The 57671-nt window shown below is 44.0% G+C and carries 49 protein-coding genes (2 of these 49 only partly in view); 23 read left to right on the top strand and 26 right to left on the bottom strand.

What is annotated here, in order from left to right; genetic code table 11:
* Together gspD and gspC are read right to left on the bottom strand one after the other, a co-directional pair.
* Window positions 1–1193, bottom strand: partial view of a type II secretion system secretin GspD gene (gspD, locus tag GTQ48_RS07610; protein WP_163106021.1) — the 5' portion only. The gene continues 853 nt to the left of window position 1, outside the view; only the first 1193 of its 2046 coding nucleotides appear in the window; it begins with the start codon at window positions 1191–1193; the stop codon falls past the left edge of the window.
* Window positions 1194–1299: 106 nt separating this feature from the next.
* On the bottom strand, window positions 1300–2223 hold the full coding sequence (gene gspC, locus GTQ48_RS07605) for a type II secretion system protein GspC (protein WP_163106020.1): 924 nt from the start codon (window positions 2221–2223) through the stop codon (window positions 1300–1302).
* 126 nt (window positions 2224–2349) lie between these two features.
* Here gspC and hslR point away from each other — a divergent pair, with 126 nt between their 5' ends.
* The 5 genes from hslR to GTQ48_RS07580 all read left to right on the top strand — a co-directional run bounded on the left by hslR (window position 2350) and on the right by GTQ48_RS07580 (window position 9644).
* On the top strand, window positions 2350–2754 hold the full coding sequence (hslR, locus tag GTQ48_RS07600; RefSeq protein ID WP_163106019.1) for a ribosome-associated heat shock protein Hsp15: 405 nt from the start codon (window positions 2350–2352) through the stop codon (window positions 2752–2754).
* Window positions 2755–2775: 21 nt separating this feature from the next.
* Window positions 2776–3675, top strand: a complete 900-nt coding sequence (gene hslO / locus GTQ48_RS07595) for an Hsp33 family molecular chaperone HslO (protein WP_163106018.1) — start codon at window positions 2776–2778, stop codon at window positions 3673–3675.
* A 426-nt stretch (window positions 3676–4101) separates the two neighbouring features.
* Window positions 4102–5664, top strand: a complete 1563-nt coding sequence (locus GTQ48_RS07590) for a phosphoenolpyruvate carboxykinase (protein WP_163106017.1) — start codon at window positions 4102–4104, stop codon at window positions 5662–5664.
* A gap of 245 nt (window positions 5665–5909) precedes the next feature.
* Window positions 5910–8309, top strand: a complete 2400-nt coding sequence (locus GTQ48_RS07585) for a TIM-barrel domain-containing protein (protein WP_163106016.1) — start codon at window positions 5910–5912, stop codon at window positions 8307–8309.
* A gap of 165 nt (window positions 8310–8474) precedes the next feature.
* A complete protein-coding gene (locus GTQ48_RS07580; protein ID WP_163106015.1) occupies window positions 8475–9644 on the top strand; it encodes an MFS transporter in 1170 nt (389 codons plus the stop codon).
* Between the two features lie 18 nt (window positions 9645–9662).
* Here GTQ48_RS07580 and envZ read toward each other — a convergent pair whose 3' ends face one another.
* The 4 genes from envZ to GTQ48_RS07560 form a co-directional block, all read right to left on the bottom strand.
* A complete protein-coding gene (gene envZ / locus GTQ48_RS07575) occupies window positions 9663–10988 on the bottom strand; it encodes a two-component system sensor histidine kinase EnvZ (RefSeq protein ID WP_163106013.1) in 1326 nt (441 codons plus the stop codon).
* A 41-nt stretch (window positions 10989–11029) separates the two neighbouring features.
* The gene (gene ompR, locus GTQ48_RS07570; protein ID WP_163106011.1) at window positions 11030–11752 is read right to left on the bottom strand and encodes an osmolarity response regulator transcription factor OmpR; all 723 of its coding nucleotides are present in this window, start codon (window positions 11750–11752) and stop codon (window positions 11030–11032) included.
* A gap of 250 nt (window positions 11753–12002) precedes the next feature.
* Complete coding sequence (locus GTQ48_RS07565) at window positions 12003–13148, bottom strand: DUF2855 family protein (protein WP_163106009.1); 1146 nt, start codon at window positions 13146–13148, stop codon at window positions 12003–12005.
* Between the two features lie 110 nt (window positions 13149–13258).
* Window positions 13259–14167: a phosphoribulokinase gene (locus GTQ48_RS07560; RefSeq protein WP_163106007.1), complete on the bottom strand. Its 909-nt coding sequence runs from the start codon at window positions 14165–14167 to the stop codon at window positions 13259–13261.
* Between the two features lie 152 nt (window positions 14168–14319).
* Between GTQ48_RS07560 and GTQ48_RS07555 the strand changes: the two genes are divergently transcribed.
* The 4 genes from GTQ48_RS07555 (at window position 14320) to GTQ48_RS07540 (ending at window position 18476) form a co-directional block, all read left to right on the top strand.
* On the top strand, window positions 14320–17154 hold the full coding sequence (locus GTQ48_RS07555) for a DUF2339 domain-containing protein (RefSeq protein ID WP_163106006.1): 2835 nt from the start codon (window positions 14320–14322) through the stop codon (window positions 17152–17154).
* A 158-nt stretch (window positions 17155–17312) separates the two neighbouring features.
* On the top strand, window positions 17313–17762 hold the full coding sequence (locus GTQ48_RS07550) for a hypothetical protein (RefSeq protein ID WP_163106004.1): 450 nt from the start codon (window positions 17313–17315) through the stop codon (window positions 17760–17762).
* Window positions 17763–17766: 4 nt separating this feature from the next.
* Window positions 17767–18156 (top strand): immunoglobulin domain-containing protein, encoded by a 390-nt coding sequence (locus tag GTQ48_RS07545; RefSeq protein WP_163106002.1) that lies wholly within the window; start codon window positions 17767–17769, stop codon window positions 18154–18156.
* Between the two features lie 8 nt (window positions 18157–18164).
* Window positions 18165–18476 carry a helix-turn-helix transcriptional regulator gene (locus tag GTQ48_RS07540; RefSeq protein WP_163106000.1) on the top strand — a complete coding sequence of 104 codons (312 nt, stop codon included), beginning with the start codon at window positions 18165–18167 and terminating at the stop codon, window positions 18474–18476.
* 413 nt (window positions 18477–18889) lie between these two features.
* Here the strand turns inward: GTQ48_RS07540 and GTQ48_RS07535 are convergent, their stop codons facing one another.
* Window positions 18890–20137, bottom strand: coding sequence for a response regulator (locus GTQ48_RS07535; RefSeq protein ID WP_163105998.1), 1248 nt, complete (start codon window positions 20135–20137; stop codon window positions 18890–18892).
* On the bottom strand, window positions 20121–22802 hold the full coding sequence (locus GTQ48_RS07530; RefSeq protein ID WP_163105996.1) for an ATP-binding protein: 2682 nt from the start codon (window positions 22800–22802) through the stop codon (window positions 20121–20123). Before GTQ48_RS07530 ends, GTQ48_RS07535 begins: the two co-directional genes overlap by 17 nt.
* Window positions 22803–23065: 263 nt before the next feature.
* On the opposite strand from GTQ48_RS07530, the gene GTQ48_RS07525 reads away from it, so the two are divergent.
* Complete coding sequence (locus GTQ48_RS07525; protein ID WP_163105994.1) at window positions 23066–24298, top strand: EAL and HDOD domain-containing protein; 1233 nt, start codon at window positions 23066–23068, stop codon at window positions 24296–24298.
* Between the two features lie 352 nt (window positions 24299–24650).
* Here GTQ48_RS07525 and GTQ48_RS07520 read toward each other — a convergent pair whose 3' ends face one another.
* The 7 genes from GTQ48_RS07520 to prmA all read right to left on the bottom strand — a co-directional run bounded on the left by GTQ48_RS07520 (window position 24651) and on the right by prmA (window position 32906).
* Window positions 24651–25610 carry an ion transporter gene (locus GTQ48_RS07520; RefSeq protein ID WP_163105993.1) on the bottom strand — a complete coding sequence of 320 codons (960 nt, stop codon included), beginning with the start codon at window positions 25608–25610 and terminating at the stop codon, window positions 24651–24653.
* Window positions 25611–25967: 357 nt separating this feature from the next.
* On the bottom strand, window positions 25968–27257 hold the full coding sequence (gene purD / locus GTQ48_RS07515; RefSeq protein ID WP_163105992.1) for a phosphoribosylamine--glycine ligase: 1290 nt from the start codon (window positions 27255–27257) through the stop codon (window positions 25968–25970).
* Window positions 27258–27286: 29 nt separating this feature from the next.
* Window positions 27287–28099 (bottom strand): class I SAM-dependent methyltransferase, encoded by an 813-nt coding sequence (locus GTQ48_RS07510; protein ID WP_163105991.1) that lies wholly within the window; start codon window positions 28097–28099, stop codon window positions 27287–27289.
* 514 nt (window positions 28100–28613) lie between these two features.
* Window positions 28614–30212 (bottom strand): bifunctional phosphoribosylaminoimidazolecarboxamide formyltransferase/IMP cyclohydrolase, encoded by a 1599-nt coding sequence (purH, locus tag GTQ48_RS07505; protein WP_163105990.1) that lies wholly within the window; start codon window positions 30210–30212, stop codon window positions 28614–28616.
* Window positions 30213–30294: 82 nt separating this feature from the next.
* Window positions 30295–30588 (bottom strand): DNA-binding transcriptional regulator Fis, encoded by a 294-nt coding sequence (gene fis, locus GTQ48_RS07500; RefSeq protein WP_012520109.1) that lies wholly within the window; start codon window positions 30586–30588, stop codon window positions 30295–30297.
* Between the two features lie 30 nt (window positions 30589–30618).
* Complete coding sequence (dusB, locus tag GTQ48_RS07495; protein WP_032097760.1) at window positions 30619–31617, bottom strand: tRNA dihydrouridine synthase DusB; 999 nt, start codon at window positions 31615–31617, stop codon at window positions 30619–30621.
* 410 nt (window positions 31618–32027) lie between these two features.
* On the bottom strand, window positions 32028–32906 hold the full coding sequence (gene prmA / locus GTQ48_RS07490) for a 50S ribosomal protein L11 methyltransferase (RefSeq protein ID WP_163105989.1): 879 nt from the start codon (window positions 32904–32906) through the stop codon (window positions 32028–32030).
* A gap of 253 nt (window positions 32907–33159) precedes the next feature.
* Between prmA and GTQ48_RS07485 the strand changes: the two genes are divergently transcribed.
* Window positions 33160–33921 carry a substrate-binding periplasmic protein gene (locus GTQ48_RS07485; protein ID WP_163105988.1) on the top strand — a complete coding sequence of 254 codons (762 nt, stop codon included), beginning with the start codon at window positions 33160–33162 and terminating at the stop codon, window positions 33919–33921.
* Between the two features lie 81 nt (window positions 33922–34002).
* Here the strand turns inward: GTQ48_RS07485 and GTQ48_RS07480 are convergent, their stop codons facing one another.
* A complete protein-coding gene (locus GTQ48_RS07480) occupies window positions 34003–34593 on the bottom strand; it encodes a hypothetical protein (RefSeq protein WP_163105986.1) in 591 nt (196 codons plus the stop codon).
* Between the two features lie 290 nt (window positions 34594–34883).
* Here GTQ48_RS07480 and GTQ48_RS07475 point away from each other — a divergent pair, with 290 nt between their 5' ends.
* On the top strand, window positions 34884–36500 hold the full coding sequence (locus GTQ48_RS07475) for an amidase (protein WP_163105985.1): 1617 nt from the start codon (window positions 34884–34886) through the stop codon (window positions 36498–36500).
* 276 nt (window positions 36501–36776) lie between these two features.
* On the opposite strand, the gene GTQ48_RS07470 is transcribed toward GTQ48_RS07475, so the two are convergent.
* From GTQ48_RS07470 to GTQ48_RS07460, 3 genes are all read right to left on the bottom strand, one after another.
* Window positions 36777–37070 (bottom strand): high-potential iron-sulfur protein, encoded by a 294-nt coding sequence (locus GTQ48_RS07470; protein ID WP_032097606.1) that lies wholly within the window; start codon window positions 37068–37070, stop codon window positions 36777–36779.
* A 222-nt stretch (window positions 37071–37292) separates the two neighbouring features.
* Window positions 37293–37922 (bottom strand): flavin reductase family protein, encoded by a 630-nt coding sequence (locus GTQ48_RS07465; protein WP_163105983.1) that lies wholly within the window; start codon window positions 37920–37922, stop codon window positions 37293–37295.
* On the bottom strand, window positions 37915–38106 hold the full coding sequence (locus tag GTQ48_RS07460; RefSeq protein ID WP_032097608.1) for a zinc ribbon domain-containing protein: 192 nt from the start codon (window positions 38104–38106) through the stop codon (window positions 37915–37917). Before GTQ48_RS07460 ends, GTQ48_RS07465 begins: the two co-directional genes overlap by 8 nt.
* Window positions 38107–38345: 239 nt before the next feature.
* Between GTQ48_RS07460 and GTQ48_RS07455 the strand changes: the two genes are divergently transcribed.
* The 3 genes from GTQ48_RS07455 (at window position 38346) to GTQ48_RS07445 (ending at window position 41450) form a co-directional block, all read left to right on the top strand.
* Window positions 38346–38636: a hypothetical protein gene (locus tag GTQ48_RS07455; protein ID WP_269518192.1), complete on the top strand. Its 291-nt coding sequence runs from the start codon at window positions 38346–38348 to the stop codon at window positions 38634–38636.
* 158 nt (window positions 38637–38794) lie between these two features.
* Window positions 38795–40939, top strand: coding sequence for an exonuclease domain-containing protein (locus tag GTQ48_RS07450; RefSeq protein ID WP_163106171.1), 2145 nt, complete (start codon window positions 38795–38797; stop codon window positions 40937–40939).
* 238 nt (window positions 40940–41177) lie between these two features.
* Window positions 41178–41450, top strand: coding sequence for a TIGR03643 family protein (locus GTQ48_RS07445; RefSeq protein WP_163105979.1), 273 nt, complete (start codon window positions 41178–41180; stop codon window positions 41448–41450).
* A gap of 38 nt (window positions 41451–41488) precedes the next feature.
* Here GTQ48_RS07445 and GTQ48_RS07440 read toward each other — a convergent pair whose 3' ends face one another.
* The 6 genes from GTQ48_RS07440 to GTQ48_RS07415 all read right to left on the bottom strand — a co-directional run bounded on the left by GTQ48_RS07440 (window position 41489) and on the right by GTQ48_RS07415 (window position 47705).
* Window positions 41489–41917 carry a hypothetical protein gene (locus GTQ48_RS07440; RefSeq protein ID WP_163105978.1) on the bottom strand — a complete coding sequence of 143 codons (429 nt, stop codon included), beginning with the start codon at window positions 41915–41917 and terminating at the stop codon, window positions 41489–41491.
* 515 nt (window positions 41918–42432) lie between these two features.
* Window positions 42433–43776 carry an acetyl-CoA carboxylase biotin carboxylase subunit gene (accC, locus tag GTQ48_RS07435; protein WP_163105976.1) on the bottom strand — a complete coding sequence of 448 codons (1344 nt, stop codon included), beginning with the start codon at window positions 43774–43776 and terminating at the stop codon, window positions 42433–42435.
* 14 nt (window positions 43777–43790) lie between these two features.
* Window positions 43791–44246, bottom strand: a complete 456-nt coding sequence (gene accB, locus GTQ48_RS07430; protein ID WP_163105974.1) for an acetyl-CoA carboxylase biotin carboxyl carrier protein — start codon at window positions 44244–44246, stop codon at window positions 43791–43793.
* 14 nt (window positions 44247–44260) lie between these two features.
* On the bottom strand, window positions 44261–44701 hold the full coding sequence (aroQ, locus tag GTQ48_RS07425; RefSeq protein WP_163105972.1) for a type II 3-dehydroquinate dehydratase: 441 nt from the start codon (window positions 44699–44701) through the stop codon (window positions 44261–44263).
* A 294-nt stretch (window positions 44702–44995) separates the two neighbouring features.
* Window positions 44996–45787: a M23 family metallopeptidase gene (locus GTQ48_RS07420; RefSeq protein ID WP_239060038.1), complete on the bottom strand. Its 792-nt coding sequence runs from the start codon at window positions 45785–45787 to the stop codon at window positions 44996–44998.
* Window positions 45788–45899: 112 nt separating this feature from the next.
* Window positions 45900–47705 carry a protein-disulfide reductase DsbD gene (locus GTQ48_RS07415; RefSeq protein WP_163106167.1) on the bottom strand — a complete coding sequence of 602 codons (1806 nt, stop codon included), beginning with the start codon at window positions 47703–47705 and terminating at the stop codon, window positions 45900–45902.
* A 629-nt stretch (window positions 47706–48334) separates the two neighbouring features.
* Here GTQ48_RS07415 and GTQ48_RS07410 point away from each other — a divergent pair.
* The 7 genes from GTQ48_RS07410 (at window position 48335) to GTQ48_RS07380 (ending at window position 54110) form a co-directional block, all read left to right on the top strand.
* The gene (locus GTQ48_RS07410) at window positions 48335–48892 is read left to right on the top strand and encodes an FxsA family protein (RefSeq protein ID WP_163105970.1); all 558 of its coding nucleotides are present in this window, start codon (window positions 48335–48337) and stop codon (window positions 48890–48892) included.
* A gap of 275 nt (window positions 48893–49167) precedes the next feature.
* Window positions 49168–49458 carry a co-chaperone GroES gene (locus tag GTQ48_RS07405; RefSeq protein WP_163105968.1) on the top strand — a complete coding sequence of 97 codons (291 nt, stop codon included), beginning with the start codon at window positions 49168–49170 and terminating at the stop codon, window positions 49456–49458.
* A 40-nt stretch (window positions 49459–49498) separates the two neighbouring features.
* Window positions 49499–51139: a chaperonin GroEL gene (gene groL, locus GTQ48_RS07400; protein WP_163105966.1), complete on the top strand. Its 1641-nt coding sequence runs from the start codon at window positions 49499–49501 to the stop codon at window positions 51137–51139.
* A 203-nt stretch (window positions 51140–51342) separates the two neighbouring features.
* A complete protein-coding gene (locus GTQ48_RS07395; protein ID WP_163105964.1) occupies window positions 51343–52200 on the top strand; it encodes a hypothetical protein in 858 nt (285 codons plus the stop codon).
* The gene (locus tag GTQ48_RS07390; protein WP_163105962.1) at window positions 52181–52603 is read left to right on the top strand and encodes a hypothetical protein; all 423 of its coding nucleotides are present in this window, start codon (window positions 52181–52183) and stop codon (window positions 52601–52603) included. Before GTQ48_RS07395 ends, GTQ48_RS07390 begins: the two co-directional genes overlap by 20 nt.
* 310 nt (window positions 52604–52913) lie before the next feature.
* Complete coding sequence (locus GTQ48_RS07385; RefSeq protein ID WP_163105960.1) at window positions 52914–53132, top strand: hypothetical protein; 219 nt, start codon at window positions 52914–52916, stop codon at window positions 53130–53132.
* 51 nt (window positions 53133–53183) lie between these two features.
* Entirely contained in the window at window positions 53184–54110 is a 927-nt protein-coding gene (locus tag GTQ48_RS07380; protein ID WP_163105958.1) for a hypothetical protein, read from the top strand.
* Between the two features lie 697 nt (window positions 54111–54807).
* Here GTQ48_RS07380 and GTQ48_RS07375 read toward each other — a convergent pair.
* Window positions 54808–56628 (bottom strand): DUF885 domain-containing protein, encoded by a 1821-nt coding sequence (locus GTQ48_RS07375; RefSeq protein WP_163105956.1) that lies wholly within the window; start codon window positions 56626–56628, stop codon window positions 54808–54810.
* A 297-nt stretch (window positions 56629–56925) separates the two neighbouring features.
* On the opposite strand from GTQ48_RS07375, the gene GTQ48_RS07370 reads away from it, so the two are divergent.
* On the top strand, window positions 56926–57671 hold the 5' portion of the coding sequence (locus GTQ48_RS07370) for a 2OG-Fe(II) oxygenase family protein (RefSeq protein WP_163105954.1). The gene runs 196 nt beyond the window's last position; the window shows 746 of its 942 coding nt (coding positions 1–746); its start codon is at window positions 56926–56928; its stop codon lies off the right edge, out of view.

The following is a 57671-nucleotide window of genomic DNA, read 5'->3' as shown; positions in this document are numbered from 1 at the left end:
TGACGTAAAGCCACGCCTAAAGCGCCTACTGGCACAATGCCATTGTTAAATTGTGTACCGCCGCCTTCTTCAGATACCCACTGCACGCCAAGGGTAGTGCCGTCACCTTCAAATACTTCAACAATGATGGCTTCAACCTGTACTTGAGCACGACGAATATCGAGTTGACGAACCACTTCTTCCAGTGAGCGCATCATGTCAGGTTCTGCGGTAATGACAATGGCGTTGGAATCTTCATGGGCGTCAATGCTGATGTCCCGATTCGATGAAGAACGACGGGTAGAGGTGGCAGCGCTGCCTTGTGTTTCTGCCTGTATACTGGCCGACACACCCTGCAATACTTTTACCATGTCTTCTGCTTTTGCGTAGTTTAAAAACAGCACTCGCGTATTGCCGTTAGACTCAAGCTCTTGGTCCATACGTTGGATAAGCGTGATGAGTCGTTGGCGGGCTTTAACGTCGCCGCTGACAATGACAGAGTTAGTTCTATCATCTGCCACAACACGGGGGTCAGACTTGGCGCCCGTATTCGCTTTGCCTTGAGACTTGTTAATGCTTTCAATAATGCGCACCATTTCAGACGCTGAAGCATAGCGTAACTTCACAATTTCTACTTCTTCGTCACCGGCGCGGTCAACACGTTCAATAATTTCGACTAAACGGTTAACCACCGCTGCCCTGCCGGTTAGCATCATCACGTTTGAAGGGTCGTGGCTCACTACATTTCCGCCACCGGCCTGATCGTTTAGCTGGCGAAGAATAGGGGCTAGTTCGCGAACAGGTACGTTGTAAACAGGAACGACGCGGGTAATAAATTCATCACCGTCTTGTTCTGCGCCTTCAACCACCGGAATATTTGAGGTTTTTGCATCTTTAGAGCGCACAACTTTTAAAATGCCGCTTGGCATTTCAACCACAGCAAAGTCGTATACCTGCAGCACGTTTAAGAAAAATTGATAGTACTGCTCTTCGCTAAGCATATCGTAACTGCGCACGCTAATTTTTCCGCGAACATTCGGGTCGACGATAATGGTTCGCTCTAAGTTTTTACCCACAATATTAATGAATTCGTTAATGTCGGTATCTTTAAAATTAGGCATGTACTCGGCAGCGGTCACAGAGAAACACAGCAGCGCTGTACACACAGTGGTGGCTAAGCGAGATAACAATTTGTGGCTTGTGCGCCTTTTCATTCTAACTTCCTTTATTTCTTAATCTGTAAACGGCCGTTTAAGCTGTAATTCTTGCCTAACTGAAACTTTCCCTAGCGGGAAAGAATGCCAGTTTTTTGTTAGCGTTTTATGACTCAGGCAAGTCGAGATACAGCGTGGTGAAACTACCATCACGAATAATTGTTAATTCTATCGATCGCGCAGAACGAAGCTCTGATAATGCCTCTTGCGATTGCTGTAGGTCAGTTAAATCTAACCCGTTAATTTGTGAAATCACATCACCGGCTTTAAGGCCTGCAGAAGCAAACAGAGCAGGTTCACGGCCTGGGCTTACTTGATAGCCAATTAGCTGACCGCCCTCAGTTTTTGGTGATATTGAAATAAAATCAGTAAAGTTTGCAGGTCGCTCACGTAAAGCTGCTGTGGCCTCAAGGGCTTCTTCGCTGAGCTCTTGTGCCTGAGCTTCGTCGTTACGTGTTGGCGACGGACCCATACGTTCCTGCTGCTCACGTCTGCGATTCGCCTCTTCATAATCGATACCATCGAGCATGAGCGTTTCTTTGCGGATCCCATTTTTGATGATTACGCGGTCGTTATACACCGTTTGCAGCGTTGCATTAGTCCCTTCAATTTTTTCACCCAAACCATACACGGCTTGGCTGTTATTATTTTCAATAATGGCAGTACCTGATTCTTGCTCTGAACTTGCTACCACACCGGTGAGCGTTAAGTTTAAACGGGTTTCGGGTGCATCGGTGACTTCTTCAGTTTGCGATGACTGAGGCGCGGCGGCAGCATCTCCGAAAAGATTTAGCTGTTGTATTTTGCCAAGATTGACCCCACTTTTCCCATTAGGCGTACTGATGGGAGTAATAGATGATGCTGTTGGTGTCGCAGACAGCGATGGTTCAGGTATAATCTGCCACACAAGTTTGGCTGTGAATGCAATTAAATACAGACTTAGCAGAACCACTACAAGGGTGTGTAGCTGTTTTTGATTCTGGTTTACAAAAACAACCAGAGATTGTGGATTGGGTTTATTGAATGTCATGCTGCCACTGATGGTACTGCTTTAAAATAAAGTGAATTTTTGGTTAACCGCGCTTTAGCGAATCCATAATAGCCTAGTAAAGGTTAGGGTCACAACACTAAAGCAACACCGTTACGAAATTATTATATGAACCAATCGAATAGCAACAATACAACACAAAATGTCAGGCTGGACAAGTGGCTGTGGGCTGCAAGATTTTTTAAAACCCGCGCAATAGCTCGAGATATGGTTCAGTCGGGCAAAGTTCACTACAACGGTCAACGAGCCAAACCAAGCAGGAACGTAGAGCTTGGCGCTAGGTTAAAAGTTCCCTCAGGCTTCGATTCTCGTGACATTGAGGTGCTCGGGCTTAGTGATAAACGGTTAAGCGCGCCTCTGGCACAGGAGCTTTACGCGGAAACCGCTGAAAGTGTAACAAAACGTGAAGAGAACCAAGCTGCGCGTAAATTAAACGCTTTTCATAGTCCTAAGCCTGATAACAGACCAGACAAAAAGCAGCGACGACAGATTATTAAATTTAAACAGCAATAATTGCTGTAAACAGGATTAGTTATGAGCGACTTCGACAATTTACACCGCTTTTTATTTACCCAAGCCAATGTGCGCGGTGAGCTAGTGCGTTTAAACGACAGCTTAAAAAACATTGTGCATAGCTACGAGTACCCGGTTCAAATTCAGCAATTGCTGTGCGAGATGGCAGCAGCCACGTCGTTACTGACCGCAACGCTTAAGTTTGAAGGCGAAATAGGATTGCAGGTACAAAGCAAAGGGCCGGTAAGTTATGCGGTTGTCAATGCCACGCACAATCAAACCCTTCGAGGTGTTGCCCGTTGGGATGAAAGCCTAACCACGTTACCGGAGAACTTTTCCGAGCTACTCACCGACGCTGTGCTTGTGATTACCATTACCCCTGATGAAGGTGAGCGTTACCAAGGCGTAGTTGCGCTAGATAAGCCTAGCCTTGCCGAATGCATCGAGGGATATTTTCAACAGTCTGAACAGCTGGCCACCAAGGTTCAGTTAATGACTGACTTACAAGATGCAGAAAGTGCTAAGGCCGCTGGTGTACTACTTCAAGTGCTGCCTGCCCAAGCAAGCGCGACGGATGTGTCTTCAGCAAATGATTTTGAACACATTACTAAGCTGACGGAAACATTAAAGCAAGAAGAGATGTTTTCGCTGTCGGTAGAAGAAATACTGTATCGCTTGTATCACCAAGAAGAGGTAGAGATGTTCCCGCCTAAGACAGTATCGTTTGCCTGCACGTGTTCTAAAGAGCGCAGTGCTGAAGCGCTTCGACATGTAGAAAAAGCAGAGCTTAATTCTATTATTGAAGAAGAAGGCGCAGTAAAAATGAATTGCCAGTACTGTCATGTGGAATATCGCTTTGACAGTATCGACGTAGAAGCTATTCATAACGGCAACTATGGCGGATCGGCCACAAACCAGTAGGCAAGGTCCTTACGTAGTCGGCAAGGGCAACACGCTCTAGCCATTTGAACGCTATTCACTACGCCCATCGAGAAATGACCGCAAGTCAGGTGGGCGTAATTTACTGCTGCTTAAAAAAGCAACACTGGTCAATGTGTTAATCTTACCCACTTCTTTCCTTTCGTTGTAAATATCAATTTTTGCATGTTTTTTCAGCATCGTTTATTGGCGAAAATGAATATAAACAACGAATGCACGACGCATATTTACCCTTTTTCAAAAGGGGAAACGCTTTCATGTAATAAAATTACATTATTTTTGAAAGTTGAGCCTGTTTCAGTCTTGTCTTTATTTATAAATGTTCTCTATATACTTGTTTACTTGCCGTTCTTGATGGTGTTACTTTTTTGAAAGGCAATTTGTAATATTACATAAAGGGTAACAACTATGACTGCTGCTGAATCAATTCAGACGGACTTGAAAGTAACACCGCTCACCAACCTCACCTCTGCCGAGCTTATTCAGCGTGCCCTTGAGCGCGGTGAAGGCGTATTAGACAAAAACGGCGCGCTTGTTGTGCAAACAGGTAAAAGAACAGGGCGCTCTCCCAATGATAGATTTATCGTAAAAGAACCATCAAGTGAGAATGACATCGACTGGGGTAAAGTGAATAAACCCTTCGATTCAAAGAAGTTTGATGCATTGTGGGAACGCGTTGATGCGTACTTGTCGACTCAAGAGCACTTCTTATCACACCTTCAAGTGGGTTCAGATCCAGAACACGCACTGCCTTTAGAAGTACGCACTCAAACTGCATGGCAGCATGTGTTTGCGCGTAATCTTTTTATTAGGCCTGAGCAATGGAACACGAAAGATGAGCAGCCTTGGCAGATACTAAATGTACCTGGGTTTGAATGTGTTCCAGAGCGCGACGGTACTAACAGCGACGGCACGGTGATTATTAATTTCGCTAAAAAACGCGTACTTATTGCGGGTATGCGTTATGCCGGCGAAATGAAAAAGGCCATGTTTTCAGTACAAAACTTCCTGTTGCCTGCTAAAGACGTGCTGCCAATGCACTGCTCTGCAAACGTTGGCGAAGAAGGCGATGTTACCCTTTTCTTCGGCCTGTCAGGCACAGGGAAAACGACCTTGTCTGCCGATCCTAAGCGCTTTTTAATTGGCGATGATGAACACGGCTGGGCATCGGGTAGCGTGTTCAATATTGAAGGTGGTTGCTACGCAAAATGTATCGACCTATCTCAAAAGAATGAGCCTGTGATTTGGAACGCGATTAAATTCGGCACCATTTTAGAAAATGTGGTGCTTGATGATACTCGCACACCTGATTACAAAGACACGTCGCTAACTCAAAACTCCCGTGCTGCCTATCCCCTCGAGCATATTGAAAAGCGCGTAGCAGAAAACAGAGGCGGTGAGCCCCGCTCGGTGGTGTTTTTAACCTGTGATGTGAGTGGTGTGTTACCGCCAGTGTCGGTGTTGAGCGAAGAGGCCGCGGCGTATCATTTCTTAAGTGGTTACACTGCAAAAGTGGGCTCTACAGAAATTGGCTCAACCAGCGACATAGAATCAACGTTTTCTACTTGCTTTGGTGCGCCCTTTTTTCCTCGTCCCGCAGGCGTTTACGCAGAGCTTTTGATTAAACGGGTAAAAGCGTTTGGCGCAAAAGTGTATTTAGTGAATACAGGTTGGACAGGTGGACCTTACGGAACTGGCAGTCGCTTTGATATTCCAACGACTCGTGCAGTGATCGACGCCATTGTTTCAGGTGAATTGGCCGACGTTGAAACCCAGCACATTGAGGGGTTAAACCTTGATGTACCTGTGGCGGTTCCAGGCGTAGACAGCAACCTATTAGTGCCTAAAAACACCTGGGCAGATAAGGCTAGCTATGAAGCATTTGCAGCTAATCTTGTTAGCGATTTCCAGCAAAACTTTGAAAAATACGATGTTAACGACGCTATCGTAAAAGCTGGCCCAGGAAACTAAACACGGACTTGTTTTATAAATAGCTTTTGTAAACTATCTTTGAAAGCCCACACTCTGTTGTGGGCTTTTTTTAACATTTTTAACATTATGAATACGTATGTTTATTTTGTTCCCTAACGGGGCTGGGTATTATGAATACTATTAATGTACTGTGACTATAACGCTATCTTTCTAACTCGTCTTGCAATTAAACGAACAGGCGCTGTTGAGAAGCAAGTGAGTGTAGTCTATAAGGAAATGCGCCTATGTTAGCTCGCTTGTCGACCCTATTTGTCCCTGCTTTTGTTACCGTTTCAACCTTCGTTTGCCTGCCTGCTTTTGCTCACGTAGAAAGTGTTACGTTGAAAGACAGCACCTTGATAGTTGATACCAATACCTATGACTTTTCGGTGTCTGCGGTGGCAGATAACAGCTTTGCTATCACTCTACTCACCGATGAGAATGGCGAGGCATACGACAACCTTCCCAGCATGGCCCTTGTCAATCAGGGCGAATTCTCACCTACTCTTGAAGAAACCAGCACCGAGGTGTCGTTAAGCATTGGTAAGAGCTCGGTGGTTATCGACAAAGACAGCCACGCGTTGTCCTATTTCTATGATGGCGAGCTTCGAGTAGCTGAGCGTAATGGCTTAACCGCCAGTGCTGAGAAGGTGTCGCTATCCCTCGCTCTTGATGAAAGCGAAATGCTGTATGGCGGCGGACAGCGTGTGCTAGGCATGGACCGTCGAGGCCATACTATGCCGCTTTATAACAAAGCGCACTACGGGTATACCACGTCATCCAATCAAATGTATTTCGGCCTATCTGCGGTGATGTCATCGAAGCATTACAGTGTGTTGTTTGACAACACAGCGTCGGGCGAGCTTGATATGGGAAATACAAATCCTGATGAACTGCGCTTTTCTGCAGAGGGCGGTCGGGCAAGCTACATTGTGGTGCTCGGTGAAAGTTTAAAAGACACTGCCACCTCAACTGTAGCCGTTACCGGCAAGCAGCCCCTCGTACCGCGCTGGCTGTTTGGTAATTTTGCATCGCGTTTTGGCTACAAATCTCAACAAGAGGTGGCCGACGTTGTATCAGCATTTAACGCCCAAGATATTCCCCTAGACGCAGTGGTGCTAGATCTCTACTGGTTTGGTAAAGACGTTAAAGGTCATATGGGTAATTTGAATTGGGATAAAGAGGCCTTTCCAAACCCTGAAAAGATGATTTCATCCCTAAAGCAGCAAGACATTAAAACGGTTTTGATCACTGAACCTTTTATACTCACCACCTCTTCACAGTGGGAGAGTGCCGTCGCTAACAACGCGCTAGCGCAAAAAGACGATGGCAGCCCTTATACCTTCGACTTTTACTTTGGTAACACCGGGCTTGTTGATGTATTTAGTGATGAGGGACAGCAGTGGTTTTGGCAGTATTATAAAAAATTAGCTGCGCAGGGTGTTGCTGGTTGGTGGGGTGATCTAGGCGAGCCAGAAGTGCATCCCGATGATTCTATTCATTTATGGCATTCTAAAAAGATAAACGGACAGGTACTTCATAACGGTTACGGGCATCAATGGGCTAAAATGGTGTATAGCAACCTGCGTGAATTGCAGCCTGATACTCGCCCTTTTGTACTCATGCGCTCAGGCTTCTTGGGAAGTCAGCGTTTTGGGATGGTGCCCTGGACAGGGGATGTAAGCAGAAGTTGGGGAGGCCTTAAGCCTCAAGTGGAACTCGCCCTTCAAATGAGCGTGTTTGGCCTGGCGTATACTCACTCTGATTTAGGTGGGTTTGCCGGAGGCGAAGCGTTTGACCCTGAACTTTACACCCGCTGGCTGCAGTTTGGCGCGTTTTCACCAGTATTCCGTCCGCATGCCCAAGATGCTATTGCGCCTGAACCCGTCTTTCACGACGACCCGGTTAAATCTATAGCCCGTGAATTTATTAAACTGCGCTACGCCATGCTTCCCTATAACTATTCGTTGGCCTTCGAAAATGCCTTACACGGCACGCCCTTGATGCGCCCACTCGCGTTTGATTACAGCCAGAAAACGTGGTTTGAGAATGCACAAAGTTACATGTGGGGCGATGCGTTGTTAGTGTCTGTTGTTACTGAGCCTAACCAATCAAGCTGGGACGTTAAGCTACCTGAGGGGGTGTGGTTTGACTTCTTTTCTGATACCCGTTTTGAAGGTGGCAACGTTGTGCAATATCCGTTGCAAGACAACACTTTTCCGGTATGGGTGAAGGCGGGTAGTTTTATGCCTATGTCAGAAGAGCTAGCGCGCACCGAAGATTACAACCCTGCTGAGCTTACCGTGCATTACTGGGCCGACAACTCGGTTTCTCACGCTTCCTACACCCTATATGAAGATGACGGAGTAAGCCCAGATTCCGTGAAATACGGTTTGTATACGGCAATGACATTTACTGCCGAGCATGCTGAGCAACTTAGGTTACATATCGATAGTGCGGGAAGCTACATGGGTATGCCTCAGCGACGTAAGCTTACTATGGTGGTACATGGTCAAGATACTCGTCCTACGCAAGTACAGGTAAACGGTGCGTCGAGTGGTTTCACCTGGGATGAAAAAGGGAAAACGCTTTCACTTGCAATTTCGTGCGATTATCAGCAGTCTGTAGAGATTAAAATCATGTAATCTAGCGTGCCGTTTTCACGCTTTTACGCAAGCTCGGCTCAATATTGGTCTTCGTAGATTGGCTTTAATAAGTTGGCTTTCACAAGTCGGCTTTGATGCACTAGCCTCACATTATGAAGGCCAAATAATGCGTTCTTGAGCCGTTCTACATACCTTGGAGCACGAATGAGCCGCGCACCTGCCACCATCGTTATATTCTCTGGCTTCTTTTTAATTGGTAAACTGTTTCTGCTTTGGGGAATTCTGCTTCCCGACATTGCCGAAAACCTTAACATGACTGAATTGGTGAGCGGCGCGTTATTTTCGCTGTTCTCCGTTGGCATGATGCTAGGTGCAATTTTAGGCGGGAAGTACGCCAGTAGATTTGAATACATGCCCTTACTGGCTAGCCTGTTCAGTGTGAATACTCTGCTACTTGTTTTGGTTTCACTGCTATCTTCCTGGCAATGGTTTTTAGTTTTAGCGGTAGCTATTGGTGTGGTGAGTTCCACCATATTTACAATAGGTCATACCCTCATTGCCCGAATGTACGCTGAAAAACGCTTTACCATGATGGGGCTAATGGATTTTATGTTTAGCCTTGGTACGTTCGCCGCGTCCTTTTTTGTTACCCTGTTGTATCTTGTAGAGCACAACTGGCGCTTGCCCATTCAAGTGTTGGCAGGTGTGATGGCTGTCCTTTCTTGTTACACCTATATCGCAGCTCGCTCTCAAGCGAAAATAGTCTCTAACGCGCCAAAGGCCGCGAAGAAAACCCTCACTTTCGGCGTTATTATTAAGCAGCCCGTGTTTATGTTTATGGCCTTGTTAGCCTTTGGGTACGGTGCAGTAGAGTTTGGCAACGCAAATTGGTTTGTCAGTTATGCGCAAAATGGCATTGGTTTTACCGGTGAGCAGTCGCGAAACCTGCTAGCCTGTTTTACCGCTGGAATGGTAATAAGCCGTCTTGTATTTCCTTTCTTATTGCGCTTTCTATCTGTGCACCGCCTTATCATGTTTATGGCAACCACCTCACTGATAGGCGTATTTGTGCTAAAAATTATGCCGTCGTTTTATGGCATAGGCGCAGGTAATTTATTGCTTGGTTTGGGGTTAGGCGGGTTATTTCCGTTAATGCTATCGGCAGCGATGAATATAGATAGCGATAACGGCCCTGTGCTTTCTGGCATTGCTATTATTGGTAACTCTACGGGAGTGCAGGTGGCGTCGTTTTCAACCGGGCTTTGGGCAAATTTTGCGCCACTTACCACCGCGTTTTGGGTAATACCTATTGGAGGCTGCGTGCTGTGGTTTGCATCTTACGGGTACAGCAGAATGTTGAAGCAGCGAAGGTAGCGGCCTTTTGCGATGTGTTTAACTTTTTACTGAAGAATAAGGCATAGAGAACTCAGCCACTAAGCCTTGCTGTGGGTGATTACGCAAACTCACTTCGCCATTATGCGCTTCGACAATACGCCTTATTATGGCAAGTCCTAGGCCTGAACCAGAGGAGTTTCTGGCCTTATCCCCTTGAGCAAACGCCATAAACACACTATCGAGTTCGTTTTGAGGAATGCCCGGGCCAAAGTCACGTACTTTGCAGTACACGCGTTTCTCATGCCGGTTATAAAAGCTGCTAATGGCAATATCATCAGAGCCATATTTAAACGCATTTTCAATGAGGTTATCTATTACTCGCTTCATGGCAATGCGACGAAGGGGAAGCACTGGAATAGGGTTTAGCTTTAACTCTATATGGTGCTTTTCGTCTAAATGCCGAGCCTGAACTAAATCTGCGATAATAGAGTTTAAATCAGTTTCTTGTGTTATTTCTTCGGTGTCGTAGCGGGCGTAGTCGATGAACTGATCGATAATAGCGTTCATATCCTCAATATCATTCACGATGCCGTCTTTTATCCAGTCTTGATCTTCTGGCAGCATTTCTGAGGCCAAGCGAATGCGGGTTAAAGGCGTTCGTAAGTCGTGAGATATGCCGGCTGTCATTACGTTTCGGTCGGTTTCGAGCTGCTTTATACCCTGATTCATGCGGTTAAATGCTCGCGTTACCTGGATCATTTCAGTGCTGCCCTGCTCGCGCAGTGGAACAGGGTGCTCACCTTTGCCTACCGCAATCGCCGCTTTTTGCAGAGCAGATAATGGTCTGGTCATGCGTCTTACAAACAGCCAGCCTCCAGCGACACTGAGAATGCCGATTACCAAAAGATACATAGTGAGGGGCGAGATATTGGCTTCGTTTAGCCCAGATATTGGAATGGAAATCCACGTGTCGGGGTAGCGATTTAGCGAGATCCACACGGTGTACGGGGCATTCTCATCATTCGCTTGAGATTCGGTACTAATGCGAACGTCGGCTAGTTGATTAATATTCTCACTCACTTGAGAAGACATAAAGCCATAATACACTGCCGTTTCTAATCCGTTTTGTCGCGCCACACTTTCATCAAACACCCGAACCTGTGTTTCGTTGAAGTAGGCCGTTCGGCTTTCTTGATTACTGACCAGTAAGTCGTTGGCCAATACTGATTTTACTTGTGTGGCGAGTAAACTATTGATTTGTTGGTAGCTAGGCTGAATAAAATAGTAAGTAACAGAAATGTACGACACAATTTGGTTAATAAGCAGCAATACGCCTATTAGCATAACAGTTTGCCCGAAGGCACTTTTAGGGGTTAGGCGCACGTGGAATTCACCTGCGCGGATTGCTGCTGGGGCGTCATGGCTTATACTTGTTCGCCATCAGGTACAAAGACATAGCCAAGCCCCCACACGGTTTGAATATATCTCGGGTTAGCTGGATCTTCTTCTAACATTCTGCGCAAACGAGATACCTGCACATCAATACTGCGCTCTAAAGCACTGTAATCACGACCGCGGGCTAGGTTCATAAGCTTGTCACGAGACAGCGGCTCTCTTGGGTGAGTCACTAACGATTTTAAAACAGCAAATTCCCCACTGGTAAGGGTTAGCGGCGTATCACCTGCTGTCATTTCTCGTGTGGCTAAATTAAGCGTATAGTTACCAAATTCGATAATTTGAACGTCTTTTGAAGGTGCGCCCGGTGCTTCGCTGCTGCGCCGGCGTAAAACTGCTTTGGCTCGTGCGAGTAATTCTCTGGGGTTAAACGGTTTTGGTAGGTAGTCATCAGCACCCATTTCAAGGCCTATAATGCGGTCTACCTCGTCACCTTTCGCAGTTAACATAATAATGGGCATGTCATTTCCGGTTTGGCGTAAGCGACGACAAATAGAAAGTCCGTCCTCTCCAGGTAACATCAAATCTAGCACCATAAGGTGAAAGTTTTCCCGCTCTAGTAATCTGTCCATCTGCTCAGCATTAGCCGCGCTTCGAACCTGATAGCCTTGCTCTAATAAATAGCGCTCAAGCAGACTGCGAAGGCGCATGTCATCATCGACAACGAGAATTTTTGAGGTTTCCTGACCCATAACCATACCCTTGAAAATACGTATTATTCACTATAACCACATGGCGAGAAATACAAAAGCAAGAAAGTGTAAAATGAGAGGGCGGTTTGTTACAAATAGTGTCTACGAGAGCGTGTTAATCGTTGTTGTGCAAAATTCGCTCGGTATGCCTTAGCAAGTGAGGCTACAAATAAGACGTTAAATAAGATAGTAAAAAGGCAGCAAATGACGGATTGCTGCCAAAAAAAAGAAACTGTTCAAACAGTGAGCGTTATTTAAATGAGACTACATTCAAGGCTTTAGTGTCGGCGTTGCCGCTAAGGGTTTCTTTGTAAAGCGCAACAATGTCTTTCGTTCCTTTATGGCTCTGCTCAAAAAAGGTGTTGTCCACTTTGCTGGCAAAGCCTTGCCATGCTTTAGCATATTTTTTCAAAAAAACGTCGTGTCCCCACTCTTTTTGGCGCAGTTTTACCCGCGAGGGCGCGAAAAATATCTCTGCATCTAGCAGTTTTGGATTTGGCTTTTCTTGGGCTTCCCAGTCGGTGGCGCCAATAAGGGATACCTTACTCAACTTATCGCCAATGGCCTGAGTAATATTGTTGATCAAGGTACCGTTGGCAGCAAAATCGAGTAACCAGAAGGTATCACTTTTATCCAGCTTATCTAGCTCGCTGTAGCTTATAACATCGTCATAACAGCCGGTGGCTTTCACCATGTCTACATTTGCCGGTGAGGTAAGCCCAATCACTTTGTAGCTTGCACCTCTTTGCGCTTTTTGGTCTTTTAAAAGCTGCGCGGTACCCAGTGCTGTTTTACTTGATGCACTTGAAAGTAGTAACGACTCGCCCTTCGAAAGCTCTGCCACGTAATCGTCTAATACAAAAGAGGTCATATAAAGAGGGCGAAAGTTAAGCTGCCACGCTTCACGATTAGCATCGTAACCAGGGTCGGCGCTGCAGCGAAGGTACTGGTCGTAAACCGGGCTAATACTTTTGCGGTTTTCATGAACATCAGAGAAGCCATGAGGTGCTACTTTGCCTGCTTTAATTACCCAGTGACTTGCCATTGGCAAATAGCCAAATACCTTTTCACCCTCTTGAATATCAGGGTGGCGAGACACTTTTACTGTGGCAAAACCCCACACCGGAACGATGCCATAACCTTCTTCAGCGGGAAAAAATCCCCAATAGCCCATTTTAAAACCCAGCGCAGCATAGGTGATGTTATTCGCCGAAAAGCCAAAACTGTCAGTTTCTAGAATGAGTTCGCCCTCGCTGAGGTGCTCGCTATCAAGCTGAACATCCACCACTTTTGTCTCGTTGAGGTTGTTTTGGTTTAACCATATTTGGGTTGAAGTAACGGGTGAATTTGCTTCTGGTGCAGATGACTGTGCAGATGAAGGTGTAGACGAGGTCATGGTGATATCCTTAATAGATTCTTATAGCATCACCATGGCGCAAATGAGCGAGCATTGCGACTAGTTGTTGTTAATATATTGTTATAGGAAACAGATATAGACGGCGCTTTTTACTCTTCGTCTGAATTTAACCAATCCATTTGATGCCCTGCGCGGCGTTTCTTATTCAAAATATCTTCAAGCAGCGGGGATAAAATAAGCTCCATGGCTAATCCCATTTTTCCGCCAGGCACCACCAGAGTGTTGATACGGGACATAAACGCGCCATCAATCATCTTGAGAAGATAGGGGTAATCTACTGTCTTCATTTCACGGCGAAACCGCACTACTACAAAACTTTCGTCTTGAGTGGGTATTTCTCGGGCGCTAAATGGGTTTGATGTATCTACTGTAGGGACTCGCTGAAAATTAACATGGGTACGAGAAAATTGAGGGGTAATGTAATGAAAGTAATCGTCTAGCCCGCGAACAATGCTGCTCATTACCGCTTCTCGTGAATGGCCTCTGTCTGTGGTATCGCGTACGATTTTTTGGATCCACTCTAAATTTACAATAGGCACCATGCCTACAAGTAAATCCACGTGCTTTGCTACATCGTTTCCTTCGGTTTTCACACCGCCGTGCAACCCTTCGTAAAACAGCAAATCGGTATTTTTCGGTAAGTCTTGCCAAGGCGTAAAGGTGCCGGGCATTTGATTAAATGGAACTGCTTCATCAAAGGTATGCAGGTATTGTCTGAATTGTCCGGTGCCCGAACTGCCATATTCTCTAAAAATAGACTCAAGGAGTTCGAAATCGTTGGCCTTTGGGCCAAAGTAGCTAATGTGCCGACCTTGCTCCTGTGCCTTGCGAATTTCTACTTCCATTTCAGGTCGTGTAAAGCGGTGAAAGCTGTCACCACCCACCACGGCCGCATTCACATTTAGGTTTCTAAAAATGTGACGTATGGCGTTCGTGGTTGTGGTTGTACCCGCACCTGATGAACCTGTTATAGCAATAATAGGGTGTTTGACAGACATAGGACTTCTTGTTGGGAATGACAGTGACTAGTTATAAGCTGATGTGGATGAAGAATCAAGGGTACTGCAGGATAGCAAGTTGACATTTTAACGCGCTTAACGCAACTTAGCACACTGTCGATTTACGACACATTACTACAGGGACCTTGGTTATGTTGTTTTTATTCGGTGTTCTTTTCGCCATCGTTATTTGCGCTGGAGCTATTTTATCATTTGCCCAGCAAAGCCAAATAACGGCATTAGTGAAAGAAGTTCGATTGCTTAAAAAGCATATGTCACAACGAGGCTCCTTATCTGAAAAAAATGACACAGATACCCCAAACTCTGTAGGCGAGGGCTCTGTAGATGTAAGCTCTTTAGGTGCAGGCTCCTCAGGTGAAAGCTCGTTAGACTTAAGCTCCGCAAATTCAGGTTCAGAAGATCCAAGCTACGTAGATTTAAGCCTTCTCGATTCAAATGAGACTGACTCATCAGATATTCCAAGCACTTCTTCCAGCGCATTCAGTGCTGCATCGGAACCTGTAGAGAGTGTATTTCACCAATCAGAAGCGAAAGAAAACGCAAGTACACCTTCGTTTTTTAAACGCTTCTTTTCCAGCGACTCCAGTTTAATGACATCCATAAAAAGCAACGCATTACTGTGGCTAGGTGCGGCAGTTCTTGCTGTTGGCGGTGTCTTTTTAGCGGTTTATTCTATTGAAGCAGGGCTGGTATCTGCCAAGGTCCGCATTGTATTCGGAGCTGCTTTTGGTCTTTGTCTTGTTGGGTTGGCCGAGTATCTTGCACGCCATCGAGAAAAATTCAGCATTTACTCACCTACCATTTGCGCGGCATTGGCTAGTGGCGGGGTAATAACCTGTTATGCCATCATTCTAGTGGCCTACGACTTTTATCAGTTTTTTCCGCCACTATTTGCATTTTTGTTGTTGGCTGCGGTGGCATTTGGCGCTATATCCTTGGCGCTTCGCTACGGTCCGCTACTGGCATTGATTGGCATTGCAGGCGCTTATGCCATTCCAGCGTTAATTCAGTCAGACTCTAACAGCATTACCACCTTGCTTGTTTTTGTGTCTTTGGTGTCACTTTCTGGGGTGTGGGTGTCTCAAAAGGTCGGGCAACTATGGCCCTGGCGGCTAAGTATCATTGGGCACTTTGTGTGGGCGTTTGTCGCTTTGAATCATTCCGGTCCTCTCGATATTTGGGTGTGGCTTGGCTTTACTACTTTTTCAGTATATTTGTTTTCTTTTACCCATACGCTGGGCTGGTCACTGCAAGAGCAGTGCAGCGATATTAAGTCAGTTAAGGCGATGCTTACTCCCTCTCGTGAATTATTTGGCATACTGCTGCCTTTTACGTTACTACACGTCTATTTGATGGCCCACGGCAGTGATATGCATGTTTGGGTTAGCAGTGCAGTATTAGGCGCCTTATTGTTATTGCCGTCTTACCGACACAGCACCTTCGACAGTTGGCCATGTCTACTGGTTGTTGCCTCAATCATTCATATACTGCTGTTAAAAGATATCATGCCTTTCGCTTACGCCAACTCTGGTAACGCAGGTGGTCTTTCTCCAAATGCGCTTAATTTGCAAGACTTGGCAACGCTATTTTCAGGGTATTATCTATACGTGCAGATTGCCGTGGTTGCCTTTACATCCTACGTGGCGTTTATGGCTCATAGAACAGGTCGTCCGGCATTTTGGTTTTATATCGTCGTGTTTCCAATTGCTTTATATGGTGTGAGCTATGTAGTAAGTACTGCATCGGCGCAGGAGGCTTTGTATCGTGTTTGGGCATTCGAATTAGCGCTATTAGCAATAGTCAGTACAACAGTGGCCTTAAAGTCTCGTGGTTTAGGTCAGCTCACTTATGCCGTGCTGGCTAATGCGTGCCTCACTTTATGTCTTACCATGCTGTTAGAGGCGGCCGTTTTATCGTTCGCCTTGGCCTTGCAGGTAGCAAGTATCAGCGTATTAAGTGCTCGCTATAAAGTGACACTACCTGATTGGTTATACAAAGTATTGCTAACTGCCGTATTATTGCGAATTACGGCCGCACCGTGGTTGGCAGATTATGCTAACGAAAGCATTTGGGGGATTCACTGGACCGCCATTATTTATCCTCTTATTTTTGCAGCGTTAATTATTGCCAAAAAATACAACCCATCCACAACGTTAAAAGTGTGGTTAGAAGGTGCACTCATTCACGTAGCAGCCCTTTTTATTACAACGGAACCAAGCTATTACCTCACCGGAAGTTATCCTGATTTACTGGCAGGTGATTATCAAGAGCGAGTGCTGGTGGCCCTAGGTTGGTGTGCACTCGCTTCGGCCTACTGTTATAGAGCGTTTATTGCTCAGTCTATGACAGTGTTGTATCGCGTTGCTGCATTGGTGCTGTTAATTGGGGTAGGTATTACTCATATGGATATTAGTGTTGCCAATAATCCCTTTATTCACTCCCAACCTACTGGTGAGAGAACCGTGTTTAACTGGTTGCTATTGCAATGGCTATTACCCGCATTACTCGCCACAAGCGTGCTGTCTAGTGCATTACAGCGTATGATTTTGGGCACCCCCGATGCGCTGAATACTATTTTAAGCAAAAAAGTCCGCATCAATTTAGGTGTAATTGCAGGTGGATTCGCCTTTTTATACATTAACAGCATCATTCGCGGTGCCTTTCACAATGCAAACCTATTATTGGAGAATGGCTTCACTCAGCCTGAGCTTTATACGTATTCTGTGTGCTGGTTAGTAATCGCTACTGCAACCATATTTATTGGCCAATTTAAGCAACACCAGCTTGCGGTAAAACTGGGTTTTGGTTTACTCGCGTTAGTTATTTTAAAAGCATTTGTTGTTGATATGGCAAACCTTGAAGGTTTATACCGAGCGCTGTCCTTCATTGGGCTGGGACTGAGCCTTGTAGGCATTGGTTGGCTGTTCCAAAAACTTCGTGGCGACGCTGAATTGCTTGACGCATGACTTTTTACTTTCTTTATATATTTTAATGGTTTACCTATACGACACAGGGGTGTCGTATGACAAAAACAGATGATTTACTGTCCTGTCGCATTAGTGCCGTTTCACTTACTCGCTATTTCCGATGAAATACGCTGGCATTGAAGCAAAGGAGAACAATCATGCAATCAAATGAAGTTATAAAACAATCGCAAGTATCTAGAAGAGAACATATGAGTCAAGTATCGCTAAACAATGGGTATTGGTTTTATTTCGACCACGAAGGTAATGATATCTCTATGTGGGGCTCGGTGTTTAGTGGTAAGGAAAAAGTGTCTTTCAATAACGAAGTGGTATCGTCGTTTAGAAATTTAAGCAGCACAAAAAGTGAACATGCATTTACTCAAAATGGCCATGAGTATCTCGTGAAAACACACATGACTCATGTTTTACGGGGTGAATTAAACGTCACGCTTTTTTGTGATGGTAAAGAAGTGGCCAGCGAGACGTTATCGCAATTGGAAAAAGGAAATTTACTTAAATCCTTTTTCAGTATGGATAAGCTTTTATTTGTAGGGTTAATTGTGGGCTTTCTTTGTGGTTATTTAGGCTTTATGAGCTTCTCCGGATAACATTATGACGCAAATAACAATGAGGCAGGGGCTCTGGTGTCACTTGCAACACGAAGGCCACGATATAGCGGTACACTGCAGTTTATGGTCGGGGAAAGAGGTTGTGTATGTGGACGATCACCCTGTATCAGAACATCGCAACCTGTTTCGATTTACAGGTCGACATGCGCTTAGACTAAATAACCAAGATTATACTCTCGAGGTGGAAGTGGAGAACCCCTTCACTTACCGTACAGAGGTGCGCCTTAAAAAAGGTGCACGCACTGTAAAGCGAGAGTCTACCTCTATGCTTTCTCGCAACAATTCGTTATTTAAAAACATCGCGGTCATTGCCGGTATTGCCGCTTTGGGGGCGGTGTTTGGTTATTTTGCAGTTATGCTATTTGCAGGGTGAAATAACAAATGGAAGTGAGAGGCGATATTGTAAAAGAGATGCGCATAGAGCGAGCGTGGACCCAAGCGCAGCTTGCAGAGTTATGTGACGTGAATTTACGCACCATTCAGCGAGTGGAAAACAAAGGGAATGCATCGCTGGAGACCATCATGGCCTTATGTGTAGCCTTTGATGTAAAGCGTCAAGTTTTATTTAAAGTGCCGGAAATAGCAGAAGTAGAGCCAGCACGACAAAACCCAGTAAAAGCGTACTTATTTATTTTTATCTGTGGTCTTGTGGTTGGTGGTGGAGCCAGTACAACAATTTTAGCGCTGCTCTAAAGTCGCTTGGTGTTAACAGAGAGATCTGAATAAGCGTCTACTTGATTTGTCAAAGGTTTCAAAAGAGTTTTATTAGACCCGACAATCTCCTTTGTACCCTTCATGACGGCACCTTCAAGCCATTAGACGATAACATTACCGAAAGCCGACTTCTGACACAGTCGTTTCTTAATGACCCACTTCAGTTTAATTTGCTCGCAGATTTATTTCGTCTTAGCAATAAAACAACACTGGCCGTGTATTTACGATCTTGATATAAGAACGTTTTTCGAATTCGCAGTAGCGAAGAATAAAATTAAGGCAGCAAATAAGTAACAGAGCCAGACCTACTGTAATGTAACGTGGCTGCCTTCAGGGTTCCCCTATACAGCCTCTTTTTATTAAAAAACGGTGGATAACTACCTAAGTGTTTTTTAAGCCTTAGGGATATATTTTTCAATTAACCTATCAAACGAGCTTTTTTGCAGGGGCTTAATAATGTAACCCTTAGCCCCTTTTTGCATCGCTTTGGTCACCGTAGATTTATGCTTATCTCCTGATAGCATGATAATAGGCGTATCGGCATTAAGGCTTTGCTGTGAGGCCGCTTGGCCTACAATGTATATGCCGTTAGTGTCTGGTAAATTCACATCCATCAGCACAAGGTCGTACTTTTTGGCGGTTAAAGAAGCGAAGGCTTGCCTGCCTGTAGTAACGGCATCACATTGCATCTTATATTTATCAATCAATCGCTTAGTTAATTGAAGACTAATAATGTCATCCTCAACCACAAGGATAGATGGCAAACTGTTCTTTTCTTTAAGTACTTTTTCAGGGTCGATATCTTGGTTGTATAGTCGATTAAAGACATAGCCTTTGTCTTTTTCTTCGGAATTTGTTTCAGTACTCGCACCTGTCGTTGCTTCTTCTGCGTTAGTACCTGACGTTAATTCTGCGGTTTTTAAATCGAGGGTTTTTTCTAATAAGCTAATTGCCCTTTCTTGTAGTTTAATTAGCTCTGGGCGAATTTGGTCTGACTTTATTTTAGATAGGGTCTCTTGTAACTTGGCAATATCAAGGTCTACGGACTGCTCCATTTCTACCCGTGTTACTGCTCGTTCTAATGCGTTCTCAATTTCTATAATAGAGCTTTCAAACTCTGACTGTAACTGACTTTTGTAGTCTAGGCCTTGTTTTAAAGCTTGCTTTAATTTGTTATCAAAATGGTCGATTTTGCTAAAATAGGTTTGTTGAGCCAGCATCTCTTTATCTTGAACATGAACCCCTAGTTCGCTTAATAAATGTTCGCAAATTAATATAATACGATGTAGTTCATAAACCGGCCGGGCAATCATGTAATCATCGATAATCCCCGCAGCATGGGCTTCATAAGCTTCTCTTTCAAACTGACGAGGTATTAAACTAACGAACTTGTGGTCGCATAGGTGGTATGATTTCAGTGCTTCGAGTGTGCGATAATAAATAAACAAGCTTTTCTCTAATGAGTCGCCTGTTAACAATAGCACTTTAGGTTTTGTATCTATCAATAACTTGCATAAATCCCTTAAAGAATCACACGTAACATAGTCTTCAAAATGCTTCTTAATAACCTCAAGAACGATTTCGTCACTTTGTGGCTCTGTAATGTAGAGTACAATTTGTGCTTCACTGGGTTGAGTCATGGTATTCCAAATACTTTCTTAAATGGGCTATTAGCGCTTCGATAGCGAGTTTCATTTCTTCCCAGTCCAACAAAATTAGTTGGTCTACTGGCTCTTGTCTTCCTGCGTGCTCCACGGCTTCGCATTTTTGACTTAGATGATACGCGCCAACAATTCTGGCGCTACTTTTCAATTTGTGAGCAAGCTTTGAGAGAGCCTGCCAGTCTTTTACATCGACCAAGTCACACATGTGAGGGAAATCTTTGTGCAGGTTCTTTTCAAATCCGCATAGATAGTCGTATTCCTCTTGTGGGCTAATATCGCCAACGATGTCGGTTAATGCTGAAATATCAAAAACACGGGTGGGATCAATCTTACTATTTACCTCGCTACTGTCATCAAAAAAGTCGTCTTCAAAGAAGTGAACCTCGGGCTCAGGTTCAACTGGAGTTGTTTCTATAGAGGAACTCGGCGTAGGCTGTTCGTTATTAAGACGGCTAATTAGTTCTACTAAGGTATGCAAGGTTAGCGGCTTCATTAAAATTCGGTCGACACCCACTTCGTTACAGTGTGCTTGGCACTGCTTGGAGTTATCTGCGGTAAGGATTAGCATGGTAGCCTTGGGTCGTTGTTCACTTTCTTCTAAACCTCGCAAAATACCTATCAGTTCTCCGCCAGTAATGACGGGCATTTGGTAATCGCTAATCACCACATTGAATGGTTGTTGTTCAAAGAAAATAATGGCTTCTTCCGCAGATATTGAAAAGCTCGCTTTAATGTTTAACGCATTAAATTGTTTCTTAAGCACATAAATATTATCTGGGTTGTCCTCTACAACCAATATACGTAATCGGTCAGAAATATTATTAGGCGACGTGTTGGCAAGGGGTGTCGACGAAGCCGCGGCCTGTGGTGCTGATAAGCTGAATAGTTCGGCTAACTTAAGCGGAACGAGATGAATTTGCTTAAACGTTGAGTGAGTGTGGGCATGCATATTAACGTTATCTACAAGCAACGCGATTTGGCTTGTTGGCATAGTAGACCTGCTATCGTGCAATGCCTGTTCAGTTTTAATCAGCCCAGCTTCACTGCTACTAGATGAATCTAATAAATAGAAATGGTTTGGTAATGCGTTGCCTGGTAACGAATCTATAAGGCGGGCGTTAAAATGGAAGCGCTCAGCGTAACGCTTCAAATCGTTAAAAAAGACTGCGCTGTTAGTCTCAAAAGTAAAACTGCCTAAATTGGCTGGGGCTAACTCAATCTCCGACGCAGAACAAGCTTCTAGTGGTAGTTGCACCACAAAGGTAGAGCCTTTGCCTAGCTCACTGTCCACATAGATACCGCCACCCATCAACTGTACTATTTTCTGACAGATACTTAACCCAAGCCCGGTGCCACCAAACGTTTTGTGAATATCATCATTAGCTTGGGTAAAGCGATCAAAAATCGTATGTATTTTAGTGCTCTCTATACCAATCCCATTATCAATAACGTTAAAGTGAATATAGTTGGTTAAATCATCTTGCAATACCTCAAGGCGAAGTGTCGCATTTAGCTTCTGATTAAACTTCAGGCCATTGCTTATAAGATTTGTGAGTACTTGGGTGAGGCGATGTTCATCTACACTAACAATTCGAGATATGACGGGGTCGACAAACAATGTAAGCTCCACATTTTGTTGCTTTGCTTGCCCATAGAAGGTGTCAATTAGTTCTTCACACAGTACTCTCAAATTAACGTTTGATGGTGAGAGCTGAACCATATTGGCATCAAACTTAGTGAAATCTAAAACATCATTGATGAGGCTTAACAACGATGCAGAACTTTTAGACACTCTTTTTAATAGCTCATTCCCTTTGAACTCTTCTTGATGCTCGCATAAATCTAGCAGACCTATAATGCCATTTAACGGGGTGCGTACCTCATGACTCATTGCTGCCATAAAATTGCTTTTTGCATTGCTAAGTGCGGTGGCTTCATTAAAAGAGATTTCGAGTTGCTCGTTTAGCCCCTTTATTTGTGACTCATTGATAATGAGGCCAACACGGCCACCTGTGAAAGTGAGATTGTCGCGATACTCATAGAATTGTCCGTCGGGCGCTGTGAACGACAAAGATATCTCTTGTTTACTATTAAATTTCCGTCGTAAAAAGCGATAGGTAACAGCCTGTAGATGGCTATCCCCTTGTGCGAAATAGTCACTAAAATCGTTAAGAATGGAATCTAATGGCACACCGTTTAAACTTTTATTCCCGCAAAAAGGGAATATGTTTTGGAAGTGTTCATTAACTAGGTCAATCTTTCCGTCACTACAAATTATTGCTGCATCGGGTATCTTATCGATGGCGGTAACCAAGTTATAGTATCGTTTTGCCAGCGCGGAAGGCTTAGAGCGAGCAATTTTAACTAGAGTCCTTCCATGTTCCATGGGCATGACCGTGCACAGTTTTTCTTCACCTTCTATCACGCAAAAAGCCAGTTCTTGTTCGCCGTTTAGCAAAGGTACTATGGCATCTATAATAATTGGCAAATTGGAAGACAGTGCCTCACTTTCATTTAACTTATTATTCGAAGCCAGAATGTCCAAGTCGTTATTGACCACAAGCACGGGGTGATAAAACAGATTTATGAGACTTTGGGTTTTTTTCAGGTCTCTATTAATTTCAATATCTTTTATAGTCATGAAAAATGTGTTCTATTATTGAAGAAGCGCCAAACAGTTTTGATAAATGCCTTCCTTAAATAGTTATTATATAAGGTTTTTCTAAATAGTTTTTTGTCGCTTTGTAGTAAAGCCAGTTAAAACCGCGACAATTTTAATGTAGATGACAATAGCGATAATTGCGAAGATCGGCGTGGCCTAGATAAAGGCAATTATTACTTCCCAATGCATTTTGCTTAGTGGCTGATTTTCAGCCGCTGCCTAATAATCTAATGGAGTAGCCTATGGTGAAGGATGTGTTAACTGCAAGGCAGCTTGTATTTAACGAAAACCACGAAATCTATGCTTGTGAGTTCTTATGCTTAGTTGAAGAGTCGGATGATGCCCTCTCAAGCGTAAAGGTGTGCCCATCAAAAAAGTTTATGACTACAAAGCGTTTAGCCAGTGTTTGTGAGAGTATCGCTGGAAGTGAGCGGCATCTAGGGGTACCTATTTTTATCAATATCGATCAAACCTTCTTGAGTGAAACTGATGATATTTATGCGGTAAAACTAAACATCATTTTGGAGATATCGGCTTCGGTAGAGCCTACGGAATCAAACCTGCAACGTATTCAGCAATTGCGACACAAAGGCTTTGATTTTGCGCTAAGCGAATACGCATTAGACCCATCTAAAGCTTCTTTTTTTAAATACCTTAAAATAATAAAAGTTGATGTGCTTAACGTGATCCACTCTCAGCTTAGTAAAAGCCTTCCAATTTTAAAGAAGTCGAAGTGCCTAATACTGGCAGAAAAAGTAGAAAGCCAAACGGTTTACGAAAATTGTAAAGCGTTAGGGTTCGACTTATTTCAAGGCAACTTCCTTGAAAACCCCACTATTTTGGGTGGTAAAGAAATAAGTGAAAAGCAAAACAGTAGTCTGCAGTTAGTGTCTGAATTCAGTAAAAGCGACATAGAGGTTGATAAGGTCGCAGAAATCATTTCATTAGATCCTGTGCTGACCACTAAAATTTTGCTGTTAATTAACTGCCCACTTTATCAACTGGTTCGAGACGTAAAGAGCGTGCGGGAAGCCGTCGTTATCTTAGGACTGGATGTTGTTAAGCAGTGGGCGATTTGTATGTCGCTAATGTCTGCTTCTACTAGCCCAACTGAATTATTCCGGTCATTGTTAGCGCGGGCAAAAACCCTCGAACTTATTGCGTTTAATAATCAGGATGAGGAGGTTTCGCTTCACCCCTTAGAATGTTTTCTAGTGGGGTTGCTATCAGGTGTAGATGCCATTTTCAAAGTAGATATGGAAACATTAGTCAGCAGTTTGAAGCTAGAAGCCCATTTAAAGCAAGCGTTACTAACACATGACAATGCGCTAGGTTCCTTGCTTACTAATGTGATTGGTATTGAGCGATTTGATAGCCAAACGTTCGAGCGCTTATCAAACCAAGATATTTGTCTTTATGGTCGTTGCCAACAAGACGGCACGTTATGGGCAGACACGGTAATGAAAAATCTATAATCAGCTTTTCAATAGCATAAAATGTTGTACTAGTTTAGAAGGCAACGTCATATATGTGGCCGAACATAATTATAATGTTCTCGACAATAATATCACGACGCCTAGTATAGTGGGTTTGAACGTTAATCTGCTGCTGGCGACGAATTTCTCCGCAGTGAGCCCTGAATCTCCGCTCCTTGTCTTGAGCAGCCTTTCAGGTGGTACCTAAATCAATAAATGAAAGTGTCAAATCAGATGTGAGCCAATTCGTCTAAAGATACGCCTAAAGCCATCTATAGCTGTCTAATCAATGGGCCAGTCAATTAACAGACCAATCAATTAATAGCCCAATCGTTTAATAGATCAACGCCTTTCATTCGTCTTTCGACTTACCGTTGTGATGGTGCTGCAGTAAGCGAATGATAAGGTGGGCTTCTTCTTCGTCTAAATCAAGTAAACCGCGGACCCGTTCAATATGATGAGCGTCATGCTCACTGAGCACACCATCATCTAGCGCGGTGCGAACGGTATCTTTAAATCGGTCTCGTTTAAGCTGCATTTTTCCTGTATAGCTTGAAGATAAAATGCCCGCCGGTAATGCATAAAAGCAAATTCCCATTATGGTAATAAAGCCGCCAAAGAGTTTACCGAGTGACGTGATGGGTACCGCATCTCCATAGCCCACAGTGGTTAGTGTCACTAAGGCCCACCACAGCGAGGCAGGAATGCTGCTAAACACCTCGGGCTGGGCAGTGTGTTCGATGTAGTAAATACAGGTAGCGGCAATCACCGTAAACAGCATTAGTACACTCAGTGCGGCGAAAAGAGAATGGGCCTCGCTGCGCACCACATCGACGAGGGTTTGGATAGAGCGAGAGTAGCGCCCTATTTTTAATATTCGTAGTACTCTGAAAATACGTAAAATACGCAAATCTAACACCAAGAACATACTCAGGAAAAACGGCAGTATCGCCATCAGGTCGATAATCGCCATTGGGCTTTTTATATAGTGCCAGCGCTTTTGCCAAGCCGACCAGCTTTTTGCAGAGCCAATGTGGTGAGTGGTTTTGTCACTCAAATTAGGGTTTGCAGCACTGCTATAAACGCGCAGTACGTACTCTGCGCTGAACAAAATAACCGAAACAATTTCAATAGTGTGCAGTTTTGCTAGCCAAGCCTGAGATATGTTGGGAAGTGTTTCGATCATCATCGCAGCAATATTGACAGTAATAATGACAACTAAAAAGAAATCGAAAAGGCGGCTAGCCTTTTTAAAATGAGTGGCATCAGAAGCGGGCGCAAGTATGTGATAGCAGGCTTGTTGCAATGTCATTATTAGTTAACTTAGTGAGTGCCACACAATCAATGTAGCAATTTAATACCAGTTCGCATAGATAATTACCCTCTCAGCGAGCCTTAAAATGTTCGTAATCGCGGCGTGTTACCGCAGATGAAGTGGTTCTACATCAAGGTGACACAATAAAGAGTACGGACATTTTAAACTCGGCCTTCGGGAAGGCCTAGCAAGTTCTGAGTGGGCAGTTATCTATGCGGACTGGTATATTGCAGCAAGAAACCAGATGATTAAAGCAGATAAAGAAAAAGCGAATTAGCTTTTACTAATTCGCTTTGTTGACTTACTTTCAAGGCACAACCCTATTTGGCGGCCTCATTGAATTCAAAGGCTTAGTTAAGCTTTCGCTTCTCTTGCTATGGCTCGGTGAGCAATATCGGTGCGGTAGTAAACGTCTTTAAATTGTATAGTATTGAGTAGCTCGTAGGCCTTTTGTTGTGCTTCAGTTACGCTATTTCCAAGCGCTGTGGCACACAGTACACGTCCGCCAGCGGTAACGACCTTGCCGTCACTAAGCGTAGTACCAGCATGGAACACCTTGCCTTCTAATTGCCCTGCTTCTTCAAAACCGGTTATTTCATCGCCCTTGTCATAGCTGCCAGGATAACCGCCAGCTGCCAGCACAACACCTACTGATGCTCGAGAGTCGAAGTCGATGGTTTGTCCGTCAAGTTCGCCCTTACAGGCTGCAATACACAGAGGAACAAGGTCAGACTGCAAACGAAGCATAATAGGCTGAGTTTCTGGATCGCCAAAGCGACAGTTGTACTCGATAACCTTAGGCGTACCGTCAGCCATGATCATAAGTCCAGCATAAAGGAAACCCACATAGTCGTTACCTTCCGCAGCCATGCCGTTTACCGTAGGCATGATCACTTCTTTCATAACGCGGTCGTGAATAGCTTGGGTAACTACCGGCGCTGGAGAGTATGCACCCATTCCGCCTGTATTTGGCCCTTTGTCGCCATCAGCCGCTCGCTTGTGGTCTTGGCTTGTAGCAAACGGCAAAACGTTTTTGCCATCTACCATGACAATAAACGACGCTTCTTCGCCATCTAAAAATTCTTCAATGACCACTCTGCTGCCAGCGTCGCCAAACGCATTGCCCGCTAACATATCGCGAATAGCGGCTTCTGCCTCTTCCAAGGTCATTGCAACAATCACGCCTTTACCTGCCGCTAGGCCGTCGGCCTTAACAACAATGGGTGCGCCTTTTTCGCGAACATAGTCGATGGCAGGCTCTATTTCAGTAAAGTTCTGATATTCGGCTGTGGGAATGTGATGGCGCGCTAAAAAGTCTTTAGTAAATGCCTTAGACCCTTCAAGTTGCGCGGCCGCCTTTGTAGGACCGAAAATCATCAGTCCTTCGTTAGTGAATGTATCGACAACACCTGCAACTAGCGGCGCTTCTGGACCAACAATGGTAAGTTCAACATCGTTACCTTTTGCAAAAGAAACGAGGCCTGCGATGTCATTAACATCGATAGGTACATTTTCTAGCTTAGGCTCTGTTGCTGTGCCTGCATTACCAGGCGCGACAAAAACTGTTGAAACTTCAGAAGACTGGGCTGCTTTAAAAGCGAGCGCATGTTCGCGACCACCGCCGCCAATTACAAGTACGTTCATTCACTATTCCGTTTTAACTTTAGGTTTTATTAATTAGGCTTTTTAAATTTAAGCGTCATGCGATTACTCTCACCGATGGCAAGGTATTTTACACGATCTTGATCTTCAAGTGCTAAGCGAGGAGGTAATGTCCACACACCTTTTGGATGATCGGCCGTATCCATTGGGTTTGCATTAACGTCGCTACTTGCTTCTAGTGTGAAGCCGGCTTTCTCAGCCGCGGCAACCACATAGCTACGCTTCATGTAACCACTGTTTTTCATGGCTTCATTATCGGCACTTTCTGGCAGTTGGTGTTCTACCACACCTAATACGCCACCAGGCTTAAGCGCTTTGAAAAAGGCACCAAAGGCATTATCAACACCTTCATCTTCGCTACGCATATACCAGTTATGTACATTGCGGAACGTTAGCACCATATCAGCGCTGCCTGCTTGGGCAATATCTAGGGCTTTGGTTGGGTGGAAAGCAGTGATCAGCGCGCCTTCATATTTCATGCCCGGCTTAGTTTGTTCTTTAAAGCCGTCTAGTGCTTTTTTGTAGTAGTCGTTCGTCGACTCATCGACATAGTAATGCGCTGCTACATACTGGCCGTCGCCCTTCACAACAGAGCTGATGATGTCGGCATACCAACCGCCGCCAGGCGATACTTCAACTACCGTCATGTCTGACGTTAGTCCAAAAAATCGAAGGGTTTGTTGAGGGTTGCGATATTCATCGCGCACTTTCGCTTTTGCCGTGCGGATATCACTCATTGCGGCATCCGATATAGCATCGGCTGTGGCGTAATTTGCAGAGAAGCCGAGGCTGGCTGCTAATACTATTTGAGCTAACTTTTTCATTATTATTTCCTTTTCTGTCGAGGGTATTTTTGTCAAAGCACTCTAGGTCAATACGCCCTAGGACATGGTGCTCTTTTTAACACTATTCTTTGTAACAACAGTATTTGTGTTAACACTATTACTACAAGGTACCACAAGTCAGATCAAGACTATCAGCTAAGTGTGACACGCATCCGACACCCAACAGAATAATTCGCAACTCTATCGCATTCACGCTCTACCATTGGTACATGCCGTTAATACGCGTTTCTGCTGTATATACGGGGTACAAACAATGTAATAAACCGAGTGATAAACAAGGTGTAAAACAAAGTAGTTAACCCATGTGCTTATTTACGGATAAATAGATTAGCGGGGAGCACGTTACAGTGTGACTCCACTACAACAAGCATGCTGCAGTGGAGCCCCGCTGGGGTCTATATCTATTCATGCGCAAAAAGCACACGCCTTTTAGTAGGCGCCAATCGTTCAATAAACGCGAAAGGTTTAATAAACGCCAACCTTTTCAAAAGGTTTAGTGGCGGAAGTGGCGCATACCCGTGAACACCATAGCAATACCGTGTTCGTCAGCGGCATCAATCACTTCTTGGTCGCGCATTGAGCCCCCAGGTTGAATTACCGCTTTAATACCGGCTTCTGCTGCTGCATCAATACCATCTCTAAATGGGAAGAATGCGTCAGAGGCCATAACCGAACCAGCTACTTCAAGGTTTTCATCTGAGGCTTTGATACCTGCAATTTTTGCAGAGTATACGCGACTCATTTGTCCTGCGCCCACACCAATAGTCATACCATCTTTGCAATACACAATGGCATTAGATTTCACGTATTTGGCTACTTTCCAGCAGAACATAAGGTCGCGAAGCTGCTCTTCAGATGGTTTGATTTTAGTCACAACCTCTAAGTCTTCTTTATCGACCATGCCGAAGTCGCGTTCTTGAACTAGCAGGCCGCCATTAACGCGTTTAAAGTCGTAACCTTCGGTTAACTGGCCAGCCCACTCGCCACATGCTAGAAGGCGTACATTCTTCTTCGCACTGACTACTTCTTTCGCTTCGTCGCTCACTGTTGGCGCAATAATCACTTCAACGAACTGACGATCTACAATAGCTTGCGCTGTTTTAGCATCGAGCTCGCGGTTAAAAGCGATAATGCCGCCAAATGCAGAGGTAGGGTCGGTTTTAAACGCACGGTCGTAGGCGCTTAAAATATCGTCACCAATGGCAACACCACAAGGATTGGCGTGTTTAACAATAACGCATGCTGGCTCGTCGAATTCTTTAACGCACTCTAGAGCTGAATCGGTATCGGCAATGTTGTTAAACGATAGCTCTTTACCCTGAAGCTGTTCAGCGGTGGCAACAGAGGCTTCTTGAATTGTATTTTCAACGTAAAAGGCGGCATTTTGATGACTGTTTTCACCATAGCGCAGGTCTTGTTTTTTGCTCATTTGAACGTTGTAAGTACGAGGGAACTCACTGTGCTGGTGGTCGCAGTCTTCTTCACATTCTGTGCTATCTAGACGTGCACCAAAGTAGTTGGCAATCATGCCATCGTACTCAGCAGTGTGTTCAAATGCTTTAATGGCTAGGTCAAAACGGGTTTTGTAATTCAACGAGCCGCTGTTGGCGTTCATTTCTGCTAGTACACTGTCGTAATCTGCTGCATTGACCACAATAGTCACGTCTTTGTGGTTTTTCGCTGCCGCACGCACCATTGTCGGGCCACCGATATCGATATTTTCGATAGCGTCTTCTAATGTGCAATCATCGTTGGCAACAGTAGCCGCAAACGGATATAAGTTTACGACGACCAAATCGATAGGCGCAATATTGTTTTCTTGCATAACCGCTTCATCAATACCACGACGGGCTAATATGCCGCCATGTACTTTAGGGTGAAGGGTTTTAACACGGCCAGCCATAATTTCAGGGTGACCTGTGTGATCAGACACTTCCGTTACGGGAAGGCCTGCATCAGCGATAAGTTTCGCAGTTCCGCCTGTTGATAAAAGCTCAACGCCCGCATTGTGCAGCGCTGTCGCGAAATCGACGATACCTGTTTTGTCAGAGACACTTAAAAGAGCACGTTTGATTGGTTTTGGTGTTTGCATAAATGTAGTAGCTTCAAAGTTGTAGTGTTGAAACAAAAAGAGCACCGATTGGTGCTCTTTGCTGGGCAGCGCCCTTAGAATTTTAGTTCATGCCGTATTGCTTTAACTTTTTGCGAAGTGTGCCGCGGTTGATGCCCATCATAATCGCTGCGCGGGTTTGGTTGCCGCGCGTGTAGGTCATAACTTCTTCTAGAAGTGGTGCTTCCACTTCAGCCAGTACCATCTCGTACAAGTTATCGATGTTTGCGTTGTCTAGTTGCTTTAGGTACTTGTTAACCGCTTGCTTAACAGAGTCGCGCAAAGGCTTTTGAGCCTGCGTTTGTGAAGGCGTAGTTACGGTAGTAGTAAAAGGTGAAGTCACGTTTTGATCGAACATAATACTGTGTTGCTCTTTAGTTAGTCATCACTATGCTGCGGGAGAAATCTGTCGGTTTTCTCTAGTCTGCAGCGCTTGAAAATATGCATTTAGTGCATCGAGTTGCTCAGTAGCATCATCGATAGCGTTAAACGTTTTACGAAACTGACGATCCGTATCATGCTCCGAGAGATACCAGCCCACGTGCTTTCGGGCTATTCTTACACCGGCTGTGTCACCGTAGAAACCCTGTACGTTCGTTACGTGTTCGTACAAAATCTCAAACTGTTGTGACAGTGGCGGTGGAGCCAAGGTTTCGCCCGTTTCAAGATAATGTTGAATTTGTTTAAAAATCCAAGGTTTACCTTGCGCGCCGCGACCTACCATAACGCCATCTGCACCAGTGTAATTCAGTACCTCTTGTGCCTTTTGCGGAGAAGTAATATCACCATTTGCAATAACAGGTATTGATATTGCCGCCTTTATTCGGCGTATGGTGTCGTACTCTGCTTCTCCTTTATACATACAAGCTTTTGTTCTACCGTGAACAGCAAGCGACTGTATGCCGTTTTGCTCTGCAATGCGGGCAATATCTACCCCATTGCGATTTTCTGGATTCCAACCGGTACGTATTTTCAGTGTTACGGGAACATCGACAGCGTTAACCACTGCTTTGATGATACTTTCCACTGTGTCTGGGTACTGAAGCAGTGCTGAACCTGCAAGCTTCTTATTCACCTTCTTAGCAGGACAACCCATATTGATGTCGATGATTTGCGCACCATTCTCAACATTAAATTGCGCTGCTTGCGCCATAAGCTCAGGATCGGCACCCGCTATCTGTACAGAGCGAATTCCTTCTTCGCCCTCATGGTTCATGCGCGCCTGCGACTTTGCGGTATTCCACACTTTCGGATTACTCGACAGCATCTCAGACACTACAAGACCTGCGCCTAAGCGCTTGCATAATTGACGAAACGGTCGGTCAGTTACGCCAGCCATGGGAGCTAACATCAAATTGTTATCTAACTTATATGGTCCAATTTGCAAAGGTTGTTGCAAAGGCTTTTGCACAGTTGGTTGCATAGGTTGTTGCATAAGTTAACGAGAAGCCCACCATTTATAATTGCACAGAAATTATACACCCGGCTAAAACGGGGCGCTAAGTGTACGTGTTTTCGCAATGCTTGAAAAGGCTAAAAATCACACAAAATTTCACTTATCGGTATTGACAGCGAAAAAAATCTGTCTCGTTAGTAATCTAACGCATAAATACTGGTGAAATTTTGTGCTTAAGACGTGAAAGCCACGAGTTAAAAGGGATGTAATGTGAAAAAATTTAACAACTACATCCTGCTTTTTATCGATTTACCGTATTGCGCAACACTGAGAGGCTGAAAATGTATGCGGGTTCAGTGAGCAAAAAATATCACAGGTGATGTCTTATTGAGCGCGCAGCACTAATGTTTGTGTCCGGATACTCTCGCCCATTCACCGTCAATTGCACTTGGCTCAAGTGAGATATTGTTCGCATAGGCCTGCTCAATAGTGGGTACCTGCTCAGCTAAAATACCCGACAGCACGAGCAGTCCATCGGATTTACAATATCCCGTAATGACTTCTCGCAGCTCAAGAAGAGGGCCAGAGAGTATATTGGCAACAACCACGTCTGCCTCTAGCACTGGCTGGTTTTCAGGTAAGAACACGTCTAGGCGGTCTTCTACCCCATTTCTGCGGGCATTTTCTTTTGTGGCTTGTAAAGCCTGAGGGTCGATATCAATTCCAATTACACGTTTGGCGCCCAGTTTTAAGGCGGCTAACGCCAAAATGCCGGAGCCACAGCCGAAGTCCACCACGGTTTTGTCAGTCATGTCGATACCATCTAACCAGCGTAAACATAAGGCAGTCGTGGGGTGGGTGCCCGTACCAAAGGCAAGACCGGGGTCGAGCATCACATTAACGGCATTAGGATCAGGAACGTCCCGCCAGCTAGGACATATCCACAGCCGTTCTCCAAACTGCATGGGGTGGAAGTTGTCCATCCACTCCCGTTCCCAGTCTTTGTCTTCTAGTGGTTCAAGCTTGTATTTGAAGTCTGGGCCCAGCACTTTTGCTTTGGCTAATCGTTCTAAAATACGTTTCATATCAGCGTCGGCTTCAAAGAGACCAACCACTTGCGTGTCGGGCCAAAGCAGCACTTCGCCAGGCTTAGGTTCATACATGGGGGTATCTTTCGCGTCCACGTAAGTGACTGCTTGGGAGCCATTGGCACTTAGCATATCGCCAATTGCATCTGCGTGTTCCGAAGTGGTGTTAATTCGTAGTTGTAGCCAAGCCATAGTCGTGTGCCGTTAACGTATTTGGCGGTATTGTACCTTTCACCTGACGTAAACGAAATCCGGCGGCTGATAAAAATAGTGTTCATTAGGGCATACCCTAGTTTTACAGCTCCTTTTTGCTATGTTCTTCTCAATAAACACGCTTTCGAAAAGTTAGCATTTTGATTAAAACTTAATCTTTTGTCGACTACCAACTTATCTACAAGCTTGTATTATTGACGCTCACTTATTCTTAAATGAGAATCACTTACATATGCGATCACCGCTTTTACCTCTTTTTATGCTGCTAGCTGCTTTTAACGTGCAGTCTCGAGAAGTAGAGGTACTTGTGGGGATGGATAAGCCGCCATACGTGAATTCTGCCAATGACAGTGGATTTGAAGTTGATCTAGTACGCGCTATTCTCAGCGATATGGGGCACAGTGCAAAAGTGCTCTATCTGCCCTATGGCAGAACGACAAAGGTCATTAATCAAGAGGCTGTTGATATTGCGCTAACGCTGACGCCTTCTCATGCAGTATCGGAAGATATCCTCTCTAATCCATACATTGCTTATCAAAATGTTGCGATAACACGTTCAGACAGAAATCTTCACATTGATAGTATTGAAGCGCTAAAGACAAAGAGTGTGGTGGCCTTTCAAACTGCCACATCAGTACTTGGTAGAAGGTTTGAAGCAACGCTGTCTTCGCAGCCGACCTATTTAGAAATGGCAAAACAAGCGCGACAAGTCGACATGCTAATGCTAGGCAGTGTTGATGTGGCGGTGATGGACAGAAATATTTTTTCTTACTTCAAACTAAACGACGACAGGTATAAAACCGATGATGTGGTGTTTCATGAACTCTTTCCTATTTCTACCTATCGAGCGGCTATTCCTAATAAAGAGCTTCGTGAGGCGTTTAATCACAGTTTGTCTGTAATTATTGAAAGCGGTCGTTACCAAGCCTTACTAGAAAAGTATGGGCTTAAATGGAGCGAGTCAGAAAGTGTGTTCGCTACTCTTTCTAACTAGCTTTTTAATCGCACACCGTTTATAGCGCACCTTTATTAGTGCGCTTTACAGAACAAAAAAAACGCTTAACTATTTAAAAAGCTATCCACGTAGTGGTAAATAAGTAAGGCTTGTTTCTGTTGCTTTAAATGCCTTTCTCACCGCGGCAATGTCTTGTTCGGTTACAGAGGGGGCGAACGCTTCCACCGTTCCTTTTGACGATGAGTTCACGCCCACACCATCCCGACATGAATCGCTAGAGGCTCCTCGAGCCCGACTTATGCTTCTTGGGCAATTCTCCAGAACATCTGGTGACTCATTGTTGTTTGCCATTGAGTCTTCTCTCAATATGATTTTGCCACCGTAATAAATTTTACTTTCCGACAATGAAAGTGCGGCCAGCTGCCCTTCAAGGATATTCCAGGTATTTACTTTACCTTCTTTAGCGCAACTTACCTTACCGAAATGGTAAGTGCCCGTTTCTAATTCTGCCGCTGCAAACGCACTTGTCGTAAATGTGAGGCGCTGGGTGTTCGCATTAGACTGAGGGACTAATTCAATATCGAGCTTGTCACAGTTCAGGTTGCTTGAAAGTTGGAGTACATAAGCCGTGTTTGGTGCTTTGGTTTGGTTGGCAACCGCGGAGGATGCCGCGACGGCGAGGATAGCCGAAGCAATAAAGAAGCGATTCATACAATATCCTTATAAGTTGAATGTATAACATTAGTTGCTAAGTACGTTATTCGCAACCTCTGTTGCTTAATTTTGTGGCACGTTTATTTTCCATTTAGGGTCTACATACCGCCAGCTTAAGGTAGTTATTTTCGTTACAAATGAACTATTTTTGCTGCATAGTATTAAAAGTAGTTAATGCGAAAAAAGCACGCAAAAAAGCGCGTTAATAAAATTACACCGCTATTTACGCTGAAGGCAGTTCGCCAACAGGCTTTTGAGTAGTTGTGTTGCAAAATAAGGGAAAAATAATGATAAAGAAGTGGTATCTACTCATATTTGTAGCGCTGTGCGGCGCATGCACAACAACAAGTAAACAGCAAAACACGGCATCACAATGGCTGGATAAACCGGCGTATGCCCAAGCCGGCGCTATTCAGTCTGGCGAATTATCGTCGTATGATTTGGTATCTGGCTATTTAGCTCGCATTGAGCGCCTAGATACTGAAACAAACAGTGTACTGGCTATCAATACCCAAGCCCTTGAGCAAGCTAAGCGCATTGATGCAAAAATTAAGAATGGCGAAAGCGTCGGCGCATTAGCCGGAATTCCCGTTTTACTAAAAGATAATATTGAAACAAGCGAGATGGCAACCACCGCGGGATCGATGGCACTGCTGAACAATACAACGGGTCGCGACGCGCCGATTGTGGCTAAGCTAAAAGCAGCAGATGCCATTATATTAGGTAAAACGAACTTATCAGAGTGGGCAAACTTTCGCTCGGAGTCGTCAATTAGTGGATGGAGTGCAGTGGGCGGGTTAACACGTAATCCACACTTATTATCGAGAAGCGCCTGTGGCTCTTCATCAGGTTCTGGCGCCGCTATGGCCCTTCGCCTAGCCTCTCTTGCCGTAGGTACTGAGACAAATGGCTCTATTATCTGCCCGTCTTCAATGAACGGTGTGGTTGGCTTTAAACCAACAGTAGGTATGCTTTCTCGCACTCATATTGTCCCTATTTCATTTAGCCAAGATACTGCTGGGCCAATGACAAATAACGTGCAAGATGCATGGTTAATGGCGTCTATCATGGCCGGCGAAGATGCAAGGGACAGCGCCACAGCCGATGCGGGCAAGCACCTTATTCAACAGCCTAATTCATCGCTTATTGCTACTGATTTAAAAGGTGTAAGAATTGGTGTGGTACGTTTCAGACAGGGCGATAACCCTCATATACTCGCAGCCTATGAAAATGCGTTAAGCAGCCTGGAAAATGCAGGCGCTACCCTTGTTGATATTGACGACTTCGACCAGCCAGATAGCTTTTGGGCAGACTCGTATAACGTTCTGTTAAGTGAGTTCCATTCCTCGATTAACGAGTATTTAGCCGACTCGCCTGCAGATATTCCTGCGAGAGATTTACAAGCACTTATCGCTTTTAACAAAACAGATAAACGAGAGCTAGCGTTGTTCAATCAAGACATTTTTGAAAAGTCGCTAAAAGCCGCAGCCATCGATAGCGAGGAATATAAGTCGGCACTTTCACTGATTCAGAAAACCGCAGGAACCAACGGCATCGATACACTAATGCAGCAGCACAATGTTGACGTTTTGGTTTCTCCTTCGAACAGTCCTTCGTTTTTAATCGACGGGGTGTATGGCGATCACTCGCCAGGCGGGTTTATCGGCGTTGGCTATTTAGCTGCGGTAGCAGGGTACCCACATTTAACCGTACCTGTTGATGACATTAAAAACCTTCCTGTTGGACTTAGCTTCATCGCGGGTAAGTGGATGGATGAAAAGGTATTGCGAATTGGTAGTGTTTTTGAAGCCAAGCATGGTTTTTCTATCACTCCGGGTCTTTTACCTTCACGATTTGATGCGCCTGAGCTTGAATCTATTACTGAAAACGTGACGTCCAACTAGGGCTTAGTTCCTCTATGAGGAGCTAACAACGTCTTATAACTGAAACACAAAAAAAGAGCCTCAACACCATGTGTTGAGGCTCTTTTCTATTATTGGTTTACATAACAATTGTGTAATGAGTGCTTAACAGCTTGTTCTTCATTGTTCACTCTGCCTCGCTGGAAGCCACTAATCTTCAATGAAGTTCAGCGCTTGCGAAACTACCGCTACGTTAGCACTGTCATTAACCATACATTTGAGACAGCACCGATAAGCCAACAGTGAAAGACACGCTACCTAGCCAGGCTTTTTAACCCAAGCACTACACCAGCCGTTTGCATTAACCAGTTTGCCAGGGAAGATATTACATGGACGGTGTGGTTCGCCATCGGCGCCCTGTACGTACATGCAGTTACTGCATTTTGCACCATCAACAGTTGAAGCTGGCGTGTAATTAAGGGCCTTTGCAGTGGCATCGTCTGCGCTCAGTTGTTCTTGAGCTTGTGCACGCAGTGCAACGCCGCCTAGGGTTAACCCTATTAACGTTGAGCCCGTGAATTTCATAAAGTCGCGGCGATTAACAGATTTCATAACATTCTCCCAATGAGATAGAAACGATAATGATTCTTTTTTATTCAGTGCCTTAAACGCAAAAAACCTGCCCAGAAAGGGCAGGTTTTTTGATACATACTTTATACTAACGCTTTTTCAGTAAAGATCGACAAAAATTGCGCAAAACTCAGTTTTAATCGATTAATAAAATTTTAACTATTGCCATTCATACACAATAGGACAGCGTCTGTGCTTAAAAGTTTACTTTGTTTCAAGGGGTACATTTGGCTTAGCGTATGCGTACCTCGCCAGCCGTTTGCTAGAATGATAGCTATCTAGCCCGCTGATTGACGCAGTGTTTAAAGCCTCAATATCAAGATACCCATCTTTATCAAGGGCATCTTTAGCAAAAAAGACTTCTTGGATTTCACCAATTACCATTTCGGTATTATTGAGCAAGCTAAAATGCTGAGCTACTTTAAGACCAATGTTTACTTCGCTTTCTTTAACATAAGGCGCACTAAACGTATCGCTGAAAAAAGGTGTTAGTCCCACGGCATCGAATTCGCTTTCATCTTGCTCGTAGCGGGCCGAGGTTTGGTGTGCTTTATCAGCCCACTGTGTATTCACGTGATTTAAGGTGTAAAAGCCCTGCTGCTTAATATTATCCAATGAATCTCGCTGCACAGTATGCGGACGCATTATCATGCCAAGTAGCGGCGGGTTAGCACCTATATGAACTACTGAACTAATAACGGCTAAGTTATTAGTTTTCCCATCTGTGGTGCCCAGCAACACCGCAGATTTAAAGCCAGACAAACTATTAATTAGATTAGCGCGGTAGCGCTGCTCTAAGTTGTCTAAATCATCGCGAGTCATACGGTCAGTCATTTTCTCTTTCTGCCTCTATAGAAAGTTCTTCACCGTGCTGAAACACTCTTAATTCGATGGGTTGACAGCAAACTTGGCAGTCTAATACCTGCACTTGACCAACGTCGTTTATTTCATCAATTTCAACGTCATTAGGTGCCATACAATACGGGCAGGAAAAGCCCATTGCGCGTGTCAAACTCATATCTTAATTCCATGTTTTTCTAATTTACTATAAATACGCTTATTACCAATGGGTGGATTGTTTTTAACTTCTTATGCATTGCTTGTTGAATGATTTTATTGGGTGACTTATCGAAAACCTTGGGGAACAGATTAGTGATCAGGTGCCAGTATTTTCGGTATTAATGATTAAATCAATACGCCCAAGCTTAAATGCTTAGGCTATCAATTGGGTATTTAAACAATAGTGAGGTGGTTGGTGTGGCAAACACTGTTGGGATATGTCCTTGCTGCAAACGTAAGACGCGACTGACATATCATCATCTTATTCCGAAAAAAATGCACAGGCGTCAATATTTCAAGAAGCATTATACAAAAGCCGAGCGCCAAGAAGGTGTGCATGTTTGCAGGCAGTGTCATAGCGGTATTCACCGCTTTTACGATGAAATGACTCTGGCCAAAAACCTCTGCACATTGCCGCTATTACTAGCCGATGAACAGTTGGCATCGTTTTTTAGCTGGGTAAGTAAACAGCGGGTAAAGGTTGATTAATGAAGCTGTATAAATATACACTATAATAAGTGTTTTGTTATGATTCGGGTCGCTGTGATTTAAGAAAGCATAGCTTGAGTGGCTATAACCATTAGCTGTACCCAAATATCTTTAACTGACTATTTTTAATTGACTGGGCTGCTGGCCAAATGCGAAAAGTGCGAAAAGATCTACCTCCCCGCTATTACCTCACTCATTTTCATGAGTTCCTCAGCTTTTTTGAGGGGGCAAGCGCGACACTGCTCTCTGATGAGGCCGCATCGTTTATCGAGCGTTTTAACGCGTTAGACGATGACAAGCAGTGCATTATCGTACGCGCGGCTAACCGTAAATATGCGATTATTGACCGAACACAATTTAATTACGCAGAAATTAACACGCCTCAAGCTCAAATAAACAGTCTTATAGAAAGCGGGTGGTTTGGCGACCTCACGAACGCCTCGTTTAATGACATAGCCGGAGTGCTTACCAAAGATGCTATTTTAACACTGTTGGCGGATTACGGCAGTACGCAAGGGCTGTCCTCACTCACTAAGCCAAAATTAGTGACACTACTTGGTAATGAAATACGAGCTAATGGATGGCCTAGCCGCTTTTCTATCGATAACTATTTAGTGTGTTTGTTTAACGATGCACTGCGCTTCCTATTATTTTTATATTTTGGCAATACGAAGAGCCGCTTAAATCAATTCTCCATGAGAGATTTAGGCGTTATGCGCACTCGTTCAGATTCTGTAACCGATGTTGCCCGATTTGAGAGTAAGTCAGATACAGAAGCTGCGTGGTTTTACGCAAACCACTACACGCAAATTCCGTTTTATCACACAGAGACTTTGCTTAGCCTCGCTGATAGCGACTTTCCTAGTACCGAAGGTGTGTCCGCAGGGTTTTATAAAGATCAATTGCTGTACGCATTAGGATTAAAGCTATTAGACGAAGACAAGCAAAAAGGCCTTAATATTCTACGTTTGGCAGACAGCGATAAAGGGAAAGAAAAATGGATAAGAGAAAGCTATAAACTCGGCTGCGTTGACGAAGTGAAAAGTGAACTTGAGTACATTATTGATAACCCGCAATCGGATACGTTATTGGCATTTGCTGAAGATTTCTATGCGCGCAAGTACAACAAAAAGCGTACCAGTACGGTTACCGATATGCTGCGTAATGCCAGTAGAGAATTATCGATTGATGTTAGCCAAAATCAGCAGGTTGAGCGGGGCGTGCTGGCCTACTATGCCAGACAAGGTATTGAAGGCTGGCGCACAGAAAACCGATTGTGGCGAAGCCTTTTTGGATTGACGTTTTGGAAGCAGCTTTATGAAGAGGATACCTTAGTAACAGAGTTTGACCGACGTCCACTTTCGCTTAAGCAGAATAACTTTTACGCCAAATTTGAAACCAGTATTGAAGCGTTGCTGTCGTCGTTAGATACGCCGGAAAAATTGCTATTTCATATTCAAAAAATGGCGACGCAGCACTACGGCAAGGTGAACAGCTTGTTCATGTGGTCTAGTCGGCTTTTAGCGCCCATAGAGGCATTACTTCGCCATGGGAAGCTTCAGTCTATTCACAGCTTATTGCGAATGATGTGCAAAGACTTTGAAAGCCTAAGAGATGGCTTTCCCGATATAATGGTGTACGAAAACGGGTTGCGATTTGAAGAGATTAAAGCGCCGGGAGATCAGTTGCGACGCAACCAGCTAGTGTCTATTCAGCGTTTGCAGCAGGCTGGGTTTGAAGTAGCTGTCACTACCGTAAACTGGGTACGCGACCCAGAACAGCCCTACGTTGTAGTTGATATAGAGACAACTGGCGGGAACAACAGCTATAACCGTATTACTGAAATAGGTATGGTGAAACTTATTGCTGGTGAAGAGGTAGCTCGTTACCAAACGTTACTGAACCCTCAACGCCGTATTCCTTCAAATATTACTCGGCTGACAGGCATCTCAGATGAGATGGTAAAAGATGCGCCGCTTTTTTCTGAGGTTGCCAATGATATTGCAGAATTTACTGAGGATGCGGTATTTGTAGCCCACAATGTCAACTTCGACTACGGTTTTATTAAACAAGAATTTGCCCGCCTAGAGCAGTCATTCCGGCGCCCGAAAATGTGCACGGTGAGAGAAATGCGACGCACGCACCCTGGGTTGCCCTCTTATTCATTGGCCAATTTAACTAAGCACTTCTACATTTCGATGGAGCGTCATCACCGAGCTCTCTCCGATGCAAAGGCAGCTGCTGAGTTGCTAAAACTGGCATTTGAAAAAGATGACGAAGTAAATGACTTGGCGAACGACTAGGTTACTATCAAGGTTATCGACTAAGTAAGCGACCAGCACAGCGCGTTCTAATAAAAGTTGAACGAAGACGATATTTTTTCGTATGAATTGATATCACAAAGCTTTACTAAATATTGCGCTACACAAGCGTTATCATATGCAAGGTAAGCACTGTAAAAAACAACGTTGAAAAAAGCGTTTAATGAGAGAGCGCTTCAATTTGAGAATCGCTTTTACCTTAGACCGAGCAAAACCGTTTATGAGTACAATCATGTTAGACGAAGAACAACAGTCACGAGTCATAGAGATGGCGTGGGAAGACAGAACGCCATTTGAAGCCATCGAAAAGCTTTTTGGATTGCCTGAAAAAGAGGTAATCAAGCTGATGCGTAAAAACCTTAAACACAAGACCTTTAAAAATTGGCGTGCTCGTGTATCTGGCCGCAAAACCAAGCACTTGAGTTTACGGCCAGAAGGTGTAGACCGAGGTTATTGTCCGTCTCAGTACAAGGTTAAAAGTGCCAATAAATAGCGCCTGTTAGCAGGCGCTTTGAAGGCAGTTTTCTGGGGTTATTCTACTGTGCTTACGGGCAATAAAAAGGCCATAAGTTGCTGTCGAAATGGGCTGGGGAATACAAGGGTATTGCCCGATTCATTAATGGTTTTAGCTTGGGCTACCAGCGGCCGGTAGGCAGCGTAAGCGGTATTGTTTTGTTCCACCTCTTCAACCCGCTGCATAATGTTTTCGATAAACTCATTAGCGGACAACGCCTCATCCCTTTTTAAATCCTCAGCCAACGCTTTTAACACGTAGGTTTCCCATTCTTTTCTATAGCTGTCTTGAAGTCTTTCGGGGTAAAGCGTTAGGTCGTCGATATCTTGCTTTAAATCGACAATATCGAGAGGGTCGTCATACAAAACCCGCAGGGCGAGGAGCACATCGTCAGACAATCTGGAAATCGGGAGTTTCTCTTTAAGCTGTTTGTAACGGCTTTGCATAGTACTACCTTAAACGTCGTGAAGTGTCCCTAAGGCTGTAGTTTGCTTCCTTGTCATTAGCCTAAAGTCTAAAGAACTAGTGCCGTAGTTTAAAGGCGTAGAGGTTAAAAATAAGTAATCTTTTATATATGAACTTGTGCAAATTACGGGTCGTATCTATTCACGCACTGTTAAAGTGTGTACGCGTTCTTGCTGTTTGGCCCACCGTTTGGTGGGCCTTTTTTTTTGCGCGTTTCTCCCAGTACGCTCGAATAGCAGGCATAAAAAAGCCGGTGCAAGGCACCGGCTGAAGTGGAGACACGCTCCATAAGGTAAAACACACAAAAAGAAAAAAAAGTCATTACGGGAGACGTTTAAACTTGTGGTAAGTATAGGCGTGTAGTTTGAACAAGAAAAACAGTAAAAATTGATTGTTGTAATCGTTAAATTAGAATCAACAGGAAACGAAAAACCAAAAGAATTAAAAGGGGCATAAAGTTGGGCTGCACTTAAACAGCAGTGCAACCCAAGGGGGATCAGGCTAGGCCTAGTTTCTTTTCAAGGTAGTGAATATTAGTGCCACCGGCAAAGAAGTTTTCATCTGCCATGATAGAGCGTTGAAGCGGAATATTTGTTTTTATTCCCTCTATTACAATTTCTTCTAATGCATGGCGCATTCGAGCAATCGCTTCATCACGACTTTCACCGTAAGCGATAAGTTTGCCTATCATAGAATCGTAATACGGAGGAACCGTGTAGCCCGAGTAAATGTGTGATTCCCAACGAATACCCAAGCCACCTGGAGCATGAAACATATTGATTAAACCAGGGCTTGGAATAAAAGTTTGAGGGTCTTCAGCGTTAATACGGCATTCAATAGCGTGGCCGCGAATTTGAATTTGCGACTGGTCAATAGACAGAGGCTGACCTGCAGCTATACGAAGCTGCTCTTTGATTAAATCTACGCCTGTGATCATCTCAGATACTGGGTGCTCTACTTGAATACGCGTATTCATTTCAATGAAATAAAACTCGCCGTTCTCGTATAGGAACTCAAAGGTTCCCGCACCACGATAGTTTATTTCAACACACGCTCTGCGGCAGCGATCGCCAATTTTGGTTCGCATTTGCTCCGAAATTCCAGGTGCTGGCGCTTCTTCTACCACTTTTTGGTGACGACGCTGCATAGAACAGTCTCGCTCACCTAAGTGAATAGCGTTACCTTGCCCATCGGCCAGTACCTGTATCTCTACGTGGCGAGGGTTCTCCAAGAACTTTTCCATGTAGACAGTGGGGTTGCCAAAAGCGGCGCCTGCTTCTGCTTGAGTAGTTTCTATGGCTTTTACGAGCTCGCCTTCGCTGCGCACTACACGCATTCCGCGACCACCACCGCCACCAGCAGCTTTAACAATGATTGGGTAACCAATGCGTTTGGCTATGGTTTTATTGCGCTCGTTATCGTCTGTCAACGGACCATCAGAACCAGGAACACAAGGCACCCCTGCTTTTTTCATTGCATTGATAGCTGATACTTTATCGCCCATCAGGTTAATGGTGTCTGCAGTTGGGCCAATAAAGATAAAACCGCTTTTTTCTACTGCTTCTGCAAAATCAGCATTTTCCGCTAAGAAGCCGTAGCCAGGGTGGATAGCAATTGAATTAGTTACTTCTGCTGCTGCAATAATACGAGGAATATTCAGGTAACTCTCGGTTGCAGACGCTTTTCCGATACAAATGGATTCATCGGCGAGTAATACGTGCTTTAAATTTTTATCCGCAGTGGAGTGCACGGCTACTGTCTTGATGCCTAGTTCTTTACAGGCTCTCAAAATACGTAGGGCAATTTCACCACGGTTAGCAATAAGTACTTTATCTAACATTGTGAATTGCTCACTTATTCGATGATGAACATAGGTTGGTCGAATTCAACCGGATCTTGGTTCTCTACTAAGATTGCTTTAACAACACCGGCTTTATCAGACTCGATTTGGTTCATCATTTTCATGGCTTCAACAATACAAAGTGTATCGCCAACTTTAACTTGCTGACCTACTTCGGCAAACGCTTTTGCAGTAGGTGAAGACGCGCGATAGAAGGTTCCTACCATTGGCGATTTAACCACATGGCCGGTTGGTGCTGCTGGTTCAGATACTGCTTCGGGCGCAGCTGGGGCTTGTGCTGGCGGTTGTTGTGGCGCCGCCGGTGCTGCAAAGCTGTAGTTTACTGGGGCATGAACGCCAGTTGGACCACGGTGAATACGTACTGACTCTTCACCCTCGGTAATTTCTAGTTCAGCTACACCAGACTCTTCAACTAGCTCGATGAGTTTCTTTATCTTTCTAATATCCATGTTCTTTCTCTGCGTTATTTTTGCGATTTCGGTAAATTGATTGCTGCGGTTAGTGCAAGGGAATAGCCCATAGGGCCAAGGCCAACAATGACACCAGCTGCAACATCAGAAAAATAGGAATGATGACGAAAAGGTTCACGAGCGTGAACATTCGACAAATGAACTTCGATAAACGGAATGCTCACACTCAAGAGCGCGTCGCGGATGGCCACACTTGTGTGCGTGAATGCAGCAGGGTTAATGATGATGGCATCTGTATTACCCATAGCGTCGTGTATGCGCTCAATAAGTGCATGCTCAGAGTTAGACTGAAAATGCGAAAGCGTCACATCGCTGGAGGCAGCTTGAGCTTGCAAGTCATCAACGATGTCTTGCAAAGTTTGCGTGCCATACTTGTCGGGTTCTCTTTGGCCTAACATATTTAAGTTAGGGCCATTTAATAACAAAATATTCATCTAATTTGCTGCTATCTTCGTGTAACTGTCGTGGTATTCGTTATTTCAACAAAGTTTGCCGTCAGTTGCACGAAAAAAAGCCAATAACCGGTTCCGTTTTTAAGTTTATGTGTTGATTATAGAGATAGAGAAAGATTTAGCAGCAAAATACTGGTCTAATCAGGTGTTTTCGACGCAAAGTTTTCGCTACACAAACGTGGTTTGGGTGTTTTTATTGTTAATGAAACGTTGCTTTTTCAAGCGGTGTATCACCTGCCATGCGTGGTTTTCAGCGATTTCTTGAAAAGTTGTAAGCTAAAGGCGAGAGTTCTGTAGTGAAAACGGAACGCTTTGATAGCGACCGTGAAATTTTGCCACGTATACGCCGAAATGCAGGTGGGGAAGAGACGAAAAGCCGGTATTTCCGGTGTACCCGATAAGTTGCCCTTGGGTAATTCGTTGCTCTCGTTTTACCACAACACCTTCATATTTGAGGTGATAATATTCACCGGTGGTTCCATCGTCATGCAAAATGGCAACGTAATTTGCATGTTTCGCGAAATCTGGAGTAGGTCCGCCTTTTTTCCCATTGCGCTTGGTGTCTATAACAATACCCCCTCGCGCCGCAAGCACCGGTGTGCCTTCACTAGCACCAAAATCCAGAGCATATTTAGATACACCAAAGTGACTAAACTTTCCGTTAACGCCCTGCACAATAGGGTAGTTTTGTTGAGGTTGCAACGGAGACGCATAACGATATTCACTATTGTGAGCGGCACTAATATTACCTACTGTCCATTTCACGCGCATGGTGGAGAAAAAGCGAGATGGTGACTGGGTCTCTCCTAAAACAATAGGATCGTTATTAGCTAAAAAAGCATTGGCGTGGGCTGTATAACCTAGGTCTGTTGAATACAGCGTTAAAGCTACGGGTAAATCGATGTAACGCTGAACGCGTATGACATAGCTACCGCTGGTGTCGTCTTTTTCACTTAACAAAAAGCAAAAGCGGCGCTCATCAAAGCAACCCTCTCGCTGTGTGGATAAGGCGTGAGTTGCTGATGCCTGAAGGGGCCATGGCCAAATAAATAAAGCCCAAGCAATCAAGGGCCAAGCATCCAACGCCCACACAAAGAATGCTCGTAACCGATCATTCGCAGGTTTTTTATGTAGCCACTTACCTTGCCACTTATGTAGTCCACGCCGCAGAGTGATGATGCTACTCGTCGCGGGCATTATCTGCAGCGGCGCTGCCAGTAAGCGCACTGTCGGCAAGCGCATTGTTAACGTGCGTTGCGAAGTCATCGGCTTTCATAAACCCGGTTACCCGTGACTGTCTCAACTCTTCACCTTTTTTATCAAAAAATAAAATAGTCGGTAAGCCAAGCACTTCAAATTTATCAAACACTTCCTGACGCTGTGGCGTGTTATCGGTAAGGTCCATCTGCATCCATACGGTATTGCTCAGCGCGTTAACCACGTTTTGATCTGGGAAGGTGTATTTCTCGAACTCTTTACACGCCGTGCACCAGTCGGCGTAAAGGTCTACCATTACCGTTTGGCCGTTGTCGTTAGCCTTTGCTATCTTCTGCTGTAAATCGGTAAGATCTCTTGCCTTAATAAATTCAGGGTGAGTCACTTTTTCGCCCCAAAGCCCAACGTTTTCCCCGGTTTGATAAGTAATGCCTGCACTTCCCATAACGCCTGCCGCTACCAACATGGCCCGCAATAACTTCATTTTGCTGTTAGGCGTCGCGCGATTTAACTTCCAATAGTACCCAAATAAACCGAAGCCAAGTGCTGCCCACAAAAAGTCTGAATACAAGCTGTTCCACAACCGCTCTACAAACACTATGGCGACGGCCAGCATCATGAAGCCGAATGTTACCTTAACGACGTTCATCCAGTTCCCCGCTTTTGGCAGCAATTTTCCGCCTGTAACGCCAAATATGATCAGCGGAATGCCCATGCCAATACTTAGTAAATAGAGGGAAATAAATCCAAGGGTCATATCGCCCGTTTGTGCGATGAATAACAATATGCCGGTAAGTGGCGCAGTGGTGCACGGCGAGGCAATGAGCCCCGACAGCACGCCCATAATAAATACGCCCACGAAGCTGCCGGGGGTTTGGCTGTTGCTTGCTGAGGTGAGCTTTTCTTGCCACTTTGCAGGCAGTTGTATTTCAAAACCGCCAAACAGGGCCACGGCTAACGTGGCAAATAAAGCAATGAAAACACCTAGCACAACAGGGTGCTGAAGCGCCGCTTGAAATTGCGCCCCCGCTACTGCCACAACCAATCCAAGTAGAGAGTAGGTAATTGCCATGCCTTGTACGTAAACAAAGGTAAGCCAAAAAGAATGAGAGAGGCTTTTTGTATTACCCTGACCAATAACAATGCCTGACACAATGGGGTACATAGGGAATACACAAGGAGTAAACGCAAGGCCGATACCCAAGATAAAGAATAACATCAGAGTAAGAGGGAGGTTTTCTTTATTAATTAACCTGTTGGCAAGGGAAAACTGTTCACTCTCTGGTGCTAAAACGCCATTTTGAGCTGCTACTTGCCCATCACTAACGATTTCATTGAGATAAACGACTTTTATCGTGGGTGGGTAGCAAAGCCCAGCATCTGCACAGCCTTGATAACGCACTTTCACCACGCCATCAGAAGAGGCCTCTTCTAGGGGAAGCGTTATGCTGACGCTGTTATAAAACACTTCCGACTTGCCGTAAAACTCATCTTCAATTATTACCCCTTTTGGGTAGATAGCTTCGCCTATTGCGGCGTCTTTAGCGACGTATTTAAACTGCTTTTTATACAGGTAATAACCATCTGCAATAGTAAATGTTAGCGTTAGGGTGCTGTCTTTTTGTTTGAAGTCGAAGGCAAACGCCTGCTCAACGTCTAAAAACTCAGGCTCTTGTGAGAATGCGTTGTCTAGGCTGTTGGGGAATTGTGCTTGCGCAGCGGCGGTTACTGATAACGCGTTCACTAAAAGAAGAAAAATTAAAAATACCATTGTGGTAAAAGCACACGTTCGACGGGGCAGAGATAATGTCGACACTCGGTTTAGTAGGGCATTAATCATATTAATAACTTCAACTTCTATTGTGAGTTCTAAATTGCTTATTTTAAGCTACTGCCAGTAAAGTCAGCGCAATTGCTAATGTGCTCGGTGTTTTCTTTGTATTGGCCAAGTATTAGCTTAGTAATGAATTAGTACTGGTTCTGTACTTTTACTAGCGTTTATACACGCCGACCTTACAAAAGGTGCTTAACTATACCAAAATACGGTATAGGGTTAGATATACTTCACCGTAAATAAGGGCAAGACTATCTACTTAACAGCTGCATACTTTCGTAACAGCGGTTATCCCGTCCTGAAATAGAGTATGGTAAATTACTGCAAGTGATTGAGTCATAGTAAAACTGACGTAAAGTAAATCGGATATAAAGTAGAACTGATAGATAGTTAGACCGTTGGTGTCCAAATATTGTTTCACGCAAGTGTAGCTAGCTCACGGTTTTCGATAGCAGTAGTTATCGGTCGTATTGAACCTGTATTTAACCGAAAGCAAACGAACCTTTGATTGCTTTTGGGCTCAACACCCATATATCACTTAATAGACTGTTTAAAGAGGACTCACCTTGCGGGTTTTATTCATTTTATTTGCCGTACTTCCTATTTTAGAAATCGCCTTACTGGTTAATGTTGGCAGCATTATTGGCGGTTGGAACACAATAGGGATTGTTATTCTTACCGCTTTCATTGGCTCTTATTTTGTAAAGCGTGAGGGGATAAGTACCCTTCAAACCGCGCAGGCAAAAATGCAGCGCAACGAAATGCCGGGAAAAGAGCTTGTTGAAGGGTTAATGCTAGTGGTGGCTGGCGTATTATTAGTGACCCCAGGCTTTATCACCGACATATTAGGTTTCATGTTTGTATTACCCGGAACGCGACATTTACTTGCTGCGCAGGTGAGCAAGCACATGAAAATGCGCGTTGTTATGCCCGGTGCGGGAGCTGGTGGTGCTGGACCAGGCGCAAGTGGCTTCAATACAAACGGACAACAAAGCCCCTTTGGTAATGATCCCTTTGATAGTAATGGTTCGCCATTTAATACATCAGCGAAGAACAAAGACGATGTGATTGAAGGTGAATACACGGACAATACGCAAAACGACGAAGACAAGCGTTTGAAGTAAACCTACTTGATACCGCTAGCGAGTAGGTTTTGATTTGATGCTGAGCCGTCTCATCCTCAAACTAATCCCCCCAAACACGTGTATTTCGCAAAAAAATCAATTTTTTTACATTTTTTTGTGGAAAAACACTTGAACTTGTTTGGGTACTGCCCCATTTATCCGTGCAGATAACATTTTAACTGCTCAGCAATGAGCGTTCCAGGCAATCAACATTCAAAACAGTGAATGTTGAATATTCTTTAATTTGAATAGTGGAATTTTCAGGAGACTTGAAAATGGCAATTCGTCCTTTACACGACCGCGTAATAATTAAACGCGCAGAGCAAGAAAGTAAATCTGCAGGCGGTATCGTTCTGACTGGTTCTGCAGCAGAAAAATCAACTCGCGGTGAAGTCATCGCTGTGGGTAATGGTCGCATACTTGAGAATGGTGATATTAAAGCGCTAGACGTAAAAGTTGGCGACACCGTTATTTTCAGTGACGGTTACGGCGTTAAAACAGAAAAGCTGGATGGTGAAGAAGTTCTAATCCTTAGCGAAAGCGACATCCTAGCGATTGTTGAGTAATAACGACTAACGTTTAACCGAATTAGAGAGGAATTGAATCATGGCAGCTAAAGAAGTACGTTTTGGTGACGACGCTCGCACAAAAATGCTTAAAGGCGTAAACACGCTAGCAAACGCAGTAAAAGTAACGCTTGGTCCTAAAGGCCGTAACGTTGTTTTAGACAAGTCTTTCGGCGCACCTACCATTACTAAAGATGGTGTATCTGTAGCGAAAGAAATCGAACTTGAAGACAAGTTTGAGAACATGGGCGCACAGATGGTGAAAGAAGTAGCCTCTAAAGCGAACGATGAAGCGGGTGACGGTACAACTACCGCTACTGTGCTTGCACAAGCTATCGTTACTGAAGGCCACAAGTCTGTTGCTGCGGGTATGAACCCAATGGATCTTAAGCGCGGTATCGATAAGGCTGTTATCGCAGCGGTTGCTGAGCTTAAAGCACTTTCTACAGACTGTGCAGACAGCAAGTCTATCGCACAAGTTGGTACTATCTCAGCTAACTCAGATGTAGAAGTTGGTGACATCATTGCACAAGCAATGGAAAAAGTAGGTAAAGAAGGCGTTATCACTGTAGAAGAAGGTCAAGCACTTCAAAACGAACTAGACGTTGTTGAAGGTATGCAGTTCGACCGTGGTTACCTATCTCCTTACTTCATCAACAACCAAGAAAACGGTACTGTTGAACTAGATAGCCCATTCATCTTGTTAGTAGATAAGAAAATTTCTAACATCCGTGAATTGCTTCCAACGCTTGAAGGCGTAGCGAAAGCTGGTAAGCCACTACTCATTATGGCTGAAGATGTTGAAGGCGAAGCGCTAGCAACTCTAGTTGTAAACAACATGCGCGGCATTGTGAAAGTGGCTGCGGTTAAAGCACCTGGTTTCGGCGACCGTCGTAAAGCAATGCTTCAAGACATCGCGGTACTTACAGGCGGTACAGTAATCTCTGAAGAGATTGGTCTAGACCTTGAAAAAGTGCAGCTAGAAGATCTTGGTACAGCGAAGCGCGTAGTTATCAACAAAGACAACACGACTATTGTTGATGGTAACGGCGACGAAGAAGCGATTGAAGGTCGTTGTGCACAAATTAAAGGTCAAATTGAAGACTCTTCATCTGACTACGACAAAGAAAAGCTTCAAGAGCGTTTAGCTAAGCTTTCTGGTGGTGTTGCAGTAATTAAAGTTGGTGCAGCAACTGAAGTAGAAATGAAAGAGAAGAAAGACCGCGTTGAAGATGCACTACACGCAACGCGTGCAGCGGTTGAAGAAGGCGTAGTACCTGGTGGTGGTGTTGCCCTAGTTCGTGCAGCAGCTAAGCTTGCTGACCTAACGGGTGACAACGAAGACCAAACTGTAGGTATTAAACTTGCGCTACGTGCAATGGAATCGCCTCTACGTCAAATCGCGAGCAATGCCGGTGCAGAAGCGTCTGTTGTTGTTAACGCTGTTAAAGGCGGCGAAGGTAACTACGGTTACAACGCTGGCAACGACACGTACGGCGACATGCTAGAGATGGGTATTCTTGACCCAACTAAAGTAACGCGTTCTGCACTACAGTTTGCAGCATCAATTGCTTCACTTATGATCACTACTGAAGCGATGGTTGCTGAGCTACCTAAAGACGAAGCAGCTCCTGCAATGCCTGATATGGGCGGCATGGGCGGAATGGGCGGCATGATGTAAATCAATTGCTGTCTCTTATAGTCCTTTAAAAATTAAGGGTTTATATTTGATGTGTACAGTTAAGTATACTCAAATGTAGACAGTGATGTAGGACAATAAGAAGCGTTAAAAAAGGCGTTGGGTTTAGACTCAGCGCCTTTTTTGTTGTATTTGAGTCGGTAAGCGTTAAGATTTGATTAGAAAATAAAAAGTAGAGAATAGGAATGGAATCTGATTTAGAGTTGAAATATGACTACCTGCCTAACCGCAGTAATCCCGCCGCAGTCTTCGATACAATGGCAAAATATGTCAAAAGCTACGACGATTTAGGAAATCTACTAGCAGAGTCTATTGGTTTAAAGGATGATTTTACTTTTCAGTTAATCTCCGTCAATCACGGCTCCATTAAAAGCAGATTGGGGGCAGCAAAAGGGCGCTTGAAAAGTCTAGTAGCTGAGTCAATATTTGACTCAGCTGTGCATCTGCATAGTGATTTAACAGCAGTTGAAGAAACCTCTTCAGAAGAAGAAGTAATGGCAATAGCCCAAGGTCTAGAGGAGCGACTGACTCGAGCGTTAGATTCAACAGGAGAAGCCATAAATCCACCTATCGTCGACCCTAAAAGATTAGCTGAAGTTCTCCAATCACTTTCTGCTGCGAATGATAGTACTATGAATGGAGAAACTTTGCGGATTAGTTCGTCTACGAGTCGGAGCGATATGAACATGATGTGGCGTTTCACTGGTGACCCGAAGGAAATGTTTTCAGCAAAAGTCAGCCATTTCAAAGGTCAATTACAAATCAGGGTCAAAATCTCAGTTAATCAGGGCTCTCAGGCATGGGCTGTAACTGCTCTTAAAAACAACCTGACTTTCTATGCAAAAGTTCAAAACGAAGAATGGTTGAAGCGGTATCAAGAGGTTGACATAGCACCTATCAGCGCAAAAGACGTGGTAACTGCCGAGATAGAGTATGACGTATATGATTTACCAACGGGTACAGAGATCAAGAACGCTAAAATCACAAACGTATTGAGCATTGAGCGTTATAAAGGTACTCAAAGTGGCCTCTTCGATAACTAACCATAAAAAGCGGGTGCTATTAGCGAATCTTACAGCTGGCTATCTCTTTGTTTTGTTACCTCTAATTATCTTAGTGCTTATCAAACTGCTTCATTTTAAAAGCTGGCAATCCATTTTATTAGCAGGTGATTGGTCTTTAGCTTCCTGTATAATATTTGGGCAAAATGTAGCCAACCTTTCAAAGGCTGTTGTCGCTAGAGGTAAGGAAATTCAATCTAGCATGTTTGTCTTTTATTTTGCTAGGCGCCTTATTGGCGTTGTCATTTCATTGGTGATATATATTTTGATGCTGATTGAGCCAAACCTCTATCTCGGTATCCTCCAGATTGCACTATTTGCTTGGGCAAGTTTGAAATATTTTACAGATGGTATCGTCACAGAGATGTTGAAAAGTGAGGAGTAGAGTAAGCTGAATGAACTTTCTTGAAACCAAATTTTCCAACACAAGCAGTAATGGTCTGCAATTTAAATAGCAGCGTCGGGCGCAAATTTTTGTAAGTTGATTAGTATAGATGCTTACATGCCACCCTGATTTCGATTAACATTAAATGTAGTTTGGTTTGTCATTGCATTATTGTATTAGCGATACTGAAAAATAGATAGTAGGTTTATATAACGCATGTCTTTCAACCAATTAAATTGAACGATCTAGTGTGAAGTGGTAGTATAAAAAACGTACATGATTATTAAGGGATTACCCCAGTGGATTTCGAATGAAAGAATTTTTTAACACTCTTTTGAAGCGGCAGTTTGATGTAGCGATGTCTAACAGAATTAGAAGAGAGCGAGATACGCCAGTTGTTGATTTGGAGATTGAAGCGTCTGGCTTTCAAGTTAATTTCAGATCTTTAGTAGATAATAAAACGGTAAATACTCAGGCGAGAAAGCTTCTAGAGTCATCTGCAAGCGATAAAGCTCCTAGAGTAATCTGAATACAGCGAAGGACGGTAGAGGAAGTACTTTTGATATCGATACAGGGAACGTTGTTTATTGTTTCGGCTATTGCTTTGTCCGGATACTTTTACAATGAAAAAAGCTATAAACATAAATATGCAATAAAACGAATGACAGGTTACTTGTTGTTTTATCGGCTGCTTTTTTCGGGAAGCAAATTTTTGGTTGCTGCTGGTTTTTTTTATTTTTTTACTGTTCCCGTATTAAAGACTCTAGCGAATGAAGAATCTGTATTTGGTGATGGACAAACATACGGGCAATATTTATTAAACATATTCGACTCATGGGCCCCTTATAAGCTTCTCTTTATAACCCTAGCAACGTTTTGCGTATCGGTAATATATACTTGGTTAACCAACTTACTGAGCATTGCGAAGATTTTTTTGTCTCACAATATCAATGAATTCTTTGCTGGAGTGTACGTAAAGGCTCAAAAGAAATCTGGTAATGAAAATGACTACATAAAAGAGTTTAAAAAAGCCAAAATTACTCTTAAAAAAGCGAAAAGGCTTCTTAAAGTACATCGATACAAAGCCGCTGAAAAAAATGAGTTTAAGCTTCATCTTTTTGAGGCCACACTCAAATGGAATCCGGTACTCGTTTCTTTGTCTACAGGGAAAGCATATGTTGGATATGTTTTTGCGGACAAAATGGAAAGCATACATGCAGAAGACGATGCCTTCAGTATTATTCCGGTTGCGTCAGGTTACCGAGACGATGATCAAAAGTTCAAAATCAATGAGCTCCATGAAAATATTGCAACGGAGTTGATAGATATATCAGAAAGCGACAAGCGGGGTGCAAGTTTGAATAATACACCTATAAATGATCCAAGAATACAGCTCGCAGAGAGCTTATCTGAGTCTTTCAGAGTGAGCTTTCCATTTTCTTCAGTTGTTAGCGTGTCGTACTTTAAAATTTCTGATATCAAAAGCGCTTGCAAAACCGGAGTTTGAATTCTATAGCTATAGTGTAAAGCTTAAGGAAATATGTTTACTAACGTCACTAAATCCTGTCTTTTTATATTAATGAATAAGGAGATTTTTCTCAACTTGCTTGATTTTTATCTGGCAGAAAGTAGGTAGATTTTCTCTCACCAATATATCCATTAGGTGCAAAGACCACAAAGTAAATAAGTTTGGACTAAGGTTTTTCTCAGATGCAAATAGTCAATTTAATTACGTTATTTGATTTTCGTATGGCAGCACTCCGGTTAGCTCTTCAGCTGAAACGTTTATGTATAATTGAATTGCGAACGAAGAACGATTTTTTTTAGCAATCTGTCATATCAATTATTTAAACTTGAAAGTAGTATTTTTTCGATAAGACGAAGAATTATGCCTAACGAAAGGCTATGCGATGGCACCAAAGAACACACTGTATATTTTGAATATACTGCGAATTATTAAAGACACTCTCCAGTAAAGATATATTAGAACAGCATTGAAATCGCAAATCTGTAAAATTTTTTAACGATTGAAGGTGATATTAATAAAATCGTTTTAGAGAGACGGAATATGGTTAAAGCCGCTATTCACAGTTTGTTTATCAGAAACGAGTCCCTACTGATGGAGCAAGTGGCGGAAAATAATTGAGCCAAACACCAAAAAACCATGACCCACAAATTGTAAATCTTGTAGGTCATGTATGCTTTTATATACTCTTCTCTTCAATGTAAGCGTCGATTAATTCCTCGAGGATTGCCAGAGGCACTGCGCCATTTTTCAGCACCACATCATGAAAGTCTCTTAGGTCGAACTTATCGCCCAAGGCAGTTTTCGCTTTTTCTCGCAGTTCCAAAATTTTAAGCATGCCAACCTTGTATGATGTCGCTTGGCCTGGCATCACAATATAGCGTTCAATTTCCGAGGTTACATCGCTTAATGCCATACCTGTGTTACTTGCCATGTAGTCGATGGCTTCTTCTCGGGTCCAGCGTTTTTGGTGAATTCCAGTATCTACCACTAAGCGTACGGCTCTAAACAATTCCGCTTGAAGTCGACCAAGATTGTCCAGTGGATTGTCTTGAAAGCCCATTTCCCACGCTAAATACTCTGAGTACAGCGCCCATCCTTCTGTATAGGCAGTGAATGGCGACATTTTTCGAATAAAAGGCATGCCCTCCATTTCCATCGCTAACGCTATTTGAAAATGATGGCCTGGAATACCTTCGTGGTAGGCCAGCGTTCGCATACTGTATTTAGGTGTAGCCTTTATATCGTAAAGATTAGCGAAAAAGCGGCCCGGTCTTGAACCGTCTATGGCTGGCTGCTGATAATACGCACCAGGTGCAGTTTTTTCCTTAAACTCAGGAATGCGCACTACTTCCATGCCTGCTTCGGGACGAATACGGAAAACCTCGCTCATACCTTCTTCAATTTCATCAAGAATGGTTTGATAGTCTTTGAGTATTTGTTCACGGCCAGCATCACTGTCTTCATAGTAATGAGAAGGGTCTGCTGCAAGGGCATCCATTGCTTTTGTAAACCCTAACGTTACGTCGTAGCCTTCGCCTTCAAGAATTGTCAGCATTTCGCCTTGAATTCGAGCAACCTCTTTTAAGCCGATATTGTGAATTTCGTCTGCAGTCATATCGGTGGTAGTGAAAAAGCGAAGGGCGTTGGCGTATACTTTATCGCCGTCGGGTAAGTGCCAATAACCGTGATCGTTACCTGCCTTTGCCTGTAGTGTTGTGAAGTAGTCGATAAATAGCTGATAAGCGCGATTTACATCATCGTTAATGCGCGCTTCGGCTTTAGCCAAGAACTCATCCTGCTGTTCTTGCGACAGTGTTTCTACATCAGCCATTTTCTCTTTTAACGAGCTATACAAAATGTTCTCGTTAAGCGGCGAAGCAACAAAGCCGTTCATTTCATCGAGCACGCGAGTAATAACAAATTGGGGAGGAATAATGCCTTTTTCCTCACGCAGTTTTAGCCCTTCAAGTACTTGAGCAAACTTTTCATCTACCGCGCCTAAGCGACTTAGGTAATTTTCAACATCGGTTGCATCATTAATCTGATGTTGACCCTGCATGAAGCTTGGAAAGCCGTTTTGCACACCAAATAGTTGGTTTACAGGATAGGTGTGATACTGAAATGGCTCGTTGCCAATTAAATAATCCAGTAAATAAAGAGTAATTTTTTTAGAAAGTAGCTCGTCTTTACTTAAGTCTTCATTATCGTAATCGACGATAACTTGCCTAATGCCTCGGGCTTTATCAAAAAGGGCTTCGCCTTTCTCGGGGCTTGCATCGTCGAGTTCTGAATTATGACCTTTAATACCCACAGACTCTAAAAAGCCCAACGACGTTAAAGTTTCAGGGCTATCAAACGCAACCTTTACCATTTCTCTGTTTAAAAAATTATTAAAGTAAAAGGGTTTATCTGCATACCATTCGTGAGCAGCGAAGCTGCCGCCAAGCAGTACAACAACCAGTAAACCTGTACCAATCCATTTAAAAAATCGTTTCATTATTTTTATTGTCCACATTTTATTCCCACTCTACGTTAGCGGAATTTGCGCCACAAAGTAAACCAGATTAATGGGTGTGGTTAGCAAAGGCTGCTTTATCCACGAAGAGATACCGAAGAGCGAACCCAAAACAAGCACAGATTATATTCAAAACCGGAATACTGATTCCTTTTATGTGTCGTTTATACATTAATAGGGAGGTATTAAACTGTGTCCTATTAAGTAAACAAAGCTAAGCAAACAGAGCTACGCAAACAACTAGTCTGCGGCTTTGATTAGGAACACTGAGAACAAACAATGGCATACCAACATTTAGAAGCGGCACGAGCGTTAACGTTACCCTCACGAGAAGCCATGCTTCAGCGTGCGCAATCGGTACAGCAGTTTTGGAGCGGTAACCAAGAGCTTCTCGCCAATGCTTGGAATGAGTGGGAAGCGGCTGAACAAGTTGACGGCAATTCTCTTAATTGTTCATTACTTGATGCTCACTTGCGCAAGGCCGTTAACGCTGCATGGGAAGACCCATCCAAAGAGTTAGATGTTAAATCGCTGTGGCAGCAAGTTGCGCCCGGCGTGTATACCTGCCAATTCTTCAATCCAGAGCAGCTTGGTAAGCTTAGAGCATTTTTGGAAAAAGCATGGGATGCGCAAATTCCGTTGAGACCGCCCTACGGCATTGTATTAAACCGCAAAGGTGCAATGCTCGATGCCCGCTCAGAAGGGCATTTAGCAGCCCCGAGTTTTCAGCAGTTTTATCGTGAATTAATTGATGCGTATATGCGCCCCATCGCTCGTTTGTTGTTTCCTGAAATTATTGGATATGATAGCCAAAGCTTTGGCTTTTCAATTAATTATCAGCCAAGTACAGATACGTCTATTCGGCCTCATACTGATGCCTCTTCGGTTACCTTAAACATCAATTTAAATTTACCAACAGAATCGTTTTCCGGCTCAGCCGTAAACTTTTTTGATGCTAGTACTGGGCACACAAACGAACTAATGTTTACACCTGGGAGCGCAATTATTCATAGAGGATCGGTGCC

The sequence above is a fragment of the Alteromonas genovensis genome, from assembly GCF_010500895.1.
GTDB classification, from domain to species: domain Bacteria; phylum Pseudomonadota; class Gammaproteobacteria; order Enterobacterales; family Alteromonadaceae; genus Alteromonas; species Alteromonas genovensis.
This window is presented reverse-complemented; position numbering and strand designations above follow the sequence as displayed.

Bases quoted from the DNA above. Each gene is read 5' to 3' on its own strand.
- gspC (WP_163106020.1), bottom strand. From the start codon at position 2,223: ATGACATTCAATAAACCCAATCCACAATCTCTGGTTGTTTTTGTAAAC.
- hslR (WP_163106019.1), top strand. From the start codon at position 2,350: ATGAACCAATCGAATAGCAACAATACAACACAAAATGTCAGGCTGGAC.
- hslO (WP_163106018.1), top strand. From the start codon at position 2,776: ATGAGCGACTTCGACAATTTACACCGCTTTTTATTTACCCAAGCCAAT.
- GTQ48_RS07590 (WP_163106017.1), top strand. From the start codon at position 4,102: ATGACTGCTGCTGAATCAATTCAGACGGACTTGAAAGTAACACCGCTC.
- GTQ48_RS07585 (WP_163106016.1), top strand. From the start codon at position 5,910: ATGTTAGCTCGCTTGTCGACCCTATTTGTCCCTGCTTTTGTTACCGTT.
- GTQ48_RS07580 (WP_163106015.1), top strand. From the start codon at position 8,475: ATGAGCCGCGCACCTGCCACCATCGTTATATTCTCTGGCTTCTTTTTA.
- ompR (WP_163106011.1), bottom strand. From the start codon at position 11,752: ATGGGTCAGGAAACCTCAAAAATTCTCGTTGTCGATGATGACATGCGC.
- GTQ48_RS07565 (WP_163106009.1), bottom strand. From the start codon at position 13,148: ATGACCTCGTCTACACCTTCATCTGCACAGTCATCTGCACCAGAAGCA.
- GTQ48_RS07560 (WP_163106007.1), bottom strand. From the start codon at position 14,167: ATGTCTGTCAAACACCCTATTATTGCTATAACAGGTTCATCAGGTGCG.
- GTQ48_RS07555 (WP_163106006.1), top strand. From the start codon at position 14,320: ATGTTGTTTTTATTCGGTGTTCTTTTCGCCATCGTTATTTGCGCTGGA.
- GTQ48_RS07550 (WP_163106004.1), top strand. From the start codon at position 17,313: ATGCAATCAAATGAAGTTATAAAACAATCGCAAGTATCTAGAAGAGAA.
- GTQ48_RS07545 (WP_163106002.1), top strand. From the start codon at position 17,767: ATGACGCAAATAACAATGAGGCAGGGGCTCTGGTGTCACTTGCAACAC.
- GTQ48_RS07540 (WP_163106000.1), top strand. From the start codon at position 18,165: ATGGAAGTGAGAGGCGATATTGTAAAAGAGATGCGCATAGAGCGAGCG.
- GTQ48_RS07535 (WP_163105998.1), bottom strand. From the start codon at position 20,137: ATGACTCAACCCAGTGAAGCACAAATTGTACTCTACATTACAGAGCCA.
- GTQ48_RS07530 (WP_163105996.1), bottom strand. From the start codon at position 22,802: ATGACTATAAAAGATATTGAAATTAATAGAGACCTGAAAAAAACCCAA.
- GTQ48_RS07525 (WP_163105994.1), top strand. From the start codon at position 23,066: ATGGTGAAGGATGTGTTAACTGCAAGGCAGCTTGTATTTAACGAAAAC.
- GTQ48_RS07520 (WP_163105993.1), bottom strand. From the start codon at position 25,610: ATGACATTGCAACAAGCCTGCTATCACATACTTGCGCCCGCTTCTGAT.
- purD (WP_163105992.1), bottom strand. From the start codon at position 27,257: ATGAACGTACTTGTAATTGGCGGCGGTGGTCGCGAACATGCGCTCGCT.
- GTQ48_RS07510 (WP_163105991.1), bottom strand. From the start codon at position 28,099: ATGAAAAAGTTAGCTCAAATAGTATTAGCAGCCAGCCTCGGCTTCTCT.
- purH (WP_163105990.1), bottom strand. From the start codon at position 30,212: ATGCAAACACCAAAACCAATCAAACGTGCTCTTTTAAGTGTCTCTGAC.
- fis (WP_012520109.1), bottom strand. From the start codon at position 30,588: ATGTTCGATCAAAACGTGACTTCACCTTTTACTACTACCGTAACTACG.
- prmA (WP_163105989.1), bottom strand. From the start codon at position 32,906: ATGGCTTGGCTACAACTACGAATTAACACCACTTCGGAACACGCAGAT.
- GTQ48_RS07485 (WP_163105988.1), top strand. From the start codon at position 33,160: ATGCGATCACCGCTTTTACCTCTTTTTATGCTGCTAGCTGCTTTTAAC.
- GTQ48_RS07480 (WP_163105986.1), bottom strand. From the start codon at position 34,593: ATGAATCGCTTCTTTATTGCTTCGGCTATCCTCGCCGTCGCGGCATCC.
- GTQ48_RS07475 (WP_163105985.1), top strand. From the start codon at position 34,884: ATGATAAAGAAGTGGTATCTACTCATATTTGTAGCGCTGTGCGGCGCA.
- GTQ48_RS07470 (WP_032097606.1), bottom strand. From the start codon at position 37,070: ATGAAATCTGTTAATCGCCGCGACTTTATGAAATTCACGGGCTCAACG.
- GTQ48_RS07465 (WP_163105983.1), bottom strand. From the start codon at position 37,922: ATGACTGACCGTATGACTCGCGATGATTTAGACAACTTAGAGCAGCGC.
- GTQ48_RS07460 (WP_032097608.1), bottom strand. From the start codon at position 38,106: ATGAGTTTGACACGCGCAATGGGCTTTTCCTGCCCGTATTGTATGGCA.
- GTQ48_RS07445 (WP_163105979.1), top strand. From the start codon at position 41,178: ATGAGTACAATCATGTTAGACGAAGAACAACAGTCACGAGTCATAGAG.
- GTQ48_RS07440 (WP_163105978.1), bottom strand. From the start codon at position 41,917: ATGCAAAGCCGTTACAAACAGCTTAAAGAGAAACTCCCGATTTCCAGA.
- accC (WP_163105976.1), bottom strand. From the start codon at position 43,776: ATGTTAGATAAAGTACTTATTGCTAACCGTGGTGAAATTGCCCTACGT.
- accB (WP_163105974.1), bottom strand. From the start codon at position 44,246: ATGGATATTAGAAAGATAAAGAAACTCATCGAGCTAGTTGAAGAGTCT.
- aroQ (WP_163105972.1), bottom strand. From the start codon at position 44,701: ATGAATATTTTGTTATTAAATGGCCCTAACTTAAATATGTTAGGCCAA.
- GTQ48_RS07415 (WP_163106167.1), bottom strand. From the start codon at position 47,705: ATGGTATTTTTAATTTTTCTTCTTTTAGTGAACGCGTTATCAGTAACC.
- GTQ48_RS07405 (WP_163105968.1), top strand. From the start codon at position 49,168: ATGGCAATTCGTCCTTTACACGACCGCGTAATAATTAAACGCGCAGAG.
- groL (WP_163105966.1), top strand. From the start codon at position 49,499: ATGGCAGCTAAAGAAGTACGTTTTGGTGACGACGCTCGCACAAAAATG.
- GTQ48_RS07395 (WP_163105964.1), top strand. From the start codon at position 51,343: ATGGAATCTGATTTAGAGTTGAAATATGACTACCTGCCTAACCGCAGT.
- GTQ48_RS07385 (WP_163105960.1), top strand. From the start codon at position 52,914: ATGAAAGAATTTTTTAACACTCTTTTGAAGCGGCAGTTTGATGTAGCG.
- GTQ48_RS07375 (WP_163105956.1), bottom strand. From the start codon at position 56,628: ATGAAACGATTTTTTAAATGGATTGGTACAGGTTTACTGGTTGTTGTA.